A 57,671-nucleotide genomic window follows, 5' to 3' on the forward strand; every position below is an offset into this window, starting at 1 on the left:
GATCCCCAACGCGACAGAAAGCCTGCCGATGAAGATAATCACCCGTGAAAGGTTATTTTTGTTATCTTTGGAAAACGCTATTTTTCTAGAGAAATATAAAGGAAACTTCAAGCTTATGAATTTAGATTTCAAAATTAAAAATTTACTTCTTATTTGCCTAATTTTTTTAGGAGTATTCCACCAATATTATTCTCAGACTCAAGCTACAGCCGGATTTAAAACAGGGGCCGATCAGCCGGAGATCTATCTTCCTTTGCTCAGGGGCAAAACGATAGGAGTGGTTATCAATCAGACCGGCTTGATGAGCGACAGAACGCATGTGGTTGATTTTTTAGTGAAAAACGGTGTTAAAATCAAATCCATCTTCGCGCCGGAACATGGCTTCAGAGGTGATGCCGATGCCGGTGAAAAAGTAAAGAACGGCGTAGATGTAAAGACAGGAATTCCCATAGTTTCTTTATATGGTAATAATAAAAAGCCGAAACCTGAGCAACTGAAAGGCATCGACATTGTCGTCTTCGATATTCAGGATGTAGGCGTTCGTTTTTATACTTACATTTCCACATTAACCTACCTGATGGAAGCCGGAGCGGAAAATAATGTTGAAATCATGGTATTCGACCGGCCAAACCCACACGACGGTTATACGGACGGGCCTGTTCTGGATAAAAAATGGACAAGCTTTGTGGGAATGCATGAAGTTCCGGTAGTATATGGACTTACGATCGGCGAATATGGAAAAATGGTAAACGGAGAGAAGTGGCTGAAGAATAAAATTCAGGCTAAATACACACTCATTCCGATGAAAAACTATCATAAGAAATTAAGGTATCCCATGATGGAAAAGCCGTCGCCCAATCTTCCGAACGATAAATCTGTTAATCTCTATCCGAGCCTCTGCTTTTTTGAAGGAACCCAGGTTTCTGTAGGGCGTGGAACTGATCTGCCTTTTCAGATTTACGGTTCACCATGGATGAAAGATTTACCTTATCAGTTTACCCCTAAACCTAACTTTGGGGCGAAAGATCCTTTTCTGAACGGGAAGCTTTGTTTTGGAGAAAACCTTTCAAAGTATCCTGAAGATCTAAGGTCGTTAAATTTGGAATGGGTAATCAAAGCCTATAAAAACTACAAAAATCCTGAGCTTGATTTCTTTCTTCAGCCGGCAGCCGGCAAGAATTTCTGGTTTGATACTCTGGCGGGCAATGATGAACTGAGAAAGCAAATTATTGCCGGAAAATCGATCTCTGAAATCAGAGCATCCTGGAAACCCGGTTTAGACGCATTTGAAAAGATCCGGAGGAAATATATCGTTTACGAAAAATAGAAAGGTGAATGGTCAATGGTCAATCTTTAAAATTCACAAGCGTTAGCGAATTCACCATTGACCATTCACCTTAAATTAATCAAAATTCTGTGGCGGAGTCTTATCGTCTTTCCCTTTGTTCATGATGAACAGCCCGATTGAAAGGCCGATCACTCCTGCGGCACCGATCATTAAAGCTCTCTGCAATTTATCTGCTTCATTATTTCCAAGATAATTCATGAGAAATAGGATGGCAAAAGTAATAATGCAAATGATGATATGATTTTTTCCGAATAGCTTCATTTAGGATTATTTTAGTTTGTAAGAAATCATGACACCTCCTCTGTAAGGCAGAATTTCACCACTTCTGTTGAATTTATTGTCTTTTCTGTCGTAGCGCTCTCCTGTCGTTCTGTCGTATCCTTTATAGAAATCCTGTGATGTCCCGATTGCTGCGTAAACATCAATATTCCAACGGTCGGAAACTTTAAATTGGTATCCGCCTGTTATCCCGAATATTACGGAATATCCTTTTTGATAAAGGTTTGAGCTTGTGAAAACTTCTTCATAATCATTGTAATATGGTTCGTCAGGCCAGTAATTCCATTTTTGCAGAACAAAGGAGGAGGCAGCAATATTGGCGCCTACATACCAATGTTTAAAGGCTTCATTAAAATAATACCTCCCTTCCGCCGATAGAGAATAATACTGGAATTCGTGACCATTGAATGACTTCCAGGGAGATATGAAAACATCACCCTGTACCGTAATTTTTTTTGTAAGCTGGTGTTCCAGTGCTAAATTAACTATTCCGATCGGAATCAAGAGCGCATTGCCTTTCACATATACACTTGTTTCGTGACCTTGCTCTGTTTCCTGAGCTTGAAGATTTCCCAGTAAAAATAAAGTAAGAAATCCTGAGATCAATTTTGTTTTCATCATTTGCCGTTAATTTGTTTTAATAATGTGTTTGCCAGGGAAGAGTCTTTCTGTGCCTTATCGGCTATGTTTTTTGACATCTCTGCAAATGCAGTTGCCTGTTCTTTGTTTCCTGTCAGGAAGTACAGTTTTGCAAGAATATAGGTGTTTTCTGAGGTTTCGCCGCGCATTACGGATTTTTCTGCCCATTCCGTAGCTTTTTTTAGGGAAGCAGGGGTAGTGATATGTTCAGAGAATATCCACGCAGCTTTTAGCAGTTCATTAGGTTCAAAAGCTTCTGAATTTTTATAATAAACAAGTGCTGCTTTTTCGTATTCCGGGAAATTGGCATTCTGTTCGTAGTAGCTCAGTTTGGTCTGGTTGAGTTTTACTTCTGCGTCATGCTTTCCCACAAGTGGCTCGGCTGCCTTCATGAAGTAATCATCATTGATCTTTTTGTTCTGGTTGTCAATAGATTGTTCAACGATTTTTCCCAGTTTAAGCTGATTGTCAAACTCGTGATACGTTTGTTCAGGTAGAAATTTGGTGATTTCTGTTTTTCTCTGGGTAAATACTTTATAATTTTTATCCTCTGAAGATTTCAGGAAGAATAATAAAAGCCCGACATCGTCTTTAGTGAATTCGGAAGTTTTTTCTTTATTTTCGAAATATCTCTCAGAAGCTCTTTTTGCAAAATCAAAATCTGAGGAAGAGTTGAGCCTCATAATATTGATGAGAAATTCAGGATCTTTTTCTCCTTTTTCGAAACGTTCTTTTAGCGAACCTTTTTTATTGTTTGGAGAATTGATTTCCTGAGCCATTGAAAGAAACATGCTTTCTTCCATATATCCGTAATTTTGCGAAACGAGTTCTCCGTCACCGTTAAGGAAAAGATAAGTAGGATATGAACGGACACCGTATTTCGCGGCAATTTCTCTTCCTTCACCTTTTTCCATATCAAATCTGGCGTTCACAAAGTTGGAATTGTAATAGTCGCCCACAGATTTTTTAGTGAAAATATTTCTTTCCATCATTTTGCATGGGCCGCACCATGAAGCGTAAGCATCAATAAAAACTATTTTATTTTCTTTCTTTGCCTTTGAAATAAGATCTTTAAATGGCAGTTCCTGAAACTGTATAGCCTCCTGAGCGAATGCGACGGCAACTGAAAATAAAAACAAAACGGAAATAATCTTCTTCATTTTCAACAAAAATTAAAAAAGCGAATATACTTATTTTCAACGGAAGTAAGAGGTAATTATTCTTATATTATGTAAGACTTAACATGACAGCCACAAAAAAATAAAAGTCACCTCTTACGAGATGACTTTGTGTGGTTTCTCCAGGAATCGAACCAGGGACACATGGATTTTCAATCCATTGCTCTACCAACTGAGCTAAGAAACCGTCCTTTACTTCTTTTGAAGTTCTGCAGATATTATAATCATATGTGCAGTTGTACTTTAAATCAATTTTGAAAATAAAACCACCTTTTTACAGGTGGTTTTGTGTGGTTTCTCCAGGAATCGAACCAGGGACACATGGATTTTCAATCCATTGCTCTACCAACTGAGCTAAGAAACCGTTCTTTCACTTCGTTGTTTTAAAGTGATGCAAAAGTAGTAAGTTTTAACATATAATGCAAGTATTAACCATGATTTTTTTAACAAAACTTAAAAACCTATTGATTTTCAACCGAATTATTTTCCTGTTCCTTACGGATTTGTTCGCTCATCTCCTCCAATACAGGCTTAATCGTACTTTCCGGAAGATCGCTAATCCTGATGTACATCAAGCCATCAATGGCATCATTAAAGTTTGGATCTACATTAAATGCGATAACTTTTGCATTTTGCTTAATATATTTTTTAATTAAAACAGGCAATCTGAGTTCTGGCTCAAGATCATCGATGATTTTATCAAGTTTGTTTAAATCAGATTCCATTTCTTCAAAAAACAAATGCTTGTCGCGGTCTCTGAGTTTTACCTTGTACTCATTTCGTGGCGTAATGTATTGTGCAACGGCAGAATCATAGTAATTCGACCGCATGAATTCAATCATCAGAGATTTTGAAAATTCGGAAAATTTGTTGGAAATACTTACACCGCCCATGAGGAATTTATGATCCGGATTTCTCAGGCAGACATGCACGATTCCCCGCCACAAAAGGAAAAGCGGGAGCGGCTTCTGCTGATATTCCTGGCAGATATAGGCGCGCCCCATTTCAATCACTTTTTTAAAGAAAGGATGGATATCCTGCTCGAATTCAAATAGCGAGCTGGTATAGAATCCTTTGATCCCTGATTTTTTCATAACCTCCCTTCCCAAGGCCATTCTGTAGGCTCCTACAAGACGTTCTTCGGCGTTGTCCCAGAGAAAAAGATGGTGGTAATGCTTGTCGTATTCATCAAGGTCAAAAGGTAAGTTGCTCCCTTCGCCCACAGCCCTGAATGTAAGTTCGCGCTGGCGGCCGATCTCTCTCATAATCGAAGGAATCTCCTCATATTTGGTGAAATACACTTCATAATTTCCATTGCTGAAGAACATTTTATCAGTTCCTTTCAGCTTGCTGATGTCTTTGAGGATGTCTTCTTTCGGCGTTTCGTCGATAATATTCTGAACGATATTTTCCTCTTTTAACAAAGGGAATTTTACGGAAAGATTCTGAAGGTTAATGCTTTGTGCAAGGGATTTTCTCTTTTCGTAATAAGATTTCATCATATAAACCTTACGTTTCAAAAAATCGCCAAGCTCCTCAATGTTTTCCATATCGTCCATTGCTTTTACGGCAATAGGTTTTCCGATGCGTATTCTGATAGGCTTTTCCCTGTCATTCATCATTTCTGCCGGCAGCATCATGGTCTGCAGACTGGGATGAAGCTTGGCTACCTGATAAAACATTCTGCTGTTCTTAGCATGGAAATACATAGGAACTACCGGTACTTTAGCCATTTTTATCAGCTTAAGTGCCGGTTTTTCCCAGTCTTTATCTAAAATTTCTCCGTAAGGATTATTTTTATTTGAAACTTCTCCGGCAGGGAAAATTCCTACACAGCCTCCATTCTGAAGGTGTTTCAGTGTTTCCCGCATTCCGGATGAACTGCTGTAGGCTTCCTTCCTGTTTTCAAAAGGGTTTACAGGAATGACATACGGTTCCATCGGCTTGATTTTCTCCAGAAGAAAATTGCCCATTACCTTGAAATCCGGACGAACTTCCGAAAGGATTTTGCACATTAAAATACCGTCTATGGCCCCTAGCGGATGATTGGAAACAAGAATAAACGGCCCTGTTTTAGGGATTTTTGCAAGATCTTCTTCAAAAGCTATGTAGCTTAAGTTCCGCTCTCTCACAAATGAGTCGAAAAAGTCTTTGCCTTCCTTGTCTTTTAGTTTGTCGTATAGTTTGTTTACTTCATTTATTTTAGCAATGCTCATCACAGCAGATGCCACAGGATTTTTAAGAAATCCTATTTTATGTAAGCCGGAAGCCTGTATCAAATCGTTTTTCGAAATTAAGCTCATGTGTGTTTAGTCGCAATTAGTTTTATTGTGTTACCATTTGAAGTGTATTCTTCGAAATCTGCTCCAATAATACACTTTTTTCCTGGTAAAATTGATCTATGTGGTCCATCTTCGCATTCCTTACCGTAAATAAAGATACGTTTTTTACCACTTCCGTACGGAATATTTTCTGAAGTTCTTCATTCAGCTCATCAATATTACTGAATTTATCTTCAAGACATAAAGCTAATGAAATAGCAGAATTCTGCATCAGGGAAACCTTGATTTTATATTTGGATAAATATCCGAAAATCAAACTCATGTGATCTTCTGCGATGAATGAGAAGTCGCGGGTCGAGATTTTTAGCAGGGTCTGATGTTCTTTTAAAATATAAGATTCTTCACTCTGGTTTTTGTCGGATGCTCCTACTTTTGTTCCTGCTTTGGCAGGATCTACAAATGATTTTACATAAAAAGGTATATTTTTTTGCTGAAGCGGCTGCAGCGTTTTCGGGTGAATGATGCTCGCCCCGTAATATGCCATCTCAATAGCTTCTTCGTAAGAAATATTCGAAAGCAGTGTGACATCTTTAAATTTTCTTGGATCACCTGTCATTACTCCCGGAACATCTTTCCATATGGTCATGGCGTCGGCATCCAGGCAATAGGCGAAAATTGCTGCAGAGTAATCCGAGCCTTCTCTTCCTAAAGTAACCGTAAAATTATTTTCGTCTGAACCGATAAATCCTTGGGTGACATAGCAGATTTCTTTATTCAGGTTTGAAATAAATTCTTCCGTTTTGGCCCAATCTACCACACCTTCTCTGTAAGAATTGTCCGTTTTTATATAATCTCTGGCATCCAGCCATTGGTTGGTAAATTGGATTTCATTTAAATATTCACTCACGATCTTTGTCGAAATCATTTCTCCACAGCTTACCACCTGATCATACACGAAGTCGTAATTCGGAGATTTGTTCCTTCTTAAAAACGAATCTATATCATCAAAAAATAAATTGATTTCCGCAAAAACGGCATGGTTTTCGGGAAATAATCCTTCTGCGATGTCAATGTGTTTTCGTTTTATCTTTTCGATCTCAGTTTGATAGTTGTCTTTCTTAAAATAAAGCTCCACTACTTTTTCCAACTCATTTGTTGTTTTGCCCATTGCTGAAATCACCAGCAGACACTTGGCAAATCCCTGGCTTTTTAATACCATGGACACATTTCTTACACTTTCGGCATCCTTTACCGATGCTCCACCAAACTTGAAAATTTTCATTAAATTGTTAATAATAAAATTGTTAGATAAAATTTGTGGGAATATTTTACGGGTCACAAAATTATAAATTTACAACGAGATATGAAATAGCGTTCAATCTGCACAGGCTTAAGATTTCATTAAAATTAAAAAATCCGCACAATTATGATGATGATCTTTAACAATTTGGGAGCTTGTTTTTATGATAAGCCTTAATTTAAAAGTTGAATTATCTTCCTATCGTATTGATAAACAGTGGTTAAGTTCTTTTATTAATAAAAATTTTTAAATGTGATAAATTTTACGAAATTTGAAGGAAACGTAAAAAGCAAAATATGTCAGAACGACCATTACAGACTTTAGGAGAGTTTCTTATTGATAGACAAGACGATTTTCAGTATTCTACGGGAGAGTTTTCCCGGCTTCTGAGCGCAATAAGACTTGCTTCAAAAGTAGTAAACAGAGAAGTTAATAAAGCAGGAATTGTAGACATCGCCGGAGCTGCCGGAAACCAGAATATCCAGGGTGAAGAGCAGCAGAAGCTTGATGTCATTGCCAATGAAATTTTTATTACCGCTTTGTCACAGAGAGAGGTTGTCTGCGGAATTGCTTCCGAAGAAAATGACGATTTCATCGATATAAAATGTGGTGAAAACGGTCACTTGAGCAAATATGTGGTCTTGATTGATCCCCTGGACGGCTCTTCCAATATTGATGTAAATGTTTCCGTAGGTACCATTTTCTCCATCTACAGAAGGGTTACGGAACCGGGAACTCCCGTTCAGCTGGAGGACTTTTTACAGAAAGGCGTGAATCAGATTGCTGCCGGCTACGTAATTTACGGCTCATCAACAATGATTGTCTATACTACCGGAAACGGCGTTAATGGCTTTACCCTCGATCCTTCGTTAGGAACTTACTATCTTTCCCATCCGAATATGACCTTCCCGAGAACCGGAAAAATTTACTCTATTAATGAAGGAAATTATATCAAATTCCCGCAGGGAGTGAAAAATTATCTCAAATATTGCCAGATGGAAGAGGGTGACAGACCTTATACCTCGAGGTATATCGGTTCGCTCGTTGCCGATTTCCACAGAAATATGCTGAAAGGAGGGATTTATATCTATCCATCATACTCGCAGGCTCCAAACGGAAAACTGAGGTTGCTGTACGAATGCAATCCCATGGCGTTCCTGGCAGAACAGGCCGGAGGAAAGGCCACAGACGGTTTCCGAAGGATTCTGGAAATAGAGCCTACCGAGCTGCACCAGAGGATTCCTTTCTTCTGCGGAAGTGTCGACATGGTAGAAAAGGCGGAGGAATTTATGAGAATCGACAGTGTAAAATAATGAAAGCAGAATATTTCAGATATGTATTAGAATTCAAGCGCCCGAGTGGAACATCTCGCGGCGTTTTGCATGAAAAAGAAACGTTTATCCTTGAAATTTCAGAAAACGGGAACAAAGGAGTAGGAGAATGTGGCATTTTCAGAGGCTTAAGTTTTGATGACAGGCCTGATTACGAGGAAAAACTTCAATGGCTTTGCGAAAATATCCATCAGAATGCTGAATGGTTGAAGGAGGAACTGAAAGAATTTCCGTCCATCTGGTTCGGTTATGAGCAGGCAATGTTAAATCTTAAGAACGGATCAAATATTTATTTTCCGGGTGAATTTACGGATGGCAGAAAAGCGATTATCATCAACGGTCTGATCTGGATGGGCAACATCGATTATATGGAAGAACAGATTCAGGATAAGCTGGAGCAGGGTTTCCACTGTATCAAACTGAAAATCGGGGTCGACTGGAAATCCGAATATAAGGTTCTTCAGAAATTAAGAGATAAATTTTCAAAGGAAACGCTGGAACTCCGAGTTGATGCCAACGGCGGTTTTTCAACAGAGGAAGCAAAAGCGGTTTTACAAGAGTTGGCCGGTCTCCACATTCATTCGATCGAGCAGCCTATAAAAGCAGGAAACTGGAATGATATGGCCGGATTGTGCGCCGGAACTCCGACACCAATCGCTTTAGATGAAGAACTGATAGGAATTATTGATTTTAATGAAAAAGTTAAACTTCTTGATACTGTAAAGCCCCAGTACATTATTTTAAAGCCTTCTTTATCCGGCGGTTTTTCCGGATCCGATGAGTGGATTTCCCTGGCCGAAGAAAGAAATATACAATGGTGGATCACCTCCGCTCTGGAAAGCAATATCGGGTTGAATGCCATTGCGCAATACACCTTCACCAAAAAAAATCCGATGCCCCAGGGTTTGGGTACCGGATCTTTATTCCTTAATAATTTCCCTTCTCGTCTTGATCTGAAAGGAGAATTATTATACTTTAAAAATTAATCTTAAGGATAGGGGGTCAGATTTCTCTGAGAATCTTCCTCCTTTACTTTAGAGTCTTATTTTTAATTAAATAATAACTAAAGCTGAAGGTAGGCTGAAATGTCTGTTCTAGATAACATCTTCTACGAAAATTGCCTTTCTAAGGTATTCTAAAAATGAAGAAAACTTTTCTTTAACCTTTTTCATAATAATATTATTTAGTGTTTATGCGTGTTGTTAAGTTGCAATCTCTGTGCCATAGTATGGTACTCATATGTAATTTTTATGTAATATTTTTCATGATAGATTTAAAGATTATTTAATATTTTCTATAAAACTTTATATTTAGTTGATTTTTTACATAAAGCCTTTTTCTTAAACAATTTATAAATCTGAAACTGAAATAAATAATTCTCCGGGGTAATATAAGGGAGTTTCCCTGTGCTTTAGGATAGAAATGGTCATAACGACGGCAATTTGAGTTATGGTTTTTAGCTGTCACAAAGATAGGACAAAAAACCGACCTTCCCACGGTAAAACCGGTAAAATTATAATTTCCGTAAAACTTTAAATTTTCCTAAATTTGCAAATTGTCGTAAGTGCGGCATTTAAAGCGAATTCAATGGAAGAAGAAAAAAAATCACTCAATTTTATTGAGCAAATTATCGAAGATGATTTGGCAAACGGTCTGAAGAGAGATCAGATCCGTTTCCGGTTTCCGCCTGAGCCCAATGGTTATCTGCATGTAGGTCATACAAAAGCGATCTGCATCAACTTTGGTCTGGGCGAAAAATACAATGCTCCCGTGAACCTTCGTTTCGACGATACGAATCCTGAAAAAGAAGAACAGGAATTCGTAGATTCTATTATGAAAGACGTTGAATGGTTAGGTTTTAAATGGGATAAAGTCTTGTACGCCTCCGATTACTTCCAGCAGCTTTACGATTGGGCAGTACAGATGATCAAAGAGGGGAAAGCTTATGTAGATGAGCAACCGTCTGAAGTCATTACCGAGCAAAGAAAAAATCCTGCCGAGCCGGGAATAGAATCTCCATACAGAAACCGTCCTGTCGAAGAATCTCTAGATCTCTTTGAAAGGATGAAAAACGGAGAGTTTGAGGAAGGCTCAATGTCTCTTCGTGCAAAGATCGACATGACTTCTCCGAATATGAATATGCGTGATCCTGTGATGTACAGAATTTTAAAAAGACCGCACCACAGAACCGGAACAGCATGGAAAATATATCCTATGTATGACTGGGCACACGGAGAATCAGATTATATCGAACAAATTTCACACTCTTTATGTTCTTTGGAATTTGAAAACCACAGGCCGCTTTATGACTGGTACCTGGATCAGGTTTATGACGAGACCAAAGTGAGAAACAAGCAGAGGGAATTTGCAAGAATGAATGTCTCTTACATGATTACTTCCAAAAGAAAGCTGCAGAGGTTGATTGCCGAAAATGTAGTGACCGGCTGGGACGATCCGAGAATGCCTACCATCTCAGGAATGAGAAGAAAAGGATATACCGCTACTGCGATCAGGAATTTTATTGAAAAAGTAGGAGTTGCCAAGAGAGAAAACCTTATTGAGATTCAGCTGTTGGAATTCTGTGTCCGTGAAGACTTGAATAAAGTTGCAAAACGTGTCATGACCGTTGTAGATCCTGTAAAACTGGTCATCGAAAACTATCCTGAAGGAAAAGAAGAATGGCTGGAAACCGAAAATAATCCCGAGCAGGAAAATGCAGGTACAAGGGAAATTCCTTTTTCCAGAGAACTCTATATTGAGCGTGAAGATTTTAAAGAAGAAGCCAATAATAAGTTTTTCAGACTGAAATTAGGGGGCGAAGTCCGCTTAAAATCCGCTTACATCATTAAAGGTGAGCGGGTGGAAAAAGATGAGAATGGTAATATCACCACGATCTACGCTACTTACGACGAAAAATCAAAGTCGGGAAGCGGAACGGAAGAAAGCTTAAGAAAAGTAAAAGGAACCATTCACTGGGTTTCTGCCAATCATGCTATTCCTGTAGAGATCAGGAATTACGATAAACTGTTTACCGTAGAGCAGCCTGATGCAGAAAAAGACGTAGACTTCCTAAACTATATCAACCCGGAATCTGTGACCACCGTTCAGGGGTTTGCAGAACCTGGTTTAAAGGATGTAGAAGTTGGAGAACCGTTACAGTTCCAGAGAATTGGCTATTTTACGAAAGATCAGGATTCGACTGAAGACAAATTAGTTTTCAACAGAACAGTGACCCTAAAAGACTCTTATAAGCCGGAGTAAAGATTTATTTATATCATTATAAATGAAACAGGGCTTATTTTTAAGTCCTGTTTTTTGTTTTTTAATATTGAATGAAAGCGGTGCTCATCAAAAATGCTGTAAAGGGTCCGGAAGAAAGACTTGAGACTGAATGGAATAAAATCCTTTTAGAAAAAAATAATTAAATATTTAAATTGTGAAACTCATATATCTATATACAAACTCATTCAAAGGGCTTTCCAAAGAAAGCTGGATGCTGGCGCTGGTTATGCTCATCAATCGCGCCGGCTCGATGGTGCTTCCGTTTCTGGGAGTTTATATGACCAATCATCTGCATTTCGGTATAGAAAATACAGGGATTGTACTCAGCTTTTTCGGAATTGGTTCCGTAATAGGCTCATGGCTTGGCGGATTCATCACCGATAAAATCGGCGAATACAAAGTGCAGTCTATCAGCTTACTGCTGAGCGTTCCGTTGTTTTGCCTGATTCCGCTTTTCAAAACGGAAGTCGGGGTTGCGGCCATTATTTTAATTCAAAGTATTGTAAGCGACGCTTTCCGGCCGGCAAACTCTGTAGCCATCACCAAATATGCAAAACCGGAAAATATCACCCGTGCATTTTCACTCAACCGGATGGCCGTTAATTTAGGATTTTCCATCGGCCCAGCAGTGGGCGGAATTTTGTCGGCCATTTCATACGAATTCCTGTTTTTCAGCAATGCTTTAGCGGCGTTATCAGCGGGAATTCTTTATATCATCTTCTTTAAAAAAAGAAATAAACTGGCCCGGCTGAAAGCTAAAAAAGTAAAAGAAGTGATTGAAATTAAAAAAGAAAATTCGCCTTATCGGGATGGGAAATTTTTAATCTACTGTTTCTTCTGTATGCTGTTTTCGATATGTTTTTTCCAGTTGTTCAGTACGCTGACTATTTTTTATAAAGATACCGCCCGGCTCAGTCAGCAGAATATCGGGTATATTTTGGGCTACAGCGGATTTTTGGTTGTGTTGCTGGAAATGGGGCTGGTACAGGTGGCCGAGAAATATTTCAGTCTGGCCGTTACCATGTTCCTGGGGACCTTCATTTGCGGACTTTCATACGCCATGCTGGGGTTTGATCACAGTATGCTTACGCTTGTTCTGTCGATGAGCCTGTTGTGTGTAGGAGAGATTTGGGCGCTGCCTTTTATGTCGACCATCACTGCATTACGGTCAGGGAAAAATAACAAAGGTGCCTATATGGGACTAAATGGGATTTCATTTTCCATTGCCTTCATTGTAACGCCGTACTTAGGAACTTTAATTGCCGAAAAGCTCGGTTTCACCATCCTGTGGATCGGAACGGGGATTTTAGCTACATTGATCGCCATTGCATTTTACTTTATCGTCCCATGGATGATCAATGAAAGAAAAGAAAATAAGGAATCTTATCAAAATGGGCTTTAGCCCATTTTTTTTTGCCCAAAATCACGATCCGCTTCATCAAATCAGCTCGCTGATTCATCTTATTTACCTTAAATATTCACACAGAAAATAAAACCTTTGCGTTAAAGAAAATCAATAGCTGTTGATTTTTAATACAAATAACCTTGTTTAAGCTTAATATAAAAAAATATAGGATGAAAATCTTTCATTCGGGTACCATAATTAGATGACGGGCGGGAAAAATGTATAATTTTTGCTTATTCACAGGCAATGAAAAAAATCTACATTCTTGCCGCTGCTGTTCTTGCTGCTTCCGTGTCTGCGCAAAAAAGAGATTCGGCGGAACTCATCTCAGAAGTACGGGTTGACGCTTACAAGAAACCGGCAGCCCTGATCAATTCTACCAAATCTGTTTCGGTGATTTCGGAAAACCTGCTCGGCCAGAATACCCCCGAGAGGATGCTTGAGTCCGTCAATCAGGTTCCCGGCGCCAGAATGGAAGAGCGCTCTCCCGGAAGTTACAGGATTTCGCTTCGGGGAAGCACCCTTCGTTCTCCGTTCGGAGTGAGGAATGTAAAGGTTTACCTGGATGATTTTATTCTCTCCGATGCTTCGGGCAATACGTATTTCAATGTTATCTCTCCCGAACTGATCAGCAGAATGGAAATTTATAAAGGCCCTGAAAGCGGTGACTATGGTGCCGTAACCGGCGGAACTCTGCTTCTCCAGACCTCCGATTCAGAGAGAGTCTCTGCTCATCTTGCTTCGGGAAGCTATGGGACTTTCAACGAGAGCTTTACTTTCTCCAGACAACTGGGGAAACATTTTCTGGAAGTTTTTGAGAACTATTACCAGACCGATTCTTACAGGCAACAGTCTAAAGTCAACCGGAAGCAGGTTTTTATTAAAGATCATTTCAGGTATTCGGACAAAGGCTTGCTTAAAGCGATGGCCCTTTATTCCGATCTTGATTATCAGACTCCCGGCGGTCTTACGCTTGAGCAGATGCAGATGGATCGGAAGCAGGCGAGACCGGCCACTAAGACAGTTCCCGGAGCAGCTGGCCAGGATGCGGGAATACGCAATAAAATGATACTGGCCGGACTTTCGAATGAATATTATTTCAGTCCGGAGTTTTCCCATTTTATTCTCATTCAGGGATCTTACGTAGATTTTGAAAATCCGTTCATCACCAATTTTGAAAACCGGTTTGAGAAAAATATTGCCCTTCGTACCCATTTCAATTACGAAAAGCATTGGAAGCATATTTCACTGGCATACCGCTTCGGATTCGAAGGAGGAATTAATGAGATTATCGTCAGAAACTACGACAATAAGGCGGGCATCCGGGGAAATCCGCAAAATTTTGATAAGATTAAAAATACCTCGGGTTTTTACTTTGCCTCCCAGAAACTCAATATTGATGAAAAGCTTTTTACGGATATTTCTTTAAGCCTGAACTCAAATTCTTACGAATGGGAAAGATCTTTTCCCGGGACGGCATACGGAAAGACCGCCTTTAAAAATCAATGGCTTCCGAATTTCGGGCTGAGCTATCTTTTGGGTAAAGGCTTTTCGCTGCGTGCAAAAGCAGGGAAGGGCAATTCTGCGCCTACGAGTGAGGAGATACGTGCATCTGATCAGCAATTTAACACCTATCTCAAACCGGAATACGGCTGGAATAAAGAATTCGGGATCCGGAAGCAGTTCGGAACGGCTTTATTTGTGGAAGGCAGCTACTTTGATTTCAGGATGAAAAATGCTATTGTAAGACGTCAGAATGAAGCGGGACAGGAATTTTTCGTGAATTCCGGCGAAACCATTCAGAAAGGTTTTGAAGTGTTATTTGAGTCTAAAAGTTTTAATTTAAAAAATGATATTTTCAGCTTTTTTAAATTCCGGCTGTCGGGAAATTTTTATGATTTTAAATTTAAAAATTACCGCCAGAACAATGCCGACTTTTCCGGGAATGATCTTACCGGTGTTCCGCGAACTACGGTGAACAGCCTGCTGAATTTTGTTTTATTTAAAAAACTTTCCGTGGATTATTCACACTTTTATACCTCAAAAATACCGTTGAACGATGGCAATTCAGTGTGGTCGGAACCAAGCCTTGTGGGAAACATACAGTTCAGATTTCCTTTGATGGTGGACAAAGCCAGGCTGCAACTATTTCTGCAGATACAGAATCTGTACAATGAAGACTATGTATCAGGATTTGATATCAATGCTTTTGGGAACCGCTATTATAATCCTGCAGCCGAAAGAAATTTTGTTTTTGGAGTACATGTGGATTTTTAAGTTATTACTAAAAAAATTACGCCGGAATAAGGTAAATTAAATTGACGATAACTTTAAAAGAATGTGCTGAACGATCATTTCCGCATGAATTCTGGAGTTTTCAATGAACCAGAGGTGCGTGTCTTTTCCGCCGCATACCACGCCGGCAAGATATAATCCGGGAACATTGGTTTCCATGGTTTCAGTGTGGTAAAGTGGGTTGAGGCATTCGCCCTGCAATTCAATTCCTGAATTTCTGAGGAAGTCAAAGTCGGGGAGATAGCCTGTCATAGCCAGTACGAAATCGTTATCAATTTCATGGATTTCACCTTTTTCATCTTTAAAGATGACGGTTTTTTCTTTAATTTCAATCAGTTCCGAATTGAAATGAGCCGTAATGCTGCCTTCGGAAATTCTGTTTTCAATATCAGGCTTCACCCAGTATTTCACGCTGTCTGAAATTCCGGAATTGCGGATAATCATGGTGACTTCAGCGCCTTTTCTGTACGTTTCCAGCGCAGCATCTACCGAAGAGTTGCTGGAACCCACCACTACGATCTTCTGTTTTGCATAAGGATAAGGTTCGGTATAGTAGTGTTTTACCTTGGGAAGATTTTCTCCCGGAATATTCATCAGGTTCGGAATATCATAGAACCCCGTCGATATAACAACATTCTTCGCCGAATATTTTCCCTTTGTCGTTTCGATTTCAAAGAAATCATTTTCTTTACAAACTTTTTCTACTTTTTCATACAGATTGATTTTAATGTCGCGCTGGCGGGCAATTCCCTGGTAGTATTCCAGAGCTTCCTGCCTGCCGGGTTTCGGAGCCGACGAAATAAACGGAATGCCGTCTATTTCCAGTTTTTCTGCCGTAGAAAAGAATTTCATGTACAGAGGATAACGGTATAAGGAATTGACAATCGTTCCTTTCTCGATAACAAGATAGCTGAGATTGTTTTTTTGTGCTTCTAAAGCACAGTTCAGCCCGATCGGTCCGCCTCCGATGATAAGAATATCCAACATTTCCATCTCACAAAATTACAAAAAAGCATAAATGGAAGTGCTGTTTATCGGCTAAAATATCCAGGTTACCGTAAAGTAAACCGAATGTGAATTATAATTTAAAAGTGGTATTGCTTTTGATGAATTTAGCCAAGACATTTAAAATTATGAAAAAAATATTCTTTTTGATCATGATCCTAAGCATGGTGGCGTGCAAGAAAAATCCTGAAAAGTTTGTTAATGATGCGGCAGATTCTTCTGAAAAAGCTGTGGTAAATACGGGTGACAGCACAAAATCAATAAACAAGGAAGATGCGCTGAAAAGCATTAATGAAATGATCGTTCAGTCTCTAAAAGAAAAAAACTATAAAAAATTTGCCGATTACATCCATCCTGAAAAAGGAGTGAGGTTTTCAATGTATGCCTTTGTAAATCCGGCGGAAGACAAGAAGTTTTCACAAGCGGATTTTAGGAAATATGAGCCGTCAAAAACAGTTTTCACCTGGGGTGCGATGGACGGATCAGGAGATCTTTATAAAGCGACCATCAATGACTACCTTGCAAAATGGGTGTATGCAAAAGATTTTGCCACAGGCCAGGTGTCCATCAATGAATTTCAGGGAAGTGGAAATTCATTAAATAACCTGACGAAAATTTATCCGGGCGCCGATTTTACAGAAAACTTTATCAAAGGATCGGAAGCCAATGCAGAAATGGACTGGAAATGTCTCCGTCTTGTCTTCGAAAAATACCAGGACAAGTATTATCTGGTGGCGGTTATCAATGACCAGTGGACGATTTAAAAAAGGATAAATATTTTCAATCTCAATCTTAAATTACCCTAAAATCTCAACCAGTTTTTTTGTCAGATTTTTTCTTGAGAACTGCTCTATGTTCTGAGTGTTTTCAGCGATTTCTCCGTTTTTCCAGAGTTCAAATTTTTCAAGTATGAATTCTTTTACTGTGTTGGAATCGGTATAACTGAAATGCTTTCCTGCCTGCGTTTCCTGTAGTATTCTGGAAACATCGGCGTCCTTAGGGCCAAAAGAGATGATCTGTTTTCCGGTGGCGAGATATTCAAAGATTTTTCCTGGGATAATCCCTTTCGAAGAATCGTTGGGGAAGTTGGTGATAAGCAGAATATCCGAGGTCTGCATCTCTTCAATCGCTTTGTCATGAGAAAGATATCCAAGATTAAGAATGTGATTCTTCAGGTCGGAGTTTTCTAAGATAGACAATATTTTATCATCGATTCTGCCTGCAAATTTTAACACGAAATTTTCGGCGAAATCATCATTTTCTTTTACCAGATCATCAAGTGCTTTCCAAAGGTTTTCAGGGTTTCTGAGCTGTTCTAAAACACCGATATAGCTTAACGTGAATTGGTCTTTAGGAGGTTGAGGGTTTGAGAGTTTGAGGGTTTGAGGGTTTGAATCAGATTCGTCAAAACCGTTGGTTATGCAGAACGAATTTGCTCCTTTTTTTCTGAAATTTTCAGCATCAGTGTAGCTTGTGGCCAGGGTGATATCTGCATTCTTGAACACATCACTTTCCAGTTGACGGTGCTTCCTGTCGGAGCTTTCCGTTAATTTTAAATGTTTATAATATGAAATTTCTGTCCACGGATCACGGAAATCTGCAATCCACTTTAAATGGGAAATTCTTTTCTTCAGCTGCAGGCCGATGATGTGAAGGGAATGTGGCGGCCCGGAAGTGACCACGACATCAATTTTATTTTCTTTCAGATAATGTTCGAGAAATTTAACGGAAGGTTTAACCCAGAAAACCCTGGCGTCAGGAATAAAAAAATTACCTCTCACCCAGATTGACAGTTTCGACTTCCAGCTTTGATTTTTGCCCACATCAAACTGACCCGCCTTGAATTTTTTATTGCTTTTGTTAAGTTTTTCCGCCAGCTGATAAGGCTCCCAGATTTTTGTCTTCACGATTTCAATGTCTTCCGGAACGTCTTTCAGCAGACTTTCATCTACCAACGGATAGCTGGGGTTTTCCGGGGTGTAGATTACAGGCTTCCATCCGAATTCAGGGAGATATTTTGCAAATTTCAACCACCTCTGAACACCAGGACCTCCCGCAGGAGGCCAGTAATAGGTGATGATGAGTATTTTTTTTGGTTCCATTGATTATGAATTCTATGGTCTTTTTAAATGAATAATCTTCTGATTTTATCATTTAAATTTCAAGGTCGGATAAAAAATCTATCATCCGGCTTTTATGTGAACTTTTGCTAAACGGTTTCAGCCTGTCTTTTGCCCCTTTTGCGGTAAATGGTATATATTCCAAAACCGCTCAGCAGAATAAACACCGCAAAACAAAGAAGTGAGATCCATTTTCCTTTTTCGATCACTTCCGGTTCAAAAACCATTCTTATATCGTGGTTTCCGGCAGGAACGTGAACGGCACGAAGTAAATAATCTGCTTTGATGTACGGAACTTCCTTTTCATCAATGAACATTTTCCAGCCGTGGGGATAATAGATTTCAGAGAATACCGCCAGCTGAGGTGTTTTCGACTGAGATTTGAATTCCAGCTCGTTCGGCTGATATTTTGTTAAATTGATATGTGCGGTTGAATCCGGCTGAACGGTTTTCCCTTCGAAGTACTTCTTATCTGAAGATGCAATCACGGCCGTTTTCTTATTGTCAATGATTCCTATTGATTTGATTTCCTGGTTCGGGGAATTTACGAATTGAAGGTCGCTTACAAACCATGCATTTCCGTTGGCTTTCGGATTCGGAATGGCCTGCGGTTGTTCAGGACCGCCTACTACAAGATATTTTGCGTTGAGGAGGTTGAGCATATTCGGAACTTTTACCGAGTCCATGATCTGGAAGTATTCATTGATCACGTCGTCATATCGTCTCAGTTTTACCGCGTGATATCCTCCGATGGAAGATTTAAAATAAGAAGTATTGGTCTCGCTGAACGTTCCTAAAATATTATTAAAAATTCTATAATGCGTTTTATCTTTTTCGGCAATGGTTTCCAATGTTTTATTAACGTTTACATTAGCCAGGATGGGTTCAAGATTCGGGTTCCCCTGAACTTTTTCCGCCATCAGATCAGAACTTTCTGTCTGGAAAGGATTTTCTGCAAAAATTTTATCGACATAATTATCATCATTAAGATAGCGCTTGTTTACTGTCCACAAATCAAATAAGCTTACGATTCCGATCATGATCAGGGCGATATTCTGATTTAATTTCTGTTTTAAAACCATAAATAAAGCGGCAGCAGCAATGGCAACATATATAAATGCTTTAAAGGTATCAATTCTGAACAGCTTGAATCGCTCTTCCACCAGATAGTCCAGTAGGAAAGGAGGCAGATAGGTTTTTTCGTTTTCCGTATGGAATCCCAATAAAGATTTTCCGAAAATCAATAAAATCAATACAAAGCCTAGCGTTCCGCCGCCAACGTATAATAGGATTTTCTGTTTGTATTCTGTTGTTAATTCTTTATCCGTGAAAAATCTATACAATCCGATGATGGCAATAAGCGGGAACAGCAATTCCACTACGACCAAAATGGAAGACGGTGCCCTGAATTTGTTATAAAAAGGAACAAAATCTATGAAGAAATCGGAAAGTGGCATAAAATTGCTTCCCCAGGCCAGAAGAATAGTCAGAACAGAAGCGCCGAGAATCCAGTAGCGGTATTTTTTCCAGGCAAAGAAGAATCCTAAGACTGCCAGAAAGCAGACAATAGCACCCTGGTAAGCAGGCCCGGAAGTTCCCGGCTGATCTCCCCAGTACGTTAAATTTCCGAAGCCTTTGGAAATTCTGTCCATTTCAGCCTGAGAACCTACATTTTCTTGAACAAGCTCCTGAACTTTACCCATCATTTCCTTTCCTTCCGGTTCCTGGCTTCCTCCGCCCATGAGTCGCGGGATGAAAAGGTTTAATGTTTCCAGTTTTCCGTAGCTCCACAACAGCATGCTTTCTTTATCCATCCCCGATTTTCCTTCGGTATGGCTTTCATTGGTTAAGATCTGTTTTCCCCGAACGGTTTCTTTAATGTATTCGGAGTTTGCCAGGATCCTCTGAGAGTTCATTCCGACACCGATAAGGCATGAAGCGGCCACAATTCCCGAAGAAATCAGGAAATGCTTAACCGGCGTTTTCTTCTGGATCGTGCGGATTAATTCCGATAAAAATAGAAAGCCCAGCGCAATGAACAGATAATAGGTCATCTGCGGGTGGTTGGCCGCAATCTGGAGTCCCATAAAGAGCGTGGTCACAATAAAGCCCCAGATATATTGTTTGCGTATATAGACGAGTAAAATTCCCGCTAAAAGCGGTGCGAAATATTCTATGGTGTTGATCTTCCCGTTGTGGCCGGCAGCAATAGCAATGTAAAAATACGTCGAAAGGCCGAAAAAAGTAGCTCCCAACAGGGCATACTTCCAGTTTCTCACGACGACCATTCCCAAAAGGAAAAAGCCTCCGAAAAGCAGGAAGATATAATTGACCGGCCTCGGGAAAAAGTTCAGTTTGGAATCGATTTGCTTAATGATGTCTCCTTTAAACTGGCTTCCCATCTGATAAGTTGGCATTCCCCCGAACATGGAATCGCTCCAGTAGGTTTCTTTTCCGGTATCGGCTCTGTAATCGAGAAGCTCCTTGGCTCCTCCGCGATACTGTACGATATCATGCTGAAAAAGCTGTTTCCCTGTAAAAACAGGCGTAGAATATAAGAATGCTAAAACGATAAATACAACTAATGAAATTGCAATATAAATCAGGTTTTTATTTTTGGCCATGTCGATGGTTATTATCTTTTATTTTCAGAATTACCTTTATCATTACTGTCTTTTACCTCTTCATAGTCTACGGTTTCAGCGTCCCAGTTGATATTTTGATTATTTTTATTTGAGTTTTGTATATCCTGCGGTTTATTATTCTGGTTGTTATTGTTAAATCGATAGCTATAAAAAGTTTTAAAGAAAACTCTTTTAAGGATATTCCATACAAAGAAAATAATGATGGAGGCTAATACCAGCTCAAAAATATATTTCATAATAATTAATGTTTATGGTTCAGGGCGAGTTCTTATTGTGAAAACTTTAAACCCAGCCCTGAATTCTCAGCTTTTATTTCGCAGACGGATTCACCATCACCGAAGAATTCGAAACGCTTTTCATAGACTGCGATTCTTTACCGTTTGAAATGGTTTCGATCTGTGTTGTTTTCACGGAAATATTTTGATTGCTGATCCATCCGGTATTCTGGTCAAATTTGATCGTTCCGTTTTGTGTAAGTTCACTGCTTAAACTGTGGGTTACCTCTCCCTGATTCTGTTTTTCGACCTTTTTAGGAATTCCGCCTGTCACCCCAATTTCAGCGATGCCGTTTCCAACACTTTTTAACACGTAGTTTGATGTCACTTTTATTTTCCCTTGCGCATCGGCATTTTCACTGTTCGTCCATTTTTCCCCTACTTTCACTCCTTTTTTCGGCATGATGGTAAGGTTTTTATTAAACTGATCCTTCAGGACTTTTTCGTTAAATGATTCTTTCAGGCTCGCAATAACGCTTTCTTTCTCGTTTTTATCTTTTATGATACTCCCTAATGAATTAGTCATTTTATTATAAACAGCATCAAAACCGGTTATGGAAATGACATTTCCCTTGGTATCCATTTTCATGCTGAGCTTATTGCCGGTAAGCGCCCTGTTGATGTTCCAGATCATTTTCAGTTCGTCTTCTTTCGGGATCGGCAATTTTGTATCCACAACAACTGTTTTTCCCTGGGCTGTCTGAGAGCTTCTTTTTGCGATCAGGTTCAGGGTAATATCATAAATATTTCCTTTAATATCATTTACCGTAAAAGACATCTCATCCGTTGATTCACTGATTGCGTTGAGTGTTTTTCCGGTAGGGTCCGTCATTGTTTTTGTGTCTCTCTGGTAAGTTGTTAAAGGATAAGTTTTTCCTTTTTCAAGCTTAAAAGTCTGTGTGTAAACGCCTGCAGAGTCCTTAATCGCAGGGTTTTCTTCTACCTTTGCAACGGAATCAGCCGGCACTTCTACCGTAATGGTTTTACCTGTTTTAGGATCAACCTTCGTGATTTTTGCCGTTTCTTTTTTATTACATGAAACTAAAGCTATTGTTGAGATAAGCGCTAATGCTGCTATGTTTTTCATTGAATTCTTTTTAAATTTTACTTTTAATCGGTTACTGCGCCGCGGAATTTGCCGCCATTTTCTGTCTTACCGCTTCATACAAAATCGCTCCGCAGGCTACAGATACATTAAGAGATTGTGTTTTTCCTTCGATAGGAAGCTTTATTTTTTCATCGGCGTGGTGCAGTACTTCTTTTGAGATTCCGGTTTCTTCATTTCCCATCACAATCGCGCAAGGTTCTTTAAAATCTACTTCATAGATTAATTTTTGAGCCTTTTCGCTGGCGGCAAAAATCGTAATTCCGCTTTGCTGAAGATAGTCTACAACATGCGCGAGATTAGGGGCTTTACAAATTTTCACATTGTACAGCGCTCCTGCAGAAGTTTTTATGGCGTCTGAATTGATAGGTGCGGCCCCTTTTTCCGGGATGATCACTGCGTCTACTCCTACACATTCTGCTGTCCGGCAGATCGCTCCGAAATTTCTTACGTCCGTCAATCGGTCGAGGATGAGTAAAAAAGGGGTCTTTCCTTCCTCAAAAAGCTGAGGCACAATATCTTCCACTTTATGAAACGGAACGTCCGAAATAAAGGCAACAACGCCCTGATGGTTTTTTCTTGTGAAACGGTTCAGTTTTTCAACCGGAACATAGTTGGGACGGATTTTATTTTTAGCCAGAACAGCCTTAAGCTCAGCATAAATAGGTCCTTGCAATGCATTCTGTACAAAGATCTTGTCAATCGTTTTTCCCGCTTCAATAGCTTCAATTACGGGACGAAGCCCGAAAATAAAATCGTCTTTCATTAAGTAAGTTTTATGTTTAAGGTTCAAAGTTTAAAGTTTAAGGTTTAATGTTGCTTAAGACTTATACTTTGTTCCTCTTAAATCGGTCATGTTGATATTTTAAATAGTGAATTGTCAATGGTCAATTTCACCAGGTAAGTCAATATGGCTGGGAATAAAATTCACATTTAACCATTGACTTGCGAAGCGAAATTCACTTAAACTATCTTCCTTTTTCTCCTAAAATTGCTCTTTTCTGTGCCAGAATATAGCCATAATGAAGGCTTTCGTGCATGTTGTTGAATATAATCGCATCCTGGATACTTTTCAGGTCCATCCCAAAACTGGTGGTGTAAGGGGTGTAATCTGAAAAGAAATCGCTGTCATAATCCCTCATTAAAATCTTTGAAGTTTCCGTGAGTAAAAATTCAAGGTCTTCCACTTCAGATTTTTGTACGTTGAGGTTGGGCAATGTTCCTTTTTTATAAGTCTCAATCCAGTATTTATCGATTCTGAAAGGGTTACCGCTTAAATAATAATGCAGCAGCTGCTGGGTAGCTACGGTGTGTGCGATATTCCAATATACATTATTGTTGAAGCCGTCCGGAATCAGTAAAAGATCTTCATGGGAAGTGTTCTGCAATATATCCAGAAGGTTTCTGCGTACCTGTCGGTGGGCTTGAAAATGATAATTCACTTTACAAAAATTTTAATCACCAAAAATAGTTTAATAAACTGGAAATGACAATTTTTGAACGGATGATTAAGCCAAATTTTATATTTTTTTATGAAAACACAAGGATGTCAGGTTATAAATTTAAAGTTTATTTCATTTTGAATCTCGCATTGATGCCGTAATATTTAACAAACTTTAACTCAAAAATGGCATCTATTGTGTTGATTAATGCAAGTATTTATTAGAAATTTACCAATTATTTTTAAATTAGACTATGTCAGATACATATCAAGCGGAAGATATTCGCCAGCTAACGGAACAGGTAAAGGAAGCGAACTTCTATTTTTCGCGTCTCCGCGAAGAAATCAATAAAGTGATCATTGGCCAGGAATATATGATAGACCGCCTTTTGGTAGGGCTTTTAGGAAACGGGCACGTTCTTTTGGAAGGGGTTCCCGGCCTCGCAAAAACATTGGCGATTAAAACCCTGGCGGATGCTGTACATGGAGAGTTTTCCAGGATTCAGTTTACGCCGGATCTTTTACCTGCGGATGTCGTGGGAACGATGATCTATAATGTGAAGGACAACGACTTTTCGATCAAAAGAGGACCTGTTTTTGCCAACTTTGTTTTGGCGGACGAGATCAACCGTGCGCCCGCAAAAGTGCAGTCGGCCTTGCTGGAGGTGATGCAGGAAAAGCAGGTGACCATCGGTGATGAAACCATGAAATTACCAAAACCGTTTCTGGTGCTGGCTACACAGAACCCTATTGATCAGGAAGGAACTTATTTGTTGCCGGAAGCACAGAGCGACCGTTTCATGTTGAAATGTACTATTGATTATCCTAAATTCGAAGATGAGAGGACGGTGATGAGAATGGTTTCCACATCTCATCAGCCTGAAGTAAAACCCGTGATTTCCCTGGAACATATCGTTGCTGCCAAGGAACTTATCAACCAGATTTATCTTGATGAGAAAATAGAAAAGTATATTCTGGATATGGTTTTTGCCACCCGTTTCCCGGAAGATTACGGGCTTTCCGAACTCAAAAATTACATCAGTTTCGGGGCTTCTCCGAGAGCATCCATCAATCTGGCCATTGCTTCAAGAGCACATGCTTTTCTGAAAGGACGGGCATTTGTCATTCCTGAGGATGTAAAATCTTTGGCAAAAGATGTCCTGAGACACAGAATTGGTTTAACTTTCGAGGCAGAAGCGGAAGAAATTTCATCAGAGGAAATTATTAACAGGATTTTAGCGAAAATTCAGGCTCCGTAATGGATGAAGTAAGAATAAGGAAAGCGGTTCGTGAAGATTGTGCGCCGATGCTGGAGCTTATTAAAGAGCTGGCAGTGTACGAAAAAGCGCTGCATGAAGTGACGCTGCCCCTCAATCAATTTATCGAAGACGGATTCGGGGAATTTCCGGTTTGGGGTGCTTTTGTTGCCGAAACGGATGGCGAAATTGTTGGTATTTCCCTGTATTATGACCGTTATTCCACATGGAAAGGGAGAAGGCTGTATCTGGAAGATCTTGTGGTAACGGAAAAGATGAGGGGAAAACAGATCGGCAGGAAATTGTTTGACGCCACAATGGATTACGGGAAATCAAAGGACTACAGCGGAATGGTTTTTCAGGTGCTGAACTGGAATGAGCCAGCCATCAGTTTCTATAAAAAGTACAGTCCGAAATTTGATGACGAATGGGTTAATGTTTCGATTGAGTTTAAATAAGATCGAAGTGTGAATTAAGATGATAGAAGTTTTAAAACTCAAAAAACACTAAACACTAATACTCTCAAACGCAAGAAATGCAGATAAAAGATATTGTAAAAAAAGTAAAGCAGATCGAGATCCGAACCCGAAAGAAGACGGAAGCTACTTTAATGGGGCAATATCACAGTGCTTTTAAGGGCCAGGGAATGACGTTCTCTGAAGTTCGTCCATACCAGTTTGGTGACGAAATCCGAAGAATCGACTGGAATAAAACCGCCCGGTTCCGCGAGCCATTCGTCAAAGTAATGGAGGAAGAGAGGGAACTTACCATGATGTTGCTGGTAGATATTTCAGCATCCATGGATTATGGTACCCAAAATCAGCTTAAGCGCGAATATGTTGCCGAAATTGCAGCAAGCCTGGGATTTTCAGCGGCAGGGAATAATGATAAAGTAGGGCTGATATTGTTTGCAGATAAGGTGTATAAAGTTATTCCTCCACAAAAAGGAAGAAAACATATTCTTTCAATCATAAGCACGATACTCACTGCAGATTATGTTCCGGCTATTGCAAAAATCGATAAGGCCATGGAATATATGATGGGGATTTTTAAAAGAAAGTCATTGGTATTCATGTTTTCGGATTTTGAGGATGAATATGATTCTAAAATGCTGAAAGCAGTATCGAAGAAGCATCAGCTGCTGGGAATGAGGATTTTCGATGCAAAAGATAACGAAATTCCGGATGTAGGCTACACCTTGTTGTACGATGCAGAAACGGGAAAGGAAATCTGGGCAAATACCTCTAATGCAAGGTGGAGATACAATTTTGCAGAAGCGCAAAAACAGAAACTGAAAGCTTTGGAAAATGATTTTGCCAACAGTTCGGCAAGCTTTCTGAACATGGATACAGGTTCCGATTATTCGAAGCTTCTGTACAACTATTTTCAGAAAAAATAACAATATTAGGAATAGGCTTGAGCTTATTTAAACTTTAGCCAAAACGTATTATTTACATTGAAAAAATTATTATTTATATTTTGTTTTGTTGTCTGTGCAAACGCTTTTTCACAGATTCTTTCTTCCAGTGTAGAAAAGAAAACGATCGCGCTCGGCGAGGTAGACCATATCGTCATTACGATCAATAACCTGGGTAATGAAAAAGTTTCTGCCGCTCCGGAAAACGAGTTGTTGCCTTTTCATTTTGAAGAGGTAAAAGACAGTATTTCGCAGACACAGGATGTTTATTACCGACGGATCGATTTTGCCGTTTTTGAAGAAGGAAAATTTACCATTCCCGAACTGGAATTCAAAGTAGGAGGGAAAATCCTGAAAACCATTCCTTACGAGATCGACGTGATCAATACTGCTCAGAAGACCGATCAGATCAACGATATCATGAATAATAAAGACGTAAAGCTTGAAGTTACCGACTACTGGCAGCTGTACAAGTTTTACATTCTCGCCGCTATTGCCGTAATCGCCCTGATTATTGCCATCGTAATGATCATTAAATATGGAAGGAAATCCAAAGATTCTCCTGTAGTGGCCACCAACCATACCTTAAAAGAGCTTGATTCTCTTAAAAAGAAAAAATATGTGGAAACCGGAAATTACCGTTCTTTCTATGTGGAGCTCATTGACATATCTAGAAATTTTATCACAAAACAGTACCGTTTGCCGGCAGATGTATTGCTTACGGATGATCTAATCGACCTGATGAAGAAAAATAACACGATTTCCCAGGAGAACGAAAGGGTGGTGGAAGATGTGTTTTTAAGAGGTGATCTTGTGAAATTTGCAAAAACCTTTCCGGATAAAGAAACTATGGAAAAAGATCTTAGAGAAATAACAGATTTTGTAAAGCGTTCATCAAAAGATTTGGAATTTGAAAATTTGAGGAAAGATGTTTGATTTTGAATTTTACAGTCCGTGGTTTTTATTGCTTTTTCTGCTCTTTATTCCCTTGCTTATTAGGGATATCAGCAGTCGGAAAAGAAAAGGGATTAAAGTTCCTACTATTAAAAATATGGGGGAGAGCGGTGGGATTCAGGCCGTGATGTTTTTAATGAAGATCTCAAAATACATCATTCTTTCGGCGTTAATTATTGCCATGGCAAGACCCAGGACCTTTACGATTTCCCAGGATCGGGACGACACCAAAGGTATTGATATAATGCTTTCTGTCGATGTTTCGTTAAGTATGCTGGCCAAAGATCTCAGCCCGGACCGTTTGACGGCTCTCAAAGATATTGCCATCAAATTCGTTCAGAAAAGACCGAATGACAGAATCGGGTTAGTTACGTATTCGGGAGAAGCATTCACGAAAGTACCTGTCACATCAGATCATCAGGTGGTTATCGACGAATTGCAGAACCTCAATCCTTTGGAACTGCAGCCCGGAACGGCTATTGGAGAAGGTCTTTCGGTAGCGGTGAATCACCTTAAGAACAGTAAGGCAAAAAGTAAGATTGTTATTTTAATGACCGATGGGGTAAATACCATAGAAAATGCAATGCCTCCAGCGCTGGCCGCGGAATTGGCAAAGAATAACAATATAAAAGTATATGCCATAGGAATCGGGACAAACGGTTATGCACTCATGCCTACGCAGACCGATATTTTCGGTGATCTCGTTTTTACGGAAACTGAAGTGAAAATTGATGAGCCTGTTTTGAAAGAAGTGGCCCAGATGACGGGTGGCAAGTATTTCAGGGCGACGTCAAACAGCAGTCTTGAAGAAGTATATGACGAAATCAACCAGCTTGAAAAGTCTGATGTAAAAGTTGCCAAGCTTTTCAATTATCAGGAATACTTTAAAGTCTTTCTCTGGATTGCCTTGGGAATGCTCTTTTTAGATGCTTTATTAAGATGGGTTTTTTATAAAATTTTAAGTTAATGGATTGGTATTTAGGGAATTATTGGTATTTGTTGTTACTGTTGCTTTTGCCGCTGTTAGCTGCTTTTCTCGTTGGGTTTTTAAAATGGAGAAAGAAAAAGAAAGAAATCTTTGCTGACCGTCAGTTTCATGAGCATTTGTTTGAAGAACAATCCCGTTTTACAAAATTTTTCCCTGCGCTATATCTGTTGGGAACTTTATTCCTTATTTTTTCGATCATTGATCTTCTAAGGGGTTCCGAAGAAATTAAAACTAATCAGAAGCTCAATAATGTTATTTTTATGCTGGATGTCTCCAATTCGATGAATGCCGAAGATATTAATCCCAGCCGTTTAACGGAAGCGAAGAATCTGATTATTCAGTCCATGCAGAAAATGAAGAGTGATAAAGTGGGAATTGTAATATTCGCAGGGCAGGCGACTTCCATCATGCCTCTCACTACGGACTATACTTCTGCGGAAACCTACATCAGCGGTATAGAAACCAATTCGATGCAGATCCAGGGTACGGATTTCCTGAACGGAATGAAAATGGCAGTTCAGAAGTTTAAAAATGTAAATAAAGATGCAAGGAAGGTAGTGCTGTTAAGTGATGGTGAAGACAATGAAGGTAATGATGACGCTGCTATCAGGCTCGCAAAAAAAGAAGGAATTATGATCACTTCGGTTGGTATCGGTTCTGATGAAGGAGCGCCGGTTCCGGAATATGCTTTTGGCCAGCTTATGGGATACAAAGCCGATATGTCTGGACAGACGGTCATCTCCAAAAGACAGACAGAAGCGCTGAAGAAGATGGCAGAGGCTACAGGCGGATCGTATATCGACGGTAATAACATCAACGAAGCTCCGGAGAGAATCGTTGATGCCCTAAAAAAGAAAACGGGATCTTCCGAGACCATGGTAAAATCGCAGAATGCCAATCATTATTACCAATATTTTCTTGCCGTTTCTATCTTTTTCTTCCTGCTCATCTATCTGTTTAATCCCAAAAGAGATTTCAATCTTTAAAGAATGAGGCAATTGCAGGTTGCAGACTCTTACTTTAACCCAACTTTAACAAATAAGGCACTGTTTATTAACATATAAAGAAATAATTTTGCAACTGATGAATACTAAAATCATTTTTTTGTCGTTTATTACTGCTTTCCTATGCTCAGGACTTGTTTTTGGGCAGAAAAATTACCGAACATTGGTCTATGAAGGGAATGAAAAATTTAACGGTAAAAATTATGATGGAGCATCCGTGAAATATTTGGAGGCGATAAAAATCAATGATAAAGATTTTGCGGCTCATTACAATCTCGGTAATGCACTCTACAAGAGCAAAAAATACGAAGAAGCAAAAGCAGAGTTTGAAAAAGCACAGAGACTTTCTCAGACTATTCCTGATAAAGCGGCGGCACTTCATAATCTGGGAAACGCATATATGCAGATGAAGCAGCCGGAAAAAGCAGCCGAGTTTTATAAACAATCTCTGAAACAAAATCCTTACAGTGAAACAACACGGAAAAATTACGAAATTGCTAAACTGAAAGAAAAAGAAAACCAGCAGAAAAAACAGCAGCAGAATAACTCTGGTAAAGGTGGCGGTGGCAAAGACCAGCAGAAAAATGATAATCAGAATGGTCCGAAAGATCAAAATAAAGATCAGGGCCAGGGGCAGCAGAATCAGGGCAAAGGCCAGGGGAATAATCCCGACCAGAAGCCGGATAATGAAGGCAAAATCCCAAAAGAACTTGAAAATCAGATACTCAATAAAGTAAGCGATAAGGAGAAAGAAACCGCCAGAAGAATTTTAAATAAAAATTCTTATTCGATGCCTGAAAGCAACGAGAAAGATTGGTGATGCAGAGCAGACTTACCTACATATTGTTCCTATTATTATCCGTAATTTCTTACGGACAGGTCAATCTCAGAGTGACTTCTGATAAAACGGTATACAGCACTACGGATATTATCAACCTTACCATCCTTCTTGAAATTGAAGGCAATGATTACAATAACCAGCAGACCAAGCTGAGGTCTCCTGACTTTTCAAAATTTAATCTTATCGGAACAGGTTCCGTGACCAATGGTCTTATGGATCCGGAAACCAATATGGTGATTTACCAGTCGGTGACCAGGCTGGCACTTGAGCCCAAGCAGAAAGGGAAAGTGAAGATCGGCTCTTTTCTGATAACCATCAACAATAAGATCTATAAAACCGAACCTTTCGAAATTCTTGTCAAAGAAGCAGATAAAAAAGCTTCTGTGGCCGTTAATCCTTCAAAAGATGTTTACCTGAATATGGAAGTGGATGACCGCGAGGTTTACCAGGATGAGCCTACCATTGCTGTTCTTAAAGTATATTCCAGGAACATGGATAATTTAAGGAAAGTGAAAAACATACACCTTCCTAAAGATAACAATCTGGATGTTTACCCGATAAGCATGACGAAATCTGAAATCGATCCTTCAGATTACGGAAATATGTCTTCGCAGGTTTTGGCCATATTCATGATTTTCCCAAATGAAGCGGGATACGTAGAAGTGCCCGGAGCTTCGGCTTCGGTGAGTTCTTATGCCGGGAAAAACAAAATTGTTTCCAATAAAGTTAAAATCAACGTTAAAAAACTGCCGGAAGGTTCTCCCGAATATTTCAAAAATGCAGTCGGGAATTTTAAAGTAAGTATTTCCAATGTATCAAAAGAAAAAGCTGAAGTTAAAAAACCAATCAATGTCCTGGTAAAAGTAAGCGGCGAAGGAAATCTTAAAAGCCTGGAACTTCCCAAAATCGTTGAATCTCCTGATTATGACGTTTTTGCTCCCAAAATTACCTCGAAAGTCACTACGGAAACAACCGGGATGAAAGGTGAAATTCTGGCTGATTATCTGGTTATTCCTAAAAAAACCGGTGATATTTCTATCCAGACGGAAAACTTTGCCTTTTTCGATCCTTCTAAAAAAGAATATGTAGATCTTGGCCACGAAATAATTCATGTAAATGCCTTTTCACATGACCAGATTATGGCGTCCCGCACGGCAGTTGAGAAGGTAAATGAATACACCAATACTTTTTTGGAAACGGTCAATACTCCTGTTTTAAAAACGACTTCTTTCAAAGTAAAAGAGAAAAACAGGTTCCATTGGAATGTTCTTTTTGTTAATACAGCGATTTTAATAGGATTATTCATAGCTTATATTTTGTTCAAAAGCTGGCAGAAAAAGCGCAAATCAAATAAAAAGATTGTGCCTGCACAGCCTGTAGGATCCGTCGCTGAAACCGAAAGAGAAATCCGTGAACAACTGAAAACGGATGTAAACGATTATTTCAGCTATTTGGAAAACCTTAAGGATAATGGAGATTATCAGAAATTCTTTCAAACTTACGATGAACTGGATTCTGAAGTAAGAAGCCAGTATTTCCAAAGTTCTGCAAATGATTTTGCAGATTTCCTTGAAAAATATAAAGGCTCTGCAACAGCCGAGGAATACAGAAATCTTACCCAAAAGATACAAATTGAAAAATACGCTCCAGTAAAATCCTCCGATGGCATGGACATCCTTTTACAGTCCATTGTGAATTTATATTCTCAAATTAGCAAATAATCAATTTATTTTCATATTTTTGCGAAATTAATAATTCTAAAGGCATGGAAATTTTCAATGATTTTTCTATTAAAGAAATCGTAACCTGTTCTATGGTTCTTTTTGCGGTGATAGACATTATAGGATCTATTCCTATTATTGTAAGCCTTCAGCAGAGATTCGGTAAAATCGAAGCAGAAAGAGCGACCATTACAGCAGGATTGATTATGCTGGTTTTCCTGTTTGTAGGAAATAAGATCCTGAAATTCATCGGGGTAGATGTCAATTCATTTGCCATCGCCGGAGCTTTCGTAATCTTTATTATTGCGCTGGAAATGATCTTGGGAATTGAGATCAACAAAACGTCTGAAGCAAAATCAGCCTCCATTGTTCCGATCGCTTTTCCTTTGGTAGCAGGAGCAGGAACTTTAACAACGACTTTGTCACTAAAAGCTGAATTTCACGATATTAATATTATTTTTGGGATTATACTCAACACAATTTTCGTATATTTGGTGCTGAAATCTGCAAACTGGTTAGAGAGGAGAATAGGTGACGCTACATTGGCAATCCTGCAGAAGGTTTTCGGAATTATCCTGTTGGCAATTTCAATTAAATTATTCACCGCAAATTTTGCCCAATTGGTGCAGGCTTATATTAATTTTTAAGAATCATGCAGAAGTTTTATAAAGTATTTTTAGTCGTTTTTATTGTGTTTATCGCAATCAATATTTATGCGCTTGACTGGCAATCCGATATGTTGTCAGAAGATAATTCGAAGTTTGTGTTTTCAGCAGCATCAGCTGTAATTGGTCTCATTTTGCTTTTCGTAATGAATACCTGGAGCAAGATCGGCGTAAAGAAATAAAGAATTAATTTTTAGTAAGATATAAAACCTCTTTTAGCACGGAAGAGGTTTTTTTTGTGTTTACCAGTAATGCATTGATATGAATTTATCTTTTACAAATCATTAAGGCGTAACCGAAAGGTTTTTAAGGATTGCCTCTGATTTCAGCTCAGTTTCCCGCCATTCTTTTTCCGGATTACTTTGAGCGGTAATGCCGCCCCCGACGAAAATGTGAACCGAATCCTGGTAAAGTTTACAGCAGCGAAGATTTACAAAATAATAAACGGTTTCTTCAGTTTCTATTTTTATATAGCCGGCATACAGTTCTCTCGGAAATTTTTCCAGTTCACGAATTTTGCCTTTACAGAAATCTTTCGGAATCCCGCAAACTGCCGGTGTCGGATGTAAATTTTTAATGATTTCGTCCAGATCTCCAGGATTGATATCAGCTTTAAAATCTGTTCTCAGGTGTTTAATATTTCCCGAAATATGGTCGTACGTAGAAGATTCTTCGATTTTTGAGGAATAGGTTTTAAGGATATTCCTGATGTATTCGGTGACGGGTTTCTGTTCTTCGATCTCCTTCTCAGACCACGTTTCTGAGACCGGAAGCGTTCCTGCAAGGCTCATGGTTTCAAACCGGCGTGTCTTTTTGTCGAATTTACCTAAAACCTCAGAGAAAGCACCCATCCACGCAACTTCTTCATTAATAAAAATATACCGGAATGCATTAGGATATGAAGCACAAAGGTTTTCGTAACTTTTCTGAAGATCAATTTCACGGAAATCAGTGAATATTTTTCGTCTTGAATACACCAATTTAGGAAGCTGATTTTCATTGATGGTGCCGATGACCTTTTCGAGATTGGTTAAATATTCACTTTGGGTTTCAGCTGTTAATTGGGTATTATCTTTTGGTAATGATGATGTTATGAGCGTTATTTCATCTGCATTCTCATGATTTACTTTAATGATTTTTCCGTAATGTTTATTCAGTTCTGAGCCTTCAAACGGATAAAAAGTAATGTTGTTTTCGTCATTGTTTTTATCGGTAGAATAAAGGTTTTCGTCAAATGGAAGTTTAAAATAAATCATTTAATAACGTTTTTAAAAATCAGTTTCGGGAAATACGGTATGAAATCCCAAAGTTGATTTTTCTTTCTGCAAAGGTATTGTTCGTCTGAAAAATCTCAAAATCAAACGAGCTGTTTTTTAAGGAAATGTTTTTCATTTTGTATTGCTGGTATTCTAATGATAAAAGGAATTTTCTAAAAAATCTGTACTGAAGACCGAATGAAAATCCTACGTAGGTTTGTCTGCTCTTAAAATCATCCATCTTCGACAGGACATTATTTTCGGGAATTAAAAACTGCATTTTATAGGTATTCTGATTCACAAGAATTCCGGCAAAGGGACGCCAGCCTTTCCATTCATACAAAGCTTTAAGCTGTAAGGTGTAATCGAAATGTTTATTGTTGAAACGCTGGAAAAGCAGCGGCTGATGATCTTCTGTAAAATAAAAGCCATTAAGACTGCTCTCGTCTTTACTGGCATCAATGTCAAAAGTCGAATTCCAGTGATAGATATTGGCAGACAGCATCATGTTCAGATTGTCGAATAAACTTTTCGAAAACCAGATGCCCATATTTTCTCCGAACTGTTCTTTATCTGCTGAAAAGGCTTTGGACCATTCACTTTTTTTGAAGCCGATTCCTGCTTCAATGCCATATTCAAAGCTGTTATTTTTCGTTCCGCTGATTCTCCTTTTAGCCCGTTGTTTTTCAAGTTCTTCCTGATAGATATTCCGGACGAAAGATTTTTCTTGCACTTTTGGGGATCCAAATATCAGATCATTAGATTTAAAATGTAAAGGTTTTATCAGATAAACCGTATCGTAAACCACAACTTTTTCATAGACATAGATTGTGTCTACTTTTTTTCGTCGCTGAGCCTGTGAAAAGTTTACGAAAAATATTAAAAAAAGAAAAAATAGCTTCCTTGACGTCATGATTCCGTGTTTATCTTTCTATAAATATGGTGTCTCTTTTGATAATTTTTTTCACAACGATCACTTTTTGAGGCATTTCATGGAGTGAGTCTTTCATCAACATCTTTTTGCTGTTCTTTTCTGAAACTATATTTTTCACTTCCTCAGTTTCCGATTTATCCGAAGGTTTTTCTTTAAGTTTATTTAATGTCGTTTTGGTTTTAATTGCTTCATCATTTAACTGTAAACCTGCCTTCTGTACAGCCTTTCCATTATGACTGTTTGATTCGGCATCCATGGTTTTTTCTGTATTCGTTTTTGTTAATAAAGAGGTATCAGGGAAATTTTTTAGGGATGATTTTTTTTGATGATTAAATAAAAATAATGATGTTATGATAATGATAAGAAAAGTCGTCCCGATGATTATTTTGCGGGTAAACGATCTACCCATGAATGAAACCGGACTTGTTACGATTTTTGTATTTGATGGAATTTCCAGTTTTTTAGATGGCTGAATTTTAAATTCAGCAAACTTGCCTTTGAAGGTCTGTGCCCAAAGTAGTCCTCCCATTCCGAACAGAACCAGAAGTTGTGCGATTTTATTTTTCGGGGTATTTTGATTGACAAAGTTATTCACCAAATAATTCTGAACCGATTTTTTCGCTCTCAGGAGATGGGATTTTGAGGTATTGACGGTAATTCCCAATAAACCTGAAATTTCCGCATGTGAATGATTTTCAATAAAATACAAATTGAAAACAGATTTGTGATGTGGCGGAAGATTGTCGATGGATGACAGCAGTTCTTCACGGGTAAAATCATAAATGAAGATGTTCTTTTCTTCCCAGGTAGGATGATCCATTTCTATATTGGTATCTGGAATTTCTGATGATTCGGTGGACACAAAAGTATCTTTGCTGTACTTGCGGATATGTTGTAAAGCATTGTTCACGACAATTTTCTTAAGCCATGCGAACATTGCTTTCTCGTCGTTCAGCTGGTGGGTTTTCTGGATTGCCGTGATGAAACTGTCATGCACAATATCTTCGGCTGTGTAAATATCTTGTATATACCTGCGACAAATCCCCAGGAGTTTTGGGGAATAATTGCTGTATATTTTTTGCCAGTCTGAGTTTGACATATTTAATTTTTTACAACTGCAATATTGTTAAAACTGGAAGCAGAGTTTACGTTCTGGAGAGATTGAGTCTCTACATCATTAATGAACACCTTATATTCAGTATTGTTAAAATTGTTTCTTATCATATACACATTTTGATCGGTAACTTTCATATCCTGAATAATCGGGAATGGCGAAGTGAATGCGATGGCAACTGAGTTTTTATAATACATGGCGAATCTTCCGTTAATATAAACGTCATTTTGATCCAATGCAGGTTTATAGCTGCCACTGGTAGGAGTAGGAGTAAAATTTGTCTGTAAGCCGGAAATTAAATTTTTATAATAAAAAAGCGAAGAAAAGTAGACATTTGTTTCATTGGAAACTACCTCAGTGATATATTGGTATCCGGTGGCGACCGGGTAAAAGACATTGTTTTTAAAGTATCCGTGATTCATAATTCCGGAGGTATTTTTTTGTGCACCGACATACACGTCATTGTTGAATTCTGTAATACTACAGTTATCATTATATGTTGACGAATCTTTAAACAACAGTATTTTTGCACCGTTTTTCCAGTAGCAGAATTCAAATTTATCTGTTGCAGGATTGTTGGTCTGCCACGTGTAGCCTGCGAAATATACATTTCCATTTTTTACAAATAAATCGAAAATATCAATGACATCCTGACTTGTAGTTCCTGCAGCCTGTGCGTAGGTAATATAATTTCCGTTTTTCCAATACCCGTATCTTCCTTTAACGTAAACATCATTTGCATCAACAAAAATTTCTGATGGTGCCGATTCTGCAGGAATATCGGTGATGTTGTGCTTAGTCCCATTTTTCCAATAGCAAAAGTGACTGTTTTCCTTACCGGAAACATAAACATCATAAGAATTTGTTTTCTGAACTGATACTTCTTCATCTTGTCCACAAGAAACAAGAAAAGCTAATAAAAATAAAAAAGGTAAAATTAGAGTTTTCATAGTCATTCTTTTCTTATTAGATGCACCATTCCGAAAAAGTTGCAGCAAAAAATAAAAAAAGCTCAAATTTTTTTTGAGCTTCTGTAGTTTATCTGTTGATGATCGTATTGGTCATGGTGGTATGACTGATCAGCTGGTTCTTTTCGTCCCTGATCTCAATTTCCGAAACATGCATTGTTTTTCCTTTTCTGATAAATCTGGCCACCGCTGTTACCAGTCCGTCTTTCTTGCTCCTTAAATGGTTGGTGTTGATGTTCGTTCCGACCCCGAAATATTTTTCTCCGTCAATGAAAATATTTGACAGGCTTGAGCCCATGGTTTCCGCCAGTACGCAGCTTGCCCCACCGTGCATGATCCCGAAAGGCTGATGAATTCTCGGTAAAATAGGCATCGTGGCTGTCAGGGTTTCATGATCAATATCAATGTCGATAAATTTTATCTCCAAAGTCTTCGCAAAAGTTTCCTCACCCCAGCTGTTGATGAATTCTAATATTTCCTCTTTTGTTTTATCTTTAATGTACATATATGATAAGCGATGATTGATGAATGATGAATGATGATTGATAAATGATGATTGATAATTAATAATTAATTTTGTTAACTTCTAACTTCTAACTTCTAACTTACGAATCATTCCCCATAATATTGGGATTCCAGTTTTCAGGAACTTTAGGAACAATATCATTTTTGATGTAATATTCCTGAATTTCGGCCATGATTTCAGCAAACGTAGCCGTTTCAATTCTCTCGTAAGGAATGGTATAGCCCAGATAAATGATTTTTCTTTTGAAATCTCCCGCCGCAAGGACGATCGGAACTTTTGCTGCCAGTGCCATGTGGTAAAATCCTTTTCTCCATTTCGGGACCCAGCTCCTTGTGCCTTCCGGAGTGATCACCAGGCTGAAGTCATCTTTGGCAAATTGTTTCGCTACGAAATTGACCAGATCATTTTTCTGGCTTCTGTCGATACCGATGCCTCCCAGTCCTTTTACCAATCCGCCGTACCATGCTTTGGTATGGGCATCCTTGATGATTATTTTTAAAGGCTTTTTAAGAGACCAGTAGGCAAGGTTTCCCAGAAGATATTCCATATTGTGGGTATGGGGTGCAACCACCAGAATGCATCGGTTGAGGCTGTTGACGTCGCCTTGCAAAACGACCTGCCAACCCATTAATTTTAATATTATTTTGCCTAAAAGCTTTCTCATAAAATCTGAATTAAAAACAAAAAAGTATAACCAAACTTTGGTTATACTTTACAAATATATTGAAATATTATCGCTCTTAAAATAAACCGCTGATTAAATCTACGATTTTCATTACAATTTCTAATGCCAGTTGTATCATGATTAGTTAATATTTTTGAGTGTTTTTTGGTTATTCTTTTACTATACAAATGTAAACTAATTTATTTACATAACGAACTAAATTTTAATTTATTTTAATTCCGGTGAGGGAAGAAGGGTGTGAATTTCAAACGATTGGGCTATCCATTCACACCTTCAGCCACTCTCTATAATTTAGTTATTTAGTTTGTATGGAAATTTCGTTTTTATCCTTATCAACTTTGAAGTCGATATTGGCGCCTTTCATCTTTTTGATGCTGTGTTTCATAGAATCGATCACTTTATCGGCCTGGTTGCTGGGAACTCTTTTACCGTTTACAATGATGCTGTCTTCGTCATCGGAATCATATTCTATGGTCGACCCGTTTACCGTGATTTTATTTTTTTCGATTTTGATGTTTCCGTCCTCGTCTTTTTCCTGGTCGTTATCGTTGATTCCGTCTGCATTAAGATCGCCGTCGAAGCTTATTCCGTCATTTTTTCCAGGAATAACGACTGTCTTTAAAGGAACAACAAGTTCGTAATCAATGCTGTAATCTCTGAATCTATGCTCATAAGGATATTTGATATAATTGGGAAGAATCACTTTATTGTTGATGATTTCTACCGGGACATTGACGTTCAGTGGAAGGTTGTATCCTTTAGCTTCTTTCTTGATGATCAGATAAGGTGTCTTAATATCAGCTTTTCTTGTAACATCCATGTGGATCCAGTCTTTTTCGTAGACAGAGATTTTATCAGAATAAATATCATCATCGTATCCCTTGAAATTTTGAGGAATGGTAACCTGCTTGTAATCAACATAAATGGTGTCGGAATTGGTATTGATGGAAACTTCTTCCGTATCTTCTTTATGGCCCTTCAGGAACATTTCTTTTTTAGCCATGCTGAATCCGAAGTAAGTCCCTAAAGAGATCAGTGCAAGGAACAGTGCTCCGATTACCCAGCCTGTATTTCTCAGTTTTGTTTTAGGTGAAATTAATTTAATACTTAGCAGCCCGAATAACATGGCAGGCAATAAACTTCCCAAAGTGATCAGCGCCATGATGACGTATTTCATATTGTCGTTGTCGAAGTAGAAATTCATTTCGCTCACAGGCGGAAAATCGCTGTCTGCGCCCATGAAACCGAATACCACGAATACGCCGATCAGGCAGGACAAAGACATGAAGGCAAAAATTCCACCTAAAATATATCGTACGACATTCCATAATCCGCTTCCTGCGTTATTGATGTAAGGCTTGTTTTCGATATAGATTTCTCCGACCCTCTGAGTAGATTCGTTGGCAAACTGTACCAGCTTATTAGACTCATTCTTAAGATTGTCGAAGTTCATAGGCTTTCCCTTCATTTTCAGGAAATCTGCTGCTGTTTCAGCTTTTGGTAATACTGCCCAAAGGATTACATAAAGAAGGAAAACCAGTGTTGATGATACGGCGGCCGTAAAAATTCCCAGGATGAAAATTCCCAGCCAGATGGCTCTCATTGCGGTGATATCCATTCCTACATAATGGGCAAGACCTGCGCAAACTCCGGCAATTTTCTGTCTTTCAGGATCACGGAACAGCTGCTTTTTATCAGAATATTCAGTTCCTGCGCTACCTGTTCTTTTGGTGTTTTTTTCAGAATAATAGGCTTCTTCCTGTTCTTCGATTTTTTCAGGGCTTCCGATCTGTGCAATAACTCTTTCTACATCAGAATCATTGATCACTTCACGTTTTGCCATAGAATCTTTGAAGATTTCCACCATTCTGATTTCTATGTCGTGCATTACCTCGTCTGCTTCAGAAGCATCCAGTGAGCTTCTCAGTGCGTTCAGGTAATCGCTTAGCTTTATATATGCGTGTTCTTCTATCGTGAAAGAAAAACCTGCGAGTCCTATTGAGAGTGTTTTGTTCATAGCTTTGTTTTTTAATTTTTTTGAGTAATTTGATTGACTGAATTTGTTAATTCGTTCCAGGTATTCTGAAGTTCATCTAAAAACAGCTTACCCTTTTCAGTGATCTGGTAGTATTTTCTGGGAGGCCCTCCTGTAGATTCTTCCCATCTGTACGAAAGAAACTCACCATTTTTTAATCTCGTTAAAAGAGGGTAGAGTGTTCCTTCCACGACATCCAGTTTTCCTTTTTTCAGTTCATCGATTAAGTCGGAAACATACATTTCGCGATGATTGATGAGACTTAAAATACAGAATTCCAGAATCCCTTTTCGCATTTGCGCTTTGGTATTTTCAGTATTCATCTTTAATAAGTTTTGTTAATTAGTTATATAATTTTCGAATTCCGGAACCTAGCTAGATGATCCTTCTTCGATTTTACATTACAAAGATATGTAATTAAAATGGTATTATGCAATACAAAGTAGTGAAATTATTTTATTAATTTATTTAAGTTATTGATAATCAGGTAAATTATTTTTAAGCCGGAATTTTTGTTTTATGAAAATTAAGATCTTTTTAAAATAAAATTTAAAAAAAATGTGCGATTTTTAATTTAAATTACCATGGAGATTTAGGGCAGACTCTGAATTAAAACCCCTAATTTTGTATCCGATTAAACTTATTTTACATTCTGCACATATGATACGCCTGAAATTTTTACTGCCTTTTCTGTTCATTAATATCTATATTTCGGCTCAGCATCAGTTTGAGATCAATGACGGATCATCCCATTATAATGTAAAAATAAATGTGGAGACCTGCAGTAAAGACGAATGTGAAGGAAAAGCAACCATAAACCTTTATGACAAAAAGACTGCTGCCCTGATTCAGACCCTGAAATCGGATAATCTTAATTTTTATCTGAATGAAAACCAGAAGCCGACCGTTAATATTATCCAGCTTTACAATGATCAAAGTCCATTGATTTTTGATGATTTCAATTTCGACGGAACCGAAGATCTTGCAGTGAGAAACGGGAATGAAAGTGGCTACGGAGGCCCGTCTTATGATGTGTACGTCTATAACAGTACCCGCAAAAGATTTGTCTTAAGCGAAGAATTAACCGCCCTGGCTCATGAAAACCTTGGAATGTTTAATACGGATGCTGAAAGGAAAAGATTGATTACCTATTCAAAATCAGGCTGCTGCTGGCACTTAACCACCGAATACTCCGTTTTGCCGCAAAGAGGGTTGTTTAAAGTGTATGAATTGGAAGAAGATGCGACAGGCGGTGAAAAAGTGAAGGTTACAAAACGTGAATTTGTTGATGATAAATGGGTTACCAGCATCAAAACGTATCCAATCAGTGAATATTATAAAGAAAATTAAAAAATGAAGATTCAAAAAGAAATCGATTTTATCCTGGCCGTTGATGCCCTGAAAAATGTACAGCGAAGAAACTTTAATGCCGATGATTCCAGGAGGGAAAATACCGCAGAGCATTCCTGGCAGATTATCATCCTTGCACAGATTCTGTTTCCTTACGCCAAAAACAGGGCAGATATCGATTTGCTGAGGGTGATCAGGATGCTTTCTATTCATGATCTTGTGGAAATTGAAGCCGGAGATACTTTCTTGTTTGACGAAGCGGCCATGGTCGGCAAGTTTGAAAGGGAAAAGGTTTCCGCGCAAAAGATTTTCGGAATCCTTGACGAACCCTTAAGATCCGAATTCTTCAATCTCTGGCTGGAATTTGAAGAAGAACAGACACCGGACGCCATTTTCGCCTGCGCAATCGACCGGATTATGCCTTTTATCCTGAATTCCCATACTTCAGGAAAAAGCTGGACCGAAGCGGGAGTGACCGAAAAACAAATCAGAAATATGCTGGAAAATGCGATCAGCAGAGCATCCGATGAATTGGGAGAGGCATTTCAACTGCTGCTGATTAAAAATCTGGAGACGGAGAAAGTTTTAAAATAAATTTAAATGTTATGCAAACGTCTTTTTGCTATTGAATTGATTTTTAAAGCTAAATAAAAGTAATTCACTATAAAAATCTCACAGATTGTATGCTTAAAAAAAGGTTTCGGCGGGCTTGCCCGCCGAAACCGATTAAAAGACATTTTGAAAATTGGCTCCGGCGGCCAAAGGCCGCCGGAGCACCTTATAATATTTGAATTGGTTTCTTGAATTCATCAATAGCTACAAAGGTAAAATCGCCTACAATGGCCCGCTCCCTTTCATACGAATACATCTGTTCGGTATAAATTTCTACATTTACCCTCATACTTGTGTTTCCCACGTGAACGACTTTCCCGATCAGTTCTATGATCGTTCCGGCGGGGATGGATCTTTTGAAGTCGATCTTATCGCTGCTCACGGTTACCACGCGCTTTCTTGCAAATCGTGTTGCGGCGATAAAAGCAACCTCATCCATGAGCTGCATCGCGGTTCCTCCGAAAAGGGTGTCGTAATGATTCGTTGTATTGGGGAAAACGGCTTTGAAAATTCTGGTTTCCGAGGCTTCAATTCTTTCTTCTGTAGTCATATTTCATTATAATTAAAGCGAAATGACGAGTTTAAGGACAGCAGAAAGAGCAGAGAGAAATCCCTGAGTATTCTTAGATCAATAAACTTCAAATCGCGAAAGTTTTTTATGATAAAGAAAAAGGCAGGTCTCCTGACTTGTAACATCTTTATTCCTTCCCATGGCCAGCACAGTGGATTTTTTATAAAGACTTCAGTTACTTACAGTTGCGCGACAGTTCGTGATTCTCACACGATTCCCTTTTAATCTGCAGTTAAGCAAAACCGTTTTCCTGAAAAGAATAAGGAAACGGAAAACCGTTAACCCCAATCTTTCCGGGTGCAAACATAATGATAATTGATGGATTATTCAGGATTTTTATAAATGATCTGGCTTTGAACTTTTCCCTGTTTGATGGTCCAGATGGTTGTATATTTATTTTCGCCGGAGCCATTGATCATGTATAGGAAAATATGATCGTTGTCAATGGCTGTTACGCCCACATTGCTGAAATCCATGGTGGGCTGGAACATGTTTTTAATGGCATCCCTTACAAAAACGGAGCCTCTTCCCGGCTGCTGGACCCTGATTGATTTTATTTCCGTAAGGCCTTCAGGAAGTTCCTTTCCTACGCCCCATGATTTTACTTTGTCGATTTTTACAATATTCCCGTCGGCATCTTTTTCCTGCTTTTTGAGTTTTGCATAAGAAGGGTAAACATCAATGATTACTTTTGTTCTCTGATTTCCCGGAACCTTAGGATTGGTGTCATCCGTAAAGATAAGCGATTTACCGTTTTTTGATTTGGAAGGCGTAAACTGGGGCAGCTTATCGATGAAAACCACGCGGTTTTTATTTACCATTCCTTCTTTGGTAATGCTGTCGTAGCGTACGAAAGGCTTGTCGGTGTCATCTTTTTCAGGATATTTGATCCAGATCCATTCGGTTTCACCGGGAGCCGGTTTCACATAAATAAAAACATCACCGGTTTTCATCCGGATTTTATCAATGATTTTCCGGTAGTCATCCTTATGAACCCGTACCATGGCATATCCTTCTTCAGCTTTTACCACACCGAAAGGAACTTTCTCCTGCCCTTTGGCAAAAGACATTAGTAGAAAACTGAAAACGGATAAATACAGAGTCTTGTTTACGGAAATCATCATGAATTTTTTTTGACAGTTCAAATATATTAATTTAATGCTTTTCTGAAGATACTAATGAAGCAGCAATTCTCCTAAATGTTTAATTTGTTTTCAATAAACATTAAAAACAACTAAATTTTATTGAAAACCTACTGATCATCTGTCTTTCAAAATAGTGGTTATTTTTTTTTAATGGTCTAAAAAAAGAAAGCGTTCAAAAACAGATATTCTCCTTTCTGAACACTTTCTTCCGTTATAGTTTAAAAAACATTAATCTTTTCTAAGTTTTGACTTGACATGATTATGTTTAATGATATGTCTGAGTTCCAGGATCTGAGCTCTTGTAAAGAACTTTTTCGGAACCATATTCATGACCTGCGCATTTTGGTAAATCAGGAACCAGTCTTTTTTCTCCTTGACTTTATAAACCGAATTCCACGCAAAATCCCCTTCGAAAGTCTCCCCTTGAATGAAAATTTTTTCTTTCGTGAAAGTGTAGGTAATGCTTTCCTGGATATTCTTGTTCGAGCTGTAAATAAACCTTACGCTAAAAAAAGACCGGATGATAATGAACAAAACCAAAACAGCAAACCAAATCGAAGCCGATTGCCATATATCCGTTTCCGTGCTGCCGTCCGTCGATTCTTTCATGATGAAAAATACCAGCAGAATCAAGGCGAAGAGTATGAGCTTCAGTGAAGAATTTTTTATATGAAAAACTAAAAAATCCCTGAATGTAATTTGCGTTTTTACAGTCATCCTTACAGTTAAATCCTTTCCAGCTCCTCGGCGTCGATTGTCGTCTTAAACGTCCCGTAGTTCACAATCACCTTATTTCTCGAAATTTTTTCGATGGTTCCTACACTCGTGCTTCCGGTGATACGGACGCGTTGTCCTACTTTCATCCACAAAGCCCGGTCGGTTTTTCTTTTTTCTTCAAGCTTTTCGTTGGTTTCTGCAATTTTTTCGATGACTTCTTCTTTTTTCAGCTGCTGCGTGATTTTCCTTTTCACCACCTGTAGCCTTTTGCTTTCATCCTTGTCGGCTCCCAGCTTACGGAATTTTTCCTGCTCGAGAAGTTTCACAAAATCTTTCACCACATCTTTTCTGGATTTTCCTTTGGTATAGCTGTCTATGAATGTTTCAATTTTGTTTCCGAACTGCAACTTACGGTGTTCCTCCTCATAAAGCTTCTGGAAATTATAAAGCTTTTGCTGAAGCTGATCGTTTAGTTTCTGCAGGTTGTCACGCTTATCTTCCACAGATTCCTTCCTTTCTGCAAGGTCGGTTTTCAGCTTTTCGACTTCATACTTTTCCTGCTGAAGTTTTACGATCGTTTTGTCAAGATTTACGATATCGTGTTCCACTTTTTTCTTTGCGGAGTGAATGATAAATCTTGGGATTTTATTCTTTTCCGCCACCTCGAAAGTAAAGGAACTCCCGGCCTGTCCGACTTCCAGCTTGTACATCGGCTCCAGGGTTTCCTCATTAAACAGCATGGCTGCATTTTGGGCATTCGGAAGCTGTTCAATAACCAGTTTGATGTTGGTATAGTGTGTGGTAATGATCGCGAAACTTTTCTTATCGTAGAAAAACTCCAGGAAACTTTCTGCTAAAGCTCCGCCCAGTTCAGGATCGGAACCTGTACCGAATTCATCGATCAACAATAGGGTATTGGCGTCGGCTTCACGGATGATTCCGCCCATTTTCTTCAGTCTTGAAGAATAGGTGGAGAGATGATTTTCAATCGACTGGTTATCACCAATGTCCGTCATGATTTTATCAAAGAAAAACATTTCGGATTTCGGATGTGTCGGAACCAGAATTCCGCTTTGGATCATCAGCTGCAATAAGCCTACGGTTTTCAGGGTAATTGATTTTCCTCCCGCATTCGGCCCGGAAATACAGATAATCCTGTTGTGATCCGTTAAAGCCAGCGTCTGTGGAAAAATGGTTTTGTTTTCCGCTTTATTTCTCAAAAATAATAGAGGATGAAAAGCTTCTCTTAATCTTAATGTTTTATGGCGGTTGATCTTCGGTAAAACCCCATTGATAAGCTCTGCAAATTTGGCTTTCGCTCTCGTTAAATCAAGATCGAAAATATACTTCTGGTACCTCCAAAGCTGAGGCTGGAATTCTGCAAGTTCGGCCGTCAGTTTTCTGAGGATTTTATCAATTTCCTTTTTTTCCTCATCTTCATTTTCCTTAAGCTTGAAATAATGTTTTACTACGGAATCCGGCTGGATATAGGTAATGGAGCCTGTTTTCGATAATCCCAGCACTCTTCCCGGAACTCTTTTCTTGAATCCCGATTTTACTGCCAGAACCCTTTGGTCGTCAATAATGGTTTCACGGATATCGTCAAGAAATTCACTCTGTCCATAATTAAACAACGCTCTGTTGAAATTCTCCTGGATGGCTTTTTTGGCCACCTGGATTTCAGCCCTCAAACTTTTTAAAACAAGGGAGGCTTCACTTTTCACCTCACCAAAACGGTTGAAAACCTTATCTACCTTATCAATGATTTCTTTTCTGAATTCCAGCACCGAAACGTCTTCTATTAAAGTAGGGAAGGTTTCCGGCATGGTCGGGAAAAATTTCTGAAGTTTTCCGATCTGCTCCGTGATGGTTTTTATTTTAATGAAAGAACTGTTTTCAAGCCGAAAATTTTCGATCAGCATTAATTTAAGTTCGCTTTCAATATCATCGTATTCATCAAACGGGATGGCATTCGAACTCTCGAAGCTGGACAGGTATTCGGAGGTTTTTTTCAGGGAAATTTCGGCCTCATCGATCTCCATCGGATGAAGCTGTAAAATTTTTTCCCTTGTTTTCGGGGAATATGCTAAAGGAGCAATCTCCGCGAGCAATTGCGGAAATTCCAATTCATTTAAATCTTCTTTATTTATAAACACATGCAAATTTAGTGAGAAAATGTGAATTTAGTTTGAAAATGAGTTAATTTGAAGATTTGAAAATATCAATGAACCCAAAATATGACATTATATATATGAAACTGGAAACCGAAAGATTGGAATTGAAAGAAATCGGTGAACATCACGCGGAAGATATTTTAAAGATCAGGAGCAATGACGTAATCAATGCGTTTATCCGTAGAAATTCACCCAAAAATAATTACGATGCGCTGCAGTTTATTTTAACGATTAAAGAAAAAACGAAGAATAATGAGGCTTTCTATTGGGGCATTTCACTGAAAGGACAACCCGGTCTGATCGGCACCATCTGCCTGTGGAATTTTTCGGGAGACCGTAAAACCGCTGAAGTAGGGTATGAGCTGCTGCCCGCATACCATGGTCAGAGAATAGTGTCTGAAGCATTGCAGCGAATCATTAATTTGGCTTCTGATACGCTTCATTTGAACGAAATGGTGGCAATGACCGATCGCCGCAATATTCATTCAAAAAAAATACTTCTACGCCATCAGTTTGTACAGGAAGAAAACAGGAAAGATGAAGGTTTTCCGGATAATCTTGTTTTCAGTTTAAAACTAAACAGTATTGTATAGGCCACCAAAAGCCCGCAGCATAAATTATACTGCAGGCTTCATCAATCTCTAAGCATTTTCTTGTTGATCTAAATATGAATGTTTTGCTATTGCGTGTTTGCTGAAAGTGCAAAGACAAGATTGAGGTCATCTTTCACGACGATCATTCCGCCCATTTTCTTCGGAGGTGAAATATCGAAATCACTGAACTTTACACTTCTTCTGCCGGTAAGTTTCCCGTTTTCGAGGCAAAAAGTAATGTTGTATATTTTGCTTCTGTTGATCATCTTCACTTCGATCTGTGCATTGTATACTGCTTTGCTCTTGTCTAAAGAAAGGAATTTTATATGAAGATAAGGATGGTCTGCTGCAGAAAGCGTTTTCTGGAAATCAGAAGTCATCATTTTGTTGCGGCAGTCGAAATCGTCTACTTTTAACGCAATGTTTGGAAGGTTTTTATCGCTGACTGCAAAGCTTCCGCCCGGTGTCCTGAATGTATTGTTGGTACATTTAAAAGTATTGATATTGGTGCTTCCGTTGATCTGAATGTAATTTTCCTGAGCATTCATGAAGATTCCTAATAAGAACGGAATGGCCGTTAAAAAAGCTTTCATAATCCAGAGTTTTGATAAGTTCAGTGGGAACTCTTGCGTTGTATATTCAGTTAGAAAGAAATGGCTGCTTCCAGAACAAATCCATTGAATTTGCCGTCATAAAGGATGCTTGAAGAAGGGTAGTCGTCATATTTCTGGTTTACATATTCTGCTTTGGCCAGGATATTTTTTGTCATAAACCAACCTCCGCCGATGTTGAAACGGTTGATGTCTACTTTATCTCCGGTTGCCAGTTCGCCTTTTACCAGGTTGTATCGTCCTCCCACATACAGATTGTCATCATTGCCGAATCGGTAGATCAGCTCTGCTGCATACTGGTTCCATGTTCTTCGGTCGGTTTCGCCTAGATTTCTTCCGGAAGCGTTTTCATAGGTTCCGAAGAACTCAACACCTTTATATCTTACAAAAGGGTTGATCATGAAAGAAGTTACTTTATTTTTAAAGTCCGGTACAATTTGTCCTGATCTGAAGTTCGCAGAAGCAGTTGCAGCTGCATTTTCCATCACATAATAGTATCTTGATCCGGCTCTGTCGCCATCGTAAAAGTCGAGTCTCTGTGTGTTGGCGGTATTGTAGACAGATCCTGTGATACGCACTCTGAGATCGCTGTTCAGTTTTTTGTCGTAGCCTACTTTAGCATATAAAGAAGGGCTTGTTCCGCCATTGGCATTCTGGTTGAGCCTTCCGTTGCTGATCCCTCCCATTCCGATGAAGCCGTCTCTTCGGTAGTAATATTCCGCAAAGATCATGGTGGCATAAGCGTCCATCAGGTAGTTTCCTACAAATGGGTTCTGGGTGGTATAGGCATTGTCGCTTCTTCTGAAGTGTACGTCACCATAGTTGATCTCGTCGTGACCGAATTTAATGGTTGAGTATTTCATAAAGTCACTCAGGAAGTCTTTTTTAATGAAATCGAGTTTGTCAATCTGGATATATCCGCCTTTTACATAGGTCTCATTATGGTGACGGGATGATAAAAATGTTCTTAAATGCAGGTTGATACCGTCGTATAAGGCAACATCAAGATCAAGGTTGGCGGTAGGCAGGTTGAAGTTGTTTCCGATATCGTAAAGCTGCGTGGCAGGTACGGATTGGTCTGCGCCGCTTTCGTGTTTAAGTCCTTGAAACTGTAGCGCAAATGCACCGCCGATTCGTACTTTAAGTTTTTCAAAAGTGGTTACAGAGTCTTTAGGGTTTTCAAAAATATTAATGCCTCTCTGGTCGCGTGGTTTAAGATTGTCTAGGGGAAACTGTTGGGCCTGTACGGCGCCGGCTAGTAAAACTGTTCCTAATAGTGCTGTTTTTATGGAGTTGGTTTTCATAATGCTTGGATTTTAATGTTGTTCTTTTAAAAGATTACTGTGCGACAATATTTACTTTGATGGTCACGTCGTCTCCGGTCTTGATGCCCATGAATCCGGGTCTGCTCATTCCGAACTCTGACAATTTCACTTTCTCGGTTCCGAAGATGGTATAGGTATTTTCGCTTTTTGCCACATTTACAGGGAATGAAACATTTTTTGAAACGCCTGCGATGGTCAATTTTCCGCTCACATTGCCTTTTCCGATGTTTATAGAAGATGCTGTAAATGATATGGTAGGGTATTGGGCGGCTTTTAAAGCTTCGTATGCCTTGTTATCCATGGTGCTTCCTTTTTTGCTTTTCAGATTTTTCACGGGCATGGTGAAGGTAGCGTTGGATATACTGTTGCCGTTTACGGTACCGGTAAAAGATGCAGCTGAAGAATTCATTTCCCAGTCATGTAAAGGAGAAGTTCCGTTTACGGCAACGGTAATGCTCTTCTGATTGATTTTTTGTGCCTCAGCATTTTGATAAAAAAATAATGTTCCGCATAGGATTGTAGCATTCAAGAAAATTCTTAAAGTTTTCATATCGACAAATATTTATTAATTATTTTATTTAATATTCTTTTGTTTTGTGATATAAAGGTATATATTATGTTAATTTTACTATAATTTTTGAATATGATATAAATCTTTATAATTTAATGTTTTGTTGATTATTTAATGAATTTAATTTATTGGTAATGATTTTAAGTGTTAAATGATGAAAGTTTGATTTTTAACTTATGATCCGCCGGAATGTCAGCCAAAAAAATAAATCATATCATTGGCGCACCGGAATTTGCTGATGAAAGTCACTCCCGTTTTCTTGCTCATACGGGTGTTAATGGTTACTTTATCGATTAAGCACTATAGTTTATTTCAGCATATATTTTTTATATTTGAAGAATTATTTGATGAAAAATCCCATAAATAAATAGTACCGAATATTTTAAAGCTGGCCGTTGTTTTGATCTGTGTATTAAGCTTTAAATCAGAAAAAATTTAAATATGACCTGGACAGAAATTTTAGCCCCTATAAAGAATACCGAGTATTTTGTCAATCTTTGGGAAAAAGTAAAGCAAGAATACGCTACCACAAAAGTTTTTCCTCCGAAAAGTCAGATTTTCAGAGCGCTTGAGATCACGCCTTTTGAGGATATCGAGGTGGTTATCATCGGTCAGGATCCTTATCATAATGATTATCAGGCTAACGGCTTATGTTTTTCGGTTTCCGAGCAGGTAACAGCACCGCCTTCGCTGAAAAATATTTTCATAGAGCTTAAAAATGATCTCGGGATTGAAAGGACATCCAAAGAGCTGGATGACTGGGGAAAACAAGGGGTTTTGTTGCTGAATGCGACTTTAACCGTACGGGCACATTCCCCGAATTCTCATAAAGATCTGGGGTGGGAAAAATTTACCGATTTTATTATCAAAGAAATTTCAGACAAAAAAGAAAACGTAGTCTTCGTGTTGTGGGGTGCCTTTGCACAAAAAAAAGCCGAACTTATAGATCCGGCCCGGCATTTTATATTAAAGTCTGCACATCCGTCGCCGTTTTCTGTACACCGGGGATTTTTCGGAAGCAAACCTTTTTCTAAAATCAATGAATATCTGGTTTCTAAAGGTAAAAAGCCTATCTCGTGGTAGGGACTTCGTAAGATTTCTGAATGGTAATTCCGATTCTGTATTTGCCCTTAAGTGCTTTTTGGCCTTGTATTGCTTCAGGATATGGGGTTATTTCTGCCAGTGTAATTTTATACCCGTTGAAATCTGCGGATTTTTGATAGTTTCTGCCTTTGTTGTCGAGACTGGCGAGCGATAACGTTACAGGTCTGGTGGTTGTTCCCATGACCTCAAGTTGTGCAACAGCTACGCCGACCCAGATGCAGTTTACGCCTTTTGGGCAACGGCTGTCCTCCGAGATATTTTTGAAGGTCACGTTCATCTGGTAATCATCCAGAAACCTGTTCTCTCCTTCATTAAAATAAATGATGGAGCCGTCTTTGGTACTTTTAGATGAATTCCCTGATTGTTCCACCTGATTTTTTGTTGAAAGCTTTGCTTCGTTTTGCGTTTTACAGTTGATTAACGATAATAGTCCTAAGCTTAATATAATGGTTTTGTATAACATTTCTTATTTTTTTAAATAATAGCAAGCATATTGAGTACAACCACCAAAAACATTGCCACACCTACGACAAAGCTGAATCCTGTTCCGTAAATGAATCCTATAAATGCACCCTTGGTTGATCTGAGAGCCTTGTTGAAGTCTTTACTGTCATGAAGCAATTCTCCTATGAAAACCCCGGCGAACATCCCTACTAAAAAGCCCAGAGGAATGGGCAGAAACAATCCGACAATAGTGCCTATCACCGAGCCGATGCTTCCCCATCGCGTCCCTCCGTATTTCTGGTTGGTCTTGGCGGGGATTACATAATTTAATACGACTGAAGCAATAGTAAGAATGATAAAAGCCCATACATAGATCATTGATAAATCGGCATCGGTCCCGAATTTATAAATCAAAAGCCCGCAGATGCTCAGCAGTAATCCCGGGAGAACAGGAAGAAAAGTTCCTAAAATCCCTAAAAACAGCAGGATGAGGCATAGGATGTCAATTAACGTTGTGTCCATAATTTTAATTTAATGAAAAGATATAAAAAAAAGTGGCTTCATAAAAGCCACTTCCATGTTTAAGATGAAGTTTTTATTAAAGTTTTGAAATTGCATAGTTGTAAATAAGATTTCTTTCTAACTATGTTCTGAATAGTGTAAAGAATCTAAAACATTGTTATGATGTTCCAAATAATGCACAATAATCAAATTTAAAAAATAATTAAATATAAACTCGTAAATAGGCTATTTTTTTTATAATAATTTATAGATATTGCTAATTGGTAATCAAAGCTTTATTTTGATGGTTGTGTGTTTAGGGGGGTAAATAAAGGATCCGTTTTTACAGAAAGTTTCGTTAAATATCACCGGATCATAAGTTTTGGGATAAAAATTGATGCAGGGAATCTTACAAGAAATCATACATATTTTCCTAAATTTGTTGTAATGAACGATCAATTAGAAGAAACAAAAGACCTCATCCAGAGACTCAGTGAGCCTCTTTACCGGTACATCAGCCGTATAGCGCCTGACGGTCTTGAGTTCGTATTCCATATCATTGTTAAGATCCTTTTGCTGTTCGCTGTTTTTTTTGTTTTTGATTTAATTTTTAAAATAATTATCAATAGCATTTTCAGAATTTTTCATAATAAAGAAAGGTATCCTGTAATCAATTCTATTTACGAATCGAAAATCACCAACTCGATAGCTCATCTGTTTGCGCTTCTGATTATCGGTGGAATTCATGAATCTATCTTTTATGGAGCTTTAAAAAACACGACGATCTTTATCATCAGATGTGTGAATTTGGGGCTGGTGATGATCTTTGCCGGAATGCTGTACAGAGGATTGACCGCTTTTCGGAATTATTTTGTCATTAAACAGGATTTCTACAGGATTATGGCGTTGAATGCTATTTCCGAAACAGTAAAGATTCTGGGAATCTTTATTTTCTCAGTGGTCGGAATCTGCGTGATTTTCGGGATTAAAGGAACAACGATTGTAGGTAGTTTAGGAGCGATAACGGCTGTTCTGGTGCTGGTTTTCCGGGATACAATCTTAGGATTTGTCACCGGGCTTCATGTGGCTACTTCAAAGAATCTTAAGGTTGGCGACTGGGTAAGTATTCCGAAGTATAATCTCGAGGGTAATATTGCCGAGATCAACCTTCTCACGACGAAAATCAATAATTTTGACAGGACCTTTTCAACCATTCCAACCTATGATCTTCTGACCACGGAAATTAAAAACCTGCAGGTGATTTCGGAAACCAACGGGCGAAGGATCAAGAAGTCGATCTACTTTAATATCAATTCATTTAAATTCCTCACAGACGAAGATATCGAGCGGCTGAAAAATATCAATCTGATCTCAGACTATCTGAACAAACGTTCTGCAGAGCTGAAAAAAGAGAAAGAAAATATGGTGCATAAGGAGGAAATCATCAACGGCAGGCAGCTTACCAATATCGGGGTCTTCCGGTATTATGCCCAAAAATATATCGAAAAGATCCCGGAACTTGACAAAGAAGGTCCGGTGATGGTACGCCAGCTCAATATCACGCCGCAGGGTCTTCCGCTTGAGATCTATTCTTTTACCACCGATACCGAATGGGTGCGGTTCGAGGAGATACAGTCCGATATTTTCGATCATCTGCTGGTGGCTTCAAAAGAGTTTGATCTCGAAGTCATGCAGGTGAAAGTTTAATTTTTCACATACTCCTAAAGCTCGTCAAAAGGTAAAAAATCACCGTTTCATTTCTGATTTTTGGATTTTATCAATAGCTTTGCAGCTGTATAAAGACCGAATGATTCCGGAGGTATTTTATGATGTTCAACCGCGTAAAATTATGGTCCGGATTATTTCAAAAAATATATCAGCAAAATGACAAAACTTAGTGTAAACATCAATAAAATTGCAACGTTAAGAAACGCAAGAGGCGGCGATATGCCCAGCGTTACGGAAGCTGCGGTTAAAATTCAGGAATTTGGCGGCCAGGGAATTACCATTCACCCGAGACCCGACGAAAGACATATTACCAGAAAAGATGTTTATGATCTTAAACCGATCGTAACCACAGAATTCAATATTGAAGGAAATCCCCACCGCGAGTTTATCGATATGGTATTGGAGGTAAAACCCGAACAGGTGACCCTCGTTCCCGATGCCGACGACGCGATTACTTCCAATGCGGGATGGGATACCAGAAAACATCTCGGATTCCTTACGGAAATTATTACCGGATTTAAAAATGCAGGAATCCGCACATCCGTTTTTCTCGATCCTCAGCCGGAGCTTGTGGAGTACGCCGCAAAAGCCGGAGCCGACAGAATAGAACTCTATACGGAAGCCTACGCCAAAAACTATATTTTAGATAAAGAATCAGCGATAAAACCTTATTATGATACTGCCGTTGTGGCCGCTGAATTTGGGCTTGGACTGAATGCCGGGCACGATTTAAGCCTCGATAACCTGAAATATTTTGCCGATCATATCCCGAACCTTCTGGAAGTTTCCATCGGGCATGCCTTAATTTCAGAGGCACTGTATATGGGATTGGAAAATACCGTACAGGCATATCTGAAGCGATTGGCCAAATGGTAAATCACGTTCAGAATCCGCAATGAGAAGATGACAGCTTAGGCTGTTTCTTAAACTTTCGTCTTCCATTATCAACCTCCCATCCTAAAACAAAAAATATGGAAATTTTAAATTCAAAAATATTTGGCGAAAATCTTTCGTCGACCCCGCTTTTAGTATTTCACGGATTATTCGGTATGCTTGATAACTGGGGAACTTTCGGTAAGGATCTGGGAGAATATCTTTCGGTGCATCTTATCGACCTCAGGAATCACGGACGAAGTTTCCATTCAGAAGGCATGTCTCATGATGATCTGGCAGACGATATTCTGCGGTATATGGATCATTACGGGATTTCCAAAGCACATGTCCTTGGCCATTCGCTCGGTGGCAAAGCGGTGATGCAGTTTGCCATAAAATATCAGCAAAAAGTGGAAAGCCTTATCGTTGTCGATATTTCACCAAAAGCTTATCCTCCGCATCATCAGGGGATTATCAAGGCTCTGGAGTCTGTTGATTTCAATACGGTGACTTCCAGGAATGAGGTGGAAGCGGTGCTTAACCAGTATATTCCTGAAAAATCAACCATTCAGTTCCTGACCAAAAACCTGTATTGGGACGATAACAAGAGGCTGAACTGGAGATTTAATCTTAAAACATTATCCGAAAAATACAATGAATTCGTGTCCAATGCCATAAAATTCGGCGTGTTTGAAGGAAAGACTTTATTTATTGCCGGGGAAAAATCAAATTATATTCTCCCGCAGGATCACTTTGCGATAAGACAGCAGTTCCCAAAAGCAGAGTTTGTGACCATAAAAAATGCCGGACACTGGGTACAGGCGGAAAACCCTGTTGATTTTGCTAAGGTTATTAAGCAATTTTTAAATATTAATGAATAAAGTCCTCAATTTATTATAATTTGTTAAAATTTTCTTAAAAACAAATTTTATCTTCTTCTGGTGATTTTTTTTTAATACTTTAGAACTTTCTAAATTATAAATATTAATATTATGAAAGGTAAAAAAACAAAAAAGCCGTTTTTCGCTTCATTTTTAGAGAAGCAGATACAAGATCCCGAAACCGTAAAAGGAGGAGCCATTACATCTGTATTGGTAGATAATGTAACAAGTGCTCTTCACGACAATGTTACAAAGCCTGGAGGCGACAATGTAACCATGAAGTATCCTTCAGACGGTGATGAAGATGCCAATGCAGTTTAAAAACTAATCACAAAAACTCATAAACTCTAAATTAAATTATTATGAAAAACAAAGATTCAAAGAAGAAGCCTTTCTTCGCGTCTTTCCTTGAAAAACAACTTCAGGATCCTGAAAAAATCAAAGGGGGAACTGATGTTACGATTGCTACGCAGGACGGGCCTATCACAACGTCTAAAACAGCAGACACTGTAACGAAGCCTCAGTATGATATGGCTCAGACAATGAAATATCCATCAGACGGAGACGACGATGCTCCAAGTGTATAATGAATTGTTGATACAGAAACATTAATAAATTATATCGAAAGGAAACTTACACTCTAAGTTTCCTTTTTTAATAAAAATCGGCAAATGATTCTCTGCATTACACATTCCCGGGATTTTTACAACATCGATATCTTTTTTAAATATCTTCAAAGCAGGAATATCCCATATTTCAGGCTAAATTCCGATCGGCTGAACAACAGTCAGCAGATCAGCATCAGTGAAGATGGATTTGAGCTTACGGATGAGTTTGGAAATGCCATGAAATCGAAAGAAATTACAGCGGTCTGGCACCGGAAATCATGGCAGATCGATATTCCTGAAGAACTCGACGATGCCTACAGCAAAATCTTTCTTAAAGAATATTCCACCCTGCGCTATAACCTCTTTACCGCCCTGGAGCATGTTCCCTGGATCAATCCTTTTGAACAGGAAAATAAAATCGACGGCAATAAAATGCTTCAGCTGAAAATGGCCAAACAAAATGGACTTACCGTACCGAAAACGCTCTTTTCAAACGATGCTGATAAAATTACGGCTTTCTTCCATGCATGCTGTAACGGGAAAATGGTGGCTAAGCTTCATGGCGTCCTCTCAAAATCAATGGGTGGGGAAGATCTTCTTTCCACGAATATTATTGAGGAAGATTCCCTCGGAGACATCGCCGATATTGCCTATTGCCCAATGATTTTTCAGCCTTATATTGAAAAGGAATATGAATTGAGAATCGTTTATCTGGCCGGAGAATTTTTTACCGGAAAAATCAATAACAGTGAAAATGCCGACTGGCGTATCGCTCAGGGAAATTATTTCTGGTCTGCCTATCAGCTCCCCGAAAATATTACAACGAATCTTTCTGCCATGATGAACGAGATGGGCCTTTATATGGGAGCCATCGATATGATCAGAGGAAAAGACGGAGATTACTATTTTCTCGAGGTAAATCCACAGGGCGAATGGGGAATGCTGCAGAAAGACCTTGATTTTCCGATTGCACAGCGAATTGCCGATAATCTTATAAAAAGAATGAAGAACCCATGAATAAAATTTTAATAATTACCCATACAGGAGATAATTTTTCGATCGAAAAAGTTACAGAATATATTGATAAAAACGGATGCGAAGTGATTCGCTTCGATGTCGACGAATATCCTTTAAAAAACAAACTGTCCACCACCTTTCAGGACGGAGAATGGCAGACTGTCCTCGAAACTCCCGATAAAAAATATCGCTTAGATGATATTTCAGCGGTCTGGTACAGAAGAGCCTACAACATCGGCCGCGGACTGAGGGAAGAACTGGATGAAAAATTCATTGGGGCGGCAATGGGAGAGATCCGCAATACCCTTTTCGGATTCCTCGAATCCATAGATGCGTATTCGCTCGGGAAACCAAGTGTCTACAGAAGACTCGACAGCAAGGAAGAGCAGCTTAAAATTGCAGACAAAATAGGACTGAAGATTCCTGAGACCTGCCTTACCAATAATCCCGAAGAAGCAAAACAGTTTATCCTTAAACATCAGAACGTAGTGGCTAAAATGCAGACCGGCTTTGCAATCTACGAAGACGGAGTGGAAAGTGTCGTGTTCACCA

The 57,671-nt window shown here is 38.8% G+C and carries 58 protein-coding genes, 2 tRNA genes and 1 riboswitch (2 of these 61 only partly in view); of the genes, 28 read left to right on the top strand and 32 right to left on the bottom strand.

What is annotated here, in order from left to right; translation table 11 throughout:
- Positions 1-111, bottom strand: the beginning of a protein-coding gene (locus AC0N32_RS09295) for an ABC transporter permease (protein ID WP_476393575.1). The gene continues 1,119 nt to the left of window position 1, outside the view; only the first 111 of its 1,230 coding nucleotides appear in the window; its start codon is at positions 109-111; its stop codon lies off the left edge, out of view.
- Between the two features lie 4 nt (positions 112-115).
- Between AC0N32_RS09295 and AC0N32_RS09300 the strand changes: the two genes are divergently transcribed.
- Positions 116-1,327 carry an exo-beta-N-acetylmuramidase NamZ family protein gene (locus AC0N32_RS09300; protein ID WP_476393576.1) on the top strand — a complete coding sequence of 404 codons (1,212 nt, stop codon included), beginning with the start codon at positions 116-118 and terminating at the stop codon, positions 1,325-1,327.
- Positions 1,328-1,402: 75 nt separating this feature from the next.
- Here AC0N32_RS09300 and AC0N32_RS09305 read toward each other — a convergent pair whose 3' ends face one another.
- The 7 genes from AC0N32_RS09305 to AC0N32_RS09335 form a co-directional block, all read right to left on the bottom strand.
- A complete protein-coding gene (locus tag AC0N32_RS09305; protein WP_476393577.1) occupies positions 1,403-1,609 on the bottom strand; it encodes a hypothetical protein in 207 nt (68 codons plus the stop codon).
- Between the two features lie 6 nt (positions 1,610-1,615).
- Entirely contained in the window at positions 1,616-2,248 is a 633-nt protein-coding gene (locus tag AC0N32_RS09310; protein ID WP_476393578.1) for a DUF3575 domain-containing protein, read from the bottom strand.
- The gene (locus AC0N32_RS09315; protein WP_476393579.1) at positions 2,245-3,426 is read right to left on the bottom strand and encodes a thioredoxin family protein; all 1,182 of its coding nucleotides are present in this window, start codon (positions 3,424-3,426) and stop codon (positions 2,245-2,247) included. Before AC0N32_RS09315 ends, AC0N32_RS09310 begins: the two co-directional genes overlap by 4 nt.
- 132 nt (positions 3,427-3,558) lie before the next feature.
- Positions 3,559-3,631 (bottom strand) — tRNA-Phe (locus AC0N32_RS09320).
- A gap of 104 nt (positions 3,632-3,735) precedes the next feature.
- Positions 3,736-3,808 (bottom strand) — tRNA-Phe (locus AC0N32_RS09325).
- 97 nt (positions 3,809-3,905) lie between these two features.
- Entirely contained in the window at positions 3,906-5,747 is a 1,842-nt protein-coding gene (locus AC0N32_RS09330; protein WP_476393580.1) for a lysophospholipid acyltransferase family protein, read from the bottom strand.
- A 22-nt stretch (positions 5,748-5,769) separates the two neighbouring features.
- Positions 5,770-7,008 carry an aspartate kinase gene (locus AC0N32_RS09335; RefSeq protein WP_476393581.1) on the bottom strand — a complete coding sequence of 413 codons (1,239 nt, stop codon included), beginning with the start codon at positions 7,006-7,008 and terminating at the stop codon, positions 5,770-5,772.
- 314 nt (positions 7,009-7,322) lie between these two features.
- On the opposite strand from AC0N32_RS09335, the gene fbp reads away from it, so the two are divergent.
- The 5 genes from fbp to AC0N32_RS09360 all read left to right on the top strand — a co-directional run bounded on the left by fbp (position 7,323) and on the right by AC0N32_RS09360 (position 15,321).
- Positions 7,323-8,339, top strand: a complete 1,017-nt coding sequence (gene fbp, locus AC0N32_RS09340) for a class 1 fructose-bisphosphatase (protein WP_476393582.1) — start codon at positions 7,323-7,325, stop codon at positions 8,337-8,339.
- Positions 8,339-9,343, top strand: coding sequence for an o-succinylbenzoate synthase (locus AC0N32_RS09345; protein WP_476393583.1), 1,005 nt, complete (start codon positions 8,339-8,341; stop codon positions 9,341-9,343). Before fbp ends, AC0N32_RS09345 begins: the two co-directional genes overlap by 1 nt.
- Positions 9,344-9,944: 601 nt before the next feature.
- Positions 9,945-11,618 carry a glutamine--tRNA ligase/YqeY domain fusion protein gene (locus tag AC0N32_RS09350; protein ID WP_476393584.1) on the top strand — a complete coding sequence of 558 codons (1,674 nt, stop codon included), beginning with the start codon at positions 9,945-9,947 and terminating at the stop codon, positions 11,616-11,618.
- Positions 11,619-11,850: 232 nt separating this feature from the next.
- Positions 11,851-13,041 carry an MFS transporter gene (locus AC0N32_RS09355; protein WP_476393787.1) on the top strand — a complete coding sequence of 397 codons (1,191 nt, stop codon included), beginning with the start codon at positions 11,851-11,853 and terminating at the stop codon, positions 13,039-13,041.
- Positions 13,042-13,290: 249 nt separating this feature from the next.
- Positions 13,291-15,321 (top strand): TonB-dependent receptor, encoded by a 2,031-nt coding sequence (locus tag AC0N32_RS09360; RefSeq protein WP_476393585.1) that lies wholly within the window; start codon positions 13,291-13,293, stop codon positions 15,319-15,321.
- Between the two features lie 36 nt (positions 15,322-15,357).
- Here AC0N32_RS09360 and AC0N32_RS09365 read toward each other — a convergent pair whose 3' ends face one another.
- Positions 15,358-16,332, bottom strand: a complete 975-nt coding sequence (locus AC0N32_RS09365) for a YpdA family putative bacillithiol disulfide reductase (RefSeq protein ID WP_476393586.1) — start codon at positions 16,330-16,332, stop codon at positions 15,358-15,360.
- 140 nt (positions 16,333-16,472) lie between these two features.
- Here AC0N32_RS09365 and AC0N32_RS09370 point away from each other — a divergent pair, with 140 nt between their 5' ends.
- Positions 16,473-17,108: a hypothetical protein gene (locus tag AC0N32_RS09370; protein ID WP_476393587.1), complete on the top strand. Its 636-nt coding sequence runs from the start codon at positions 16,473-16,475 to the stop codon at positions 17,106-17,108.
- Between the two features lie 33 nt (positions 17,109-17,141).
- Here the strand turns inward: AC0N32_RS09370 and AC0N32_RS09375 are convergent, their stop codons facing one another.
- The 6 genes from AC0N32_RS09375 to AC0N32_RS09400 form a co-directional block, all read right to left on the bottom strand.
- Complete coding sequence (locus AC0N32_RS09375; RefSeq protein ID WP_476393588.1) at positions 17,142-18,446, bottom strand: glycosyltransferase family 4 protein; 1,305 nt, start codon at positions 18,444-18,446, stop codon at positions 17,142-17,144.
- Between the two features lie 107 nt (positions 18,447-18,553).
- The gene (locus tag AC0N32_RS09380) at positions 18,554-21,088 is read right to left on the bottom strand and encodes a YfhO family protein (protein WP_476393589.1); all 2,535 of its coding nucleotides are present in this window, start codon (positions 21,086-21,088) and stop codon (positions 18,554-18,556) included.
- A gap of 11 nt (positions 21,089-21,099) precedes the next feature.
- Positions 21,100-21,345, bottom strand: coding sequence for a hypothetical protein (locus AC0N32_RS09385; protein ID WP_476393590.1), 246 nt, complete (start codon positions 21,343-21,345; stop codon positions 21,100-21,102).
- A gap of 73 nt (positions 21,346-21,418) precedes the next feature.
- Positions 21,419-22,471 carry a DUF6263 family protein gene (locus AC0N32_RS09390; RefSeq protein ID WP_476393591.1) on the bottom strand — a complete coding sequence of 351 codons (1,053 nt, stop codon included), beginning with the start codon at positions 22,469-22,471 and terminating at the stop codon, positions 21,419-21,421.
- Positions 22,472-22,502: 31 nt separating this feature from the next.
- A complete protein-coding gene (rlmB, locus tag AC0N32_RS09395; protein WP_476393592.1) occupies positions 22,503-23,255 on the bottom strand; it encodes a 23S rRNA (guanosine(2251)-2'-O)-methyltransferase RlmB in 753 nt (250 codons plus the stop codon).
- Positions 23,256-23,457: 202 nt separating this feature from the next.
- Entirely contained in the window at positions 23,458-23,931 is a 474-nt protein-coding gene (locus tag AC0N32_RS09400; RefSeq protein ID WP_476393593.1) for a DinB family protein, read from the bottom strand.
- Positions 23,932-24,184: 253 nt separating this feature from the next.
- Between AC0N32_RS09400 and AC0N32_RS09405 the strand changes: the two genes are divergently transcribed.
- The 10 genes from AC0N32_RS09405 (at position 24,185) to AC0N32_RS09450 (ending at position 32,958) form a co-directional block, all read left to right on the top strand.
- Entirely contained in the window at positions 24,185-25,189 is a 1,005-nt protein-coding gene (locus AC0N32_RS09405; protein ID WP_476393594.1) for an AAA family ATPase, read from the top strand.
- Positions 25,189-25,644 (top strand): N-acetyltransferase family protein, encoded by a 456-nt coding sequence (locus AC0N32_RS09410; protein ID WP_476393595.1) that lies wholly within the window; start codon positions 25,189-25,191, stop codon positions 25,642-25,644. The genes AC0N32_RS09405 and AC0N32_RS09410 overlap by 1 nt, the downstream gene beginning before the upstream one ends.
- A 77-nt stretch (positions 25,645-25,721) precedes the next feature.
- Positions 25,722-26,585, top strand: coding sequence for a DUF58 domain-containing protein (locus AC0N32_RS09415; protein ID WP_476393596.1), 864 nt, complete (start codon positions 25,722-25,724; stop codon positions 26,583-26,585).
- A gap of 57 nt (positions 26,586-26,642) precedes the next feature.
- Positions 26,643-27,539: a BatD family protein gene (locus AC0N32_RS09420; protein ID WP_476393597.1), complete on the top strand. Its 897-nt coding sequence runs from the start codon at positions 26,643-26,645 to the stop codon at positions 27,537-27,539.
- Positions 27,532-28,524: a VWA domain-containing protein gene (locus AC0N32_RS09425; protein WP_476393598.1), complete on the top strand. Its 993-nt coding sequence runs from the start codon at positions 27,532-27,534 to the stop codon at positions 28,522-28,524. The genes AC0N32_RS09420 and AC0N32_RS09425 overlap by 8 nt, the downstream gene beginning before the upstream one ends.
- Positions 28,524-29,531 (top strand): vWA domain-containing protein, encoded by a 1,008-nt coding sequence (locus AC0N32_RS09430; protein WP_476393599.1) that lies wholly within the window; start codon positions 28,524-28,526, stop codon positions 29,529-29,531. The genes AC0N32_RS09425 and AC0N32_RS09430 overlap by 1 nt, the downstream gene beginning before the upstream one ends.
- Positions 29,532-29,649: 118 nt before the next feature.
- Positions 29,650-30,369: a tetratricopeptide repeat protein gene (locus AC0N32_RS09435; RefSeq protein WP_476393600.1), complete on the top strand. Its 720-nt coding sequence runs from the start codon at positions 29,650-29,652 to the stop codon at positions 30,367-30,369.
- Positions 30,369-32,111 carry a BatD family protein gene (locus tag AC0N32_RS09440; protein WP_476393601.1) on the top strand — a complete coding sequence of 581 codons (1,743 nt, stop codon included), beginning with the start codon at positions 30,369-30,371 and terminating at the stop codon, positions 32,109-32,111. Before AC0N32_RS09435 ends, AC0N32_RS09440 begins: the two co-directional genes overlap by 1 nt.
- A 44-nt stretch (positions 32,112-32,155) precedes the next feature.
- Positions 32,156-32,758, top strand: a complete 603-nt coding sequence (locus tag AC0N32_RS09445; protein ID WP_476393602.1) for a MarC family protein — start codon at positions 32,156-32,158, stop codon at positions 32,756-32,758.
- A 5-nt stretch (positions 32,759-32,763) separates the two neighbouring features.
- Entirely contained in the window at positions 32,764-32,958 is a 195-nt protein-coding gene (locus AC0N32_RS09450; protein WP_476393603.1) for a hypothetical protein, read from the top strand.
- 102 nt (positions 32,959-33,060) lie between these two features.
- Here AC0N32_RS09450 and AC0N32_RS09455 read toward each other — a convergent pair whose 3' ends face one another.
- From AC0N32_RS09455 to AC0N32_RS09490, 8 genes are all read right to left on the bottom strand, one after another.
- The gene (locus tag AC0N32_RS09455; protein ID WP_476393604.1) at positions 33,061-34,032 is read right to left on the bottom strand and encodes a chorismate-binding protein; all 972 of its coding nucleotides are present in this window, start codon (positions 34,030-34,032) and stop codon (positions 33,061-33,063) included.
- Between the two features lie 19 nt (positions 34,033-34,051).
- On the bottom strand, positions 34,052-34,765 hold the full coding sequence (locus AC0N32_RS09460; protein WP_476393605.1) for a hypothetical protein: 714 nt from the start codon (positions 34,763-34,765) through the stop codon (positions 34,052-34,054).
- A gap of 190 nt (positions 34,766-34,955) precedes the next feature.
- On the bottom strand, positions 34,956-36,065 hold the full coding sequence (locus AC0N32_RS09465; RefSeq protein WP_476393606.1) for an RNA polymerase sigma factor: 1,110 nt from the start codon (positions 36,063-36,065) through the stop codon (positions 34,956-34,958).
- 2 nt (positions 36,066-36,067) lie between these two features.
- Entirely contained in the window at positions 36,068-37,030 is a 963-nt protein-coding gene (locus AC0N32_RS09470) for a hypothetical protein (RefSeq protein WP_476393607.1), read from the bottom strand.
- 88 nt (positions 37,031-37,118) lie between these two features.
- Positions 37,119-37,547, bottom strand: a complete 429-nt coding sequence (locus AC0N32_RS09475; protein ID WP_476393788.1) for a PaaI family thioesterase — start codon at positions 37,545-37,547, stop codon at positions 37,119-37,121.
- A gap of 106 nt (positions 37,548-37,653) precedes the next feature.
- Positions 37,654-38,238 carry a 1-acyl-sn-glycerol-3-phosphate acyltransferase gene (locus tag AC0N32_RS09480; protein ID WP_476393608.1) on the bottom strand — a complete coding sequence of 195 codons (585 nt, stop codon included), beginning with the start codon at positions 38,236-38,238 and terminating at the stop codon, positions 37,654-37,656.
- 316 nt (positions 38,239-38,554) lie between these two features.
- Positions 38,555-40,276, bottom strand: coding sequence for a PspC domain-containing protein (locus AC0N32_RS09485; protein WP_476393609.1), 1,722 nt, complete (start codon positions 40,274-40,276; stop codon positions 38,555-38,557).
- Between the two features lie 11 nt (positions 40,277-40,287).
- Entirely contained in the window at positions 40,288-40,617 is a 330-nt protein-coding gene (locus tag AC0N32_RS09490; protein ID WP_072952756.1) for a PadR family transcriptional regulator, read from the bottom strand.
- Between the two features lie 337 nt (positions 40,618-40,954).
- Here AC0N32_RS09490 and AC0N32_RS09495 point away from each other — a divergent pair, with 337 nt between their 5' ends.
- Both AC0N32_RS09495 and AC0N32_RS09500 read left to right on the top strand, forming a co-directional pair.
- Positions 40,955-41,644 carry an XAC2610-related protein gene (locus AC0N32_RS09495; protein WP_476393610.1) on the top strand — a complete coding sequence of 230 codons (690 nt, stop codon included), beginning with the start codon at positions 40,955-40,957 and terminating at the stop codon, positions 41,642-41,644.
- Between the two features lie 3 nt (positions 41,645-41,647).
- A complete protein-coding gene (locus AC0N32_RS09500; RefSeq protein ID WP_476393611.1) occupies positions 41,648-42,238 on the top strand; it encodes an HD domain-containing protein in 591 nt (196 codons plus the stop codon).
- A 184-nt stretch (positions 42,239-42,422) separates the two neighbouring features.
- Here the strand turns inward: AC0N32_RS09500 and AC0N32_RS09505 are convergent, their stop codons facing one another.
- From AC0N32_RS09505 to AC0N32_RS09520, 4 genes are all read right to left on the bottom strand, one after another.
- Positions 42,423-42,806: an acyl-CoA thioesterase gene (locus AC0N32_RS09505; RefSeq protein WP_476393612.1), complete on the bottom strand. Its 384-nt coding sequence runs from the start codon at positions 42,804-42,806 to the stop codon at positions 42,423-42,425.
- A gap of 105 nt (positions 42,807-42,911) precedes the next feature.
- Positions 42,912-43,089: riboswitch (cobalamin riboswitch) on the bottom strand.
- Positions 43,090-43,150: 61 nt separating this feature from the next.
- Entirely contained in the window at positions 43,151-43,972 is an 822-nt protein-coding gene (locus tag AC0N32_RS09510) for a hypothetical protein (protein ID WP_476393613.1), read from the bottom strand.
- A 228-nt stretch (positions 43,973-44,200) separates the two neighbouring features.
- Positions 44,201-44,581 carry a YcxB family protein gene (locus AC0N32_RS09515; protein ID WP_476393614.1) on the bottom strand — a complete coding sequence of 127 codons (381 nt, stop codon included), beginning with the start codon at positions 44,579-44,581 and terminating at the stop codon, positions 44,201-44,203.
- 116 nt (positions 44,582-44,697) lie between these two features.
- Complete coding sequence (locus AC0N32_RS09520) at positions 44,698-46,845, bottom strand: endonuclease MutS2 (protein ID WP_476393615.1); 2,148 nt, start codon at positions 46,843-46,845, stop codon at positions 44,698-44,700.
- Between the two features lie 95 nt (positions 46,846-46,940).
- Between AC0N32_RS09520 and AC0N32_RS09525 the strand changes: the two genes are divergently transcribed.
- Positions 46,941-47,456 carry a GNAT family N-acetyltransferase gene (locus tag AC0N32_RS09525; RefSeq protein ID WP_476393616.1) on the top strand — a complete coding sequence of 172 codons (516 nt, stop codon included), beginning with the start codon at positions 46,941-46,943 and terminating at the stop codon, positions 47,454-47,456.
- Positions 47,457-47,542: 86 nt separating this feature from the next.
- On the opposite strand, the gene AC0N32_RS09530 is transcribed toward AC0N32_RS09525, so the two are convergent.
- Genes AC0N32_RS09530 through AC0N32_RS09540 form a run of 3 tightly spaced genes read right to left on the bottom strand, consistent with a single transcriptional unit; the run spans position 47,543 to position 49,942 of the window.
- Positions 47,543-48,049 (bottom strand): hypothetical protein, encoded by a 507-nt coding sequence (locus tag AC0N32_RS09530; RefSeq protein WP_476393617.1) that lies wholly within the window; start codon positions 48,047-48,049, stop codon positions 47,543-47,545.
- Positions 48,050-48,099: 50 nt separating this feature from the next.
- Complete coding sequence (locus tag AC0N32_RS09535) at positions 48,100-49,371, bottom strand: hypothetical protein (RefSeq protein ID WP_476393618.1); 1,272 nt, start codon at positions 49,369-49,371, stop codon at positions 48,100-48,102.
- A gap of 34 nt (positions 49,372-49,405) precedes the next feature.
- Positions 49,406-49,942: a YceI family protein gene (locus tag AC0N32_RS09540; protein WP_476393619.1), complete on the bottom strand. Its 537-nt coding sequence runs from the start codon at positions 49,940-49,942 to the stop codon at positions 49,406-49,408.
- 462 nt (positions 49,943-50,404) lie between these two features.
- On the opposite strand from AC0N32_RS09540, the gene AC0N32_RS09545 reads away from it, so the two are divergent.
- Positions 50,405-51,046 carry a uracil-DNA glycosylase gene (locus AC0N32_RS09545; protein WP_476393620.1) on the top strand — a complete coding sequence of 214 codons (642 nt, stop codon included), beginning with the start codon at positions 50,405-50,407 and terminating at the stop codon, positions 51,044-51,046.
- Here the strand turns inward: AC0N32_RS09545 and AC0N32_RS09550 are convergent.
- Both AC0N32_RS09550 and AC0N32_RS09555 read right to left on the bottom strand, forming a co-directional pair.
- Positions 51,033-51,530 carry a hypothetical protein gene (locus AC0N32_RS09550; protein WP_476393621.1) on the bottom strand — a complete coding sequence of 166 codons (498 nt, stop codon included), beginning with the start codon at positions 51,528-51,530 and terminating at the stop codon, positions 51,033-51,035. The genes AC0N32_RS09545 and AC0N32_RS09550 overlap by 14 nt on opposite strands.
- A gap of 11 nt (positions 51,531-51,541) precedes the next feature.
- Positions 51,542-52,033, bottom strand: coding sequence for a DUF456 domain-containing protein (locus AC0N32_RS09555; protein ID WP_089997824.1), 492 nt, complete (start codon positions 52,031-52,033; stop codon positions 51,542-51,544).
- 426 nt (positions 52,034-52,459) lie between these two features.
- Between AC0N32_RS09555 and AC0N32_RS09560 the strand changes: the two genes are divergently transcribed.
- The 7 genes from AC0N32_RS09560 to AC0N32_RS09590 form a co-directional block, all read left to right on the top strand.
- The gene (locus tag AC0N32_RS09560; protein ID WP_476393622.1) at positions 52,460-53,719 is read left to right on the top strand and encodes a mechanosensitive ion channel family protein; all 1,260 of its coding nucleotides are present in this window, start codon (positions 52,460-52,462) and stop codon (positions 53,717-53,719) included.
- Positions 53,720-53,896: 177 nt separating this feature from the next.
- Entirely contained in the window at positions 53,897-54,616 is a 720-nt protein-coding gene (locus AC0N32_RS09565) for a pyridoxine 5'-phosphate synthase (protein ID WP_476393623.1), read from the top strand.
- 95 nt (positions 54,617-54,711) lie between these two features.
- A complete protein-coding gene (locus AC0N32_RS09570; protein WP_476393624.1) occupies positions 54,712-55,494 on the top strand; it encodes an alpha/beta fold hydrolase in 783 nt (260 codons plus the stop codon).
- A 111-nt stretch (positions 55,495-55,605) separates the two neighbouring features.
- Positions 55,606-55,815, top strand: a complete 210-nt coding sequence (locus tag AC0N32_RS09575; RefSeq protein WP_476393625.1) for a microviridin/marinostatin family tricyclic proteinase inhibitor — start codon at positions 55,606-55,608, stop codon at positions 55,813-55,815.
- Between the two features lie 41 nt (positions 55,816-55,856).
- On the top strand, positions 55,857-56,081 hold the full coding sequence (locus AC0N32_RS09580; RefSeq protein WP_476393626.1) for a microviridin/marinostatin family tricyclic proteinase inhibitor: 225 nt from the start codon (positions 55,857-55,859) through the stop codon (positions 56,079-56,081).
- An 84-nt stretch (positions 56,082-56,165) separates the two neighbouring features.
- Positions 56,166-57,119, top strand: coding sequence for an MvdC/MvdD family ATP grasp protein (locus tag AC0N32_RS09585; RefSeq protein ID WP_476393627.1), 954 nt, complete (start codon positions 56,166-56,168; stop codon positions 57,117-57,119).
- Positions 57,116-57,671, top strand: the 5' portion of a protein-coding gene (locus tag AC0N32_RS09590) for an MvdD family ATP-grasp ribosomal peptide maturase (RefSeq protein ID WP_476393628.1). The gene runs 449 nt beyond the window's last position; only the first 556 of its 1,005 coding nucleotides appear in the window; the start codon lies at positions 57,116-57,118; the stop codon falls past the right edge of the window. Before AC0N32_RS09585 ends, AC0N32_RS09590 begins: the two co-directional genes overlap by 4 nt.

The sequence above is a fragment of the Chryseobacterium endophyticum genome (assembly GCF_056333165.1).

What these genes read in the sequence shown, in the direction of transcription:
- AC0N32_RS09300 (WP_476393576.1), top strand. Translation starts at nt 116, where the DNA reads ATGAATTTAGATTTCAAAATTAAAAATTTACTTCTTATTTGCCTAATT.
- AC0N32_RS09305 (WP_476393577.1), bottom strand. Translation starts at nt 1,609, where the DNA reads ATGAAGCTATTCGGAAAAAATCATATCATCATTTGCATTATTACTTTT.
- AC0N32_RS09310 (WP_476393578.1), bottom strand. Translation starts at nt 2,248, where the DNA reads ATGATGAAAACAAAATTGATCTCAGGATTTCTTACTTTATTTTTACTG.
- AC0N32_RS09315 (WP_476393579.1), bottom strand. Translation starts at nt 3,426, where the DNA reads ATGAAGAAGATTATTTCCGTTTTGTTTTTATTTTCAGTTGCCGTCGCA.
- AC0N32_RS09330 (WP_476393580.1), bottom strand. Translation starts at nt 5,747, where the DNA reads ATGAGCTTAATTTCGAAAAACGATTTGATACAGGCTTCCGGCTTACAT.
- AC0N32_RS09335 (WP_476393581.1), bottom strand. Translation starts at nt 7,008, where the DNA reads ATGAAAATTTTCAAGTTTGGTGGAGCATCGGTAAAGGATGCCGAAAGT.
- fbp (WP_476393582.1), top strand. Translation starts at nt 7,323, where the DNA reads ATGTCAGAACGACCATTACAGACTTTAGGAGAGTTTCTTATTGATAGA.
- AC0N32_RS09345 (WP_476393583.1), top strand. Translation starts at nt 8,339, where the DNA reads ATGAAAGCAGAATATTTCAGATATGTATTAGAATTCAAGCGCCCGAGT.
- AC0N32_RS09350 (WP_476393584.1), top strand. Translation starts at nt 9,945, where the DNA reads ATGGAAGAAGAAAAAAAATCACTCAATTTTATTGAGCAAATTATCGAA.
- AC0N32_RS09355 (WP_476393787.1), top strand. Translation starts at nt 11,851, where the DNA reads ATGCTGGCGCTGGTTATGCTCATCAATCGCGCCGGCTCGATGGTGCTT.
- AC0N32_RS09360 (WP_476393585.1), top strand. Translation starts at nt 13,291, where the DNA reads ATGAAAAAAATCTACATTCTTGCCGCTGCTGTTCTTGCTGCTTCCGTG.
- AC0N32_RS09365 (WP_476393586.1), bottom strand. Translation starts at nt 16,332, where the DNA reads ATGGAAATGTTGGATATTCTTATCATCGGAGGCGGACCGATCGGGCTG.
- AC0N32_RS09370 (WP_476393587.1), top strand. Translation starts at nt 16,473, where the DNA reads ATGAAAAAAATATTCTTTTTGATCATGATCCTAAGCATGGTGGCGTGC.
- AC0N32_RS09375 (WP_476393588.1), bottom strand. Translation starts at nt 18,446, where the DNA reads ATGGAACCAAAAAAAATACTCATCATCACCTATTACTGGCCTCCTGCG.
- AC0N32_RS09380 (WP_476393589.1), bottom strand. Translation starts at nt 21,088, where the DNA reads ATGGCCAAAAATAAAAACCTGATTTATATTGCAATTTCATTAGTTGTA.
- AC0N32_RS09385 (WP_476393590.1), bottom strand. Translation starts at nt 21,345, where the DNA reads ATGAAATATATTTTTGAGCTGGTATTAGCCTCCATCATTATTTTCTTT.
- AC0N32_RS09390 (WP_476393591.1), bottom strand. Translation starts at nt 22,471, where the DNA reads ATGAAAAACATAGCAGCATTAGCGCTTATCTCAACAATAGCTTTAGTT.
- rlmB (WP_476393592.1), bottom strand. Translation starts at nt 23,255, where the DNA reads ATGAAAGACGATTTTATTTTCGGGCTTCGTCCCGTAATTGAAGCTATT.
- AC0N32_RS09405 (WP_476393594.1), top strand. Translation starts at nt 24,185, where the DNA reads ATGTCAGATACATATCAAGCGGAAGATATTCGCCAGCTAACGGAACAG.
- AC0N32_RS09410 (WP_476393595.1), top strand. Translation starts at nt 25,189, where the DNA reads ATGGATGAAGTAAGAATAAGGAAAGCGGTTCGTGAAGATTGTGCGCCG.
- AC0N32_RS09415 (WP_476393596.1), top strand. Translation starts at nt 25,722, where the DNA reads ATGCAGATAAAAGATATTGTAAAAAAAGTAAAGCAGATCGAGATCCGA.
- AC0N32_RS09425 (WP_476393598.1), top strand. Translation starts at nt 27,532, where the DNA reads ATGTTTGATTTTGAATTTTACAGTCCGTGGTTTTTATTGCTTTTTCTG.
- AC0N32_RS09430 (WP_476393599.1), top strand. Translation starts at nt 28,524, where the DNA reads ATGGATTGGTATTTAGGGAATTATTGGTATTTGTTGTTACTGTTGCTT.
- AC0N32_RS09440 (WP_476393601.1), top strand. Translation starts at nt 30,369, where the DNA reads ATGCAGAGCAGACTTACCTACATATTGTTCCTATTATTATCCGTAATT.
- AC0N32_RS09445 (WP_476393602.1), top strand. Translation starts at nt 32,156, where the DNA reads ATGGAAATTTTCAATGATTTTTCTATTAAAGAAATCGTAACCTGTTCT.
- AC0N32_RS09450 (WP_476393603.1), top strand. Translation starts at nt 32,764, where the DNA reads ATGCAGAAGTTTTATAAAGTATTTTTAGTCGTTTTTATTGTGTTTATC.
- AC0N32_RS09455 (WP_476393604.1), bottom strand. Translation starts at nt 34,032, where the DNA reads ATGATTTATTTTAAACTTCCATTTGACGAAAACCTTTATTCTACCGAT.
- AC0N32_RS09465 (WP_476393606.1), bottom strand. Translation starts at nt 36,065, where the DNA reads ATGTCAAACTCAGACTGGCAAAAAATATACAGCAATTATTCCCCAAAA.
- AC0N32_RS09470 (WP_476393607.1), bottom strand. Translation starts at nt 37,030, where the DNA reads ATGAAAACTCTAATTTTACCTTTTTTATTTTTATTAGCTTTTCTTGTT.
- AC0N32_RS09480 (WP_476393608.1), bottom strand. Translation starts at nt 38,238, where the DNA reads ATGAGAAAGCTTTTAGGCAAAATAATATTAAAATTAATGGGTTGGCAG.
- AC0N32_RS09485 (WP_476393609.1), bottom strand. Translation starts at nt 40,276, where the DNA reads ATGAACAAAACACTCTCAATAGGACTCGCAGGTTTTTCTTTCACGATA.
- AC0N32_RS09490 (WP_072952756.1), bottom strand. Translation starts at nt 40,617, where the DNA reads ATGAATACTGAAAATACCAAAGCGCAAATGCGAAAAGGGATTCTGGAA.
- AC0N32_RS09495 (WP_476393610.1), top strand. Translation starts at nt 40,955, where the DNA reads ATGATACGCCTGAAATTTTTACTGCCTTTTCTGTTCATTAATATCTAT.
- AC0N32_RS09500 (WP_476393611.1), top strand. Translation starts at nt 41,648, where the DNA reads ATGAAGATTCAAAAAGAAATCGATTTTATCCTGGCCGTTGATGCCCTG.
- AC0N32_RS09505 (WP_476393612.1), bottom strand. Translation starts at nt 42,806, where the DNA reads ATGACTACAGAAGAAAGAATTGAAGCCTCGGAAACCAGAATTTTCAAA.
- AC0N32_RS09515 (WP_476393614.1), bottom strand. Translation starts at nt 44,581, where the DNA reads ATGAAAGAATCGACGGACGGCAGCACGGAAACGGATATATGGCAATCG.
- AC0N32_RS09525 (WP_476393616.1), top strand. Translation starts at nt 46,941, where the DNA reads ATGAAACTGGAAACCGAAAGATTGGAATTGAAAGAAATCGGTGAACAT.
- AC0N32_RS09530 (WP_476393617.1), bottom strand. Translation starts at nt 48,049, where the DNA reads ATGAAAGCTTTTTTAACGGCCATTCCGTTCTTATTAGGAATCTTCATG.
- AC0N32_RS09535 (WP_476393618.1), bottom strand. Translation starts at nt 49,371, where the DNA reads ATGAAAACCAACTCCATAAAAACAGCACTATTAGGAACAGTTTTACTA.
- AC0N32_RS09540 (WP_476393619.1), bottom strand. Translation starts at nt 49,942, where the DNA reads ATGAAAACTTTAAGAATTTTCTTGAATGCTACAATCCTATGCGGAACA.
- AC0N32_RS09545 (WP_476393620.1), top strand. Translation starts at nt 50,405, where the DNA reads ATGACCTGGACAGAAATTTTAGCCCCTATAAAGAATACCGAGTATTTT.
- AC0N32_RS09550 (WP_476393621.1), bottom strand. Translation starts at nt 51,530, where the DNA reads ATGTTATACAAAACCATTATATTAAGCTTAGGACTATTATCGTTAATC.
- AC0N32_RS09555 (WP_089997824.1), bottom strand. Translation starts at nt 52,033, where the DNA reads ATGGACACAACGTTAATTGACATCCTATGCCTCATCCTGCTGTTTTTA.
- AC0N32_RS09560 (WP_476393622.1), top strand. Translation starts at nt 52,460, where the DNA reads ATGAACGATCAATTAGAAGAAACAAAAGACCTCATCCAGAGACTCAGT.
- AC0N32_RS09565 (WP_476393623.1), top strand. Translation starts at nt 53,897, where the DNA reads ATGACAAAACTTAGTGTAAACATCAATAAAATTGCAACGTTAAGAAAC.
- AC0N32_RS09570 (WP_476393624.1), top strand. Translation starts at nt 54,712, where the DNA reads ATGGAAATTTTAAATTCAAAAATATTTGGCGAAAATCTTTCGTCGACC.
- AC0N32_RS09575 (WP_476393625.1), top strand. Translation starts at nt 55,606, where the DNA reads ATGAAAGGTAAAAAAACAAAAAAGCCGTTTTTCGCTTCATTTTTAGAG.
- AC0N32_RS09580 (WP_476393626.1), top strand. Translation starts at nt 55,857, where the DNA reads ATGAAAAACAAAGATTCAAAGAAGAAGCCTTTCTTCGCGTCTTTCCTT.
- AC0N32_RS09585 (WP_476393627.1), top strand. Translation starts at nt 56,166, where the DNA reads ATGATTCTCTGCATTACACATTCCCGGGATTTTTACAACATCGATATC.